Here is a 57,671-nt window from a genome sequence, read left to right on the forward strand (position 1 = left end):
GGGAGCGCGTCGACCTCCGGCGGGTGCGGGTCCGCGACGGCGGCGAGGCGCACGCGCCCGGCCTCGTGCAGGCGCAGGGCGCGCGCGAGGTGGGTGCGGCCGTGTCCGCCGGTTCCGATGAGTCCGAGGCGCGGGGCCGTCATGGCGGGGGTCTCCTGGTCGTCGCGGGCGGGGTGCGTCTCGCGCGGCGCCGTCACGGGCGCTCCCCCGTGCTGCCGCGGCGCGCGAGCTCGGGGGCGAAGGTCACGGCCGCGCGGTCGGCGTCGCCGTTCATCTCGGCGACGAGGGCCGTCCAGGCACGCTCGCCGAGATCGCCGAGCCGCGAGGTCATGGTCGTGAGGCTCGGCGACGAGTACTGCGAGTAGGGAATGTCGTCGAATCCGGCGACCGAGAGGTCCTGCGGCACCCGCACGCCCTCCTCGGTGAGCCGCCCGAGCAGGCCGAGCGCCACGACGTCGTTGAACGCGATCGCCGCCGTCGCGCCCGTCTCGCGCACCGCGGGCCAGGCGGCGTAGCCGTCTTCGAAGGCGTGCCCGCACGGGATCTCCTCGATGCGCACGTCGTCGTGCGATGCGCGCACGTGCTCGAGCCCGCGCTGGCGCGCCCAGTTCGAACGGCTCTCGGGCGGGCCCGCGAGGTAGGCGATCTCCGTGTGTCCCAGCGAGACGAGGTGCTCGGCGAGCTCGCGCACGCCCGCCTCGTAGTCGACGAGCACGGATCCGGCGCGCTCGCCCGTCGTGCGGTTGAACACCACGACGGGGTGCACGCGCGGGATGAGGTCGATCAGCTCCTCGCGCGTCATACGCGGCGCGAACAGGGCGATCGCGTCGGTGCGATTGCGGATGTCGAGAGTGACGGCCGCCTCGCCCTCGCTGTTCTCGAGGGTGTCGGCCACGAGCACCCGGTACCCGTCGCGCTCGGCCGCGCGGTGCAGGCCGTGCAGCACCTGGTGGAACATCGGGTTCGCGAGATCGGGCACGACGACGCCGATCGTGCGGCTCACGCCGAGCGACAGCGAGCGCGCCGTCTCGCTCCGGGTGTAGCCGAGCTCGCGAACGGCCGCGCGCACGCGCTCGGCGATCTCCTCGTTCACGGTCGCGACGCCGTTCATGACGCGCGAGACGGTCGCCTTCGACACGCCCGCCTCTCGGGCGATGTCGGAGATGGTCGTCTCGCGCGAGGGGGTGCGGCGCGCTCGTCTGCCTGCCATGGGTCAATCCTCGTCCAGATCGATGCGGAAGTGGGTGAAGGTCCCGACGGCGTCCGGCGCGCCGTAGCCGCTCCCGGCGAACAGGGCGACCTCCGCGCCGATCCACTGACCCTCCGCGGCCATGACTCCGGGATCCACGTCGACCGAGGATCCTCCCGCCGTGATCGTCGCGGTGATGGCCGCGTCGGCGCCGCACGCGAGCTCGACCTCCGCCTCGCCCGCGACGGGCCACCGCGCGATGACGTGCTCGGCGAGGTCGTCCCTCCCACGCGCGGCGACGACCGCCTCGTCGCCGGAGGCCGTGCGGCGGATGCCCGCCCACACGTAGTCGCGGCCGAGGATCGCGAGGCCGGCGCGGGATCCCACGGGCCCCTCGAGGGCGACGCCCACGCGCGACCGCGACGCCATCCCCGGGAGAGGCTGGCCGAGCACGCGCGGCAGGACCCGCACATTGCCGGCGTCCTCGCTCGAACGCAGGCGCAGCGCCCCGCTCCCGGGGACGATCGCCTCGGGATCCGGGTTCGCCTGCCACGTCCAGTACGGGCCGGGGACGCCGGCGGCGAAGTCGTCGTCGCGGGCGAGCGTGCGTCGCCCCTGTGCGGTGCCGTGGGGTGACGGATACGTCAGGACGGGCTCGTCCGGCCCGCCGTCGACCGCCGCCCCCATGAGGGGCCATCCGTCCTCACCCCAGGACATGGGCTGCAGGTGCACGACGCGCCCGAACGGGCCGCGATCCTGGAAGTGGAGGAACCAGTCGCGGCCGTCGGGCGATGACACCCAGGCCCCCTGGTGCGGGCCGTTGACGGGCGTGGAACCCTGCGCGAGCACGATCCTCTCCTCGTAGGGCCCGTAGGGCTCGCGCGAGCGGAAGGCGGCCTGCCAGCCCGTCGCGACGCCGCCCGCGGGGGCGAGGATCCAGTACCAGCCGTCCCGCGCATAGAACTTCGGCCCCTCGAGCGTCATCCACCCGTCGAGCAGCGCGCCGTCGATCACGTCGCGCGCCGGGGAGAGCACCTCGCGCAGCTCGGGATCGACCTCCGCGACCGAGAGCACGTTCTTGCGGCCCGCGCGCGAGCGCGCCCAGCCGTGCACGAGATAGGCCCGCCCATCGTCGTCCCACAGCGGGCACGGATCGATGAGGCCGAGGCCCCCGAGCAGCAGGTGCGGCGCGCTCCACGGGCCGGCCGGATCGGTGGCGGTGACGACGAAGATCCCCTGATCGGGGTCGGGGTACACGATGAAGTACACGCCGCCGTGGTGGCGGATCGACGGCGCCCAGACGCCGCCCCCGTGGCGCGGCACGTCGAACCATGGGCGCGGCTCGACGGCGGGGAGCGCGTCGCCGACGCGCTCCCAGTTCACGAGGTCGTCCGACACGTACACGGGCAGGCCCGGCGCGCGGTTGAAGCTCGACGCCGTCATGACGTACCTGTCGCCGACGCGGATCGCGTCGGGATCCGGCAGATCGGCGTCGATGATCGGATTCCGGTAATGGTGCTCGCCCGTGAGGTTCATCGACACCAGCCTACATGAGAAACCGGTTACTGATAGGCTCGCGCCACCGCAGACCTCTCCGATCGACACGAGGAGACCATGACTCATCGCAACGACGCGAACGCCGACCGCCCCGTCAAGATCGCGAGGATCCGGCGGATCCTCGCCGATCGCGGGGCGCCCGCCCTCCATCTCGCCTCCCCCGCCGCGCTCGCATGGCTCTTCGACGGGGCCCGCACGGGCGTCCCGCTCGGCGGCGCCCCCGTGTTCTCGGCGACGGTCGACGCCGACGGCGGCGTGCGGGTGACGACCCTCGCGAACGAGGCGGACCGCCTCGCCGAGGAGGAGATCTGCGGCACGGTCGAGTGGGACGTCGTGCCGTGGCACGCGGCGCTCGACACCGCTGTTCCGGGGGCGCTCCGCGAGGGCGACGCGATGGCCGAGCTGCGCGCGGCGCGCGCCGTCCTGACGCCCGCCGAACGCGACCGCTATCGCGCGCTCGGGACCGACACGGCCCGCGCGGTCACGCGGATCCTCGAACGCGCGGAGCCGACCTGGACCGAGCGCGAGCTCGCCGGACGCCTCGCGCGCGCGGCCTACGAGATCGGTGCGGAGCCGGCCGTCGCCCTCGTCGCGGGCGAGAGCCGCGGGCGCGTCCCCCATCCGATCCCCACGGATGCGCCGCTCGGGCACCGCGCCCTCGCGGTCGTGACGACGGTGCGCCACGGGCTGCATGCGAGCATGTCGCGCTGGGTGCGCTTCGGCGGCGAGGATCCGTTCGCCGACACCGAGGCCGCGCTGCGCGACGTCGAGGCCGATGCGTTCGCCGCGACGCGCGCGGGCCGCCGCCTCGGCGACGTGCTGGCCGACGTCGCCTCGGCCTACGCGCGGCACGGCTTCGGCGACGACGCGTGGCGCGCACACCACCAGGGTGGGCCGACAGGCTACGCGGGCCGCGACCCCAAGGCGCACCCCGACGCCGACGAGATCCTCGACGCCCCGCAGGCCTTCGCGTGGAACCCGTGGGTTCCCGGCGCGAAGCTCGAGGACACCGTGATCGCGTGCGACGACGGCATCGAGGTCCTCACCCGCGATGCGGCCTGGCCGACGGTCGACGTGCGCGGCCTCGCGCGCCCCGTCACCCTCGTCCGGGACTGAGCGCGGGCGCGAGCGCGCCCGGCGCGCTCACGCCGAGAGGGCGACCCCCGGATCCAGGGCGCCGATCAGGCCCGCCGCGACGGCGGCCGGATCGCTCGGCGCGCCGTCGAGGATCGCGACCGCGAGGTCGAGCCGCAGGGTCTGACCGGCGGGCAGGATCCGGCGGTCGTCGACGGCGACGGCCGGGCCGAAGCCGACGTATCCGGTCGCGCGCACGAACCACGGCATGTCCGTCGCGGTCGTGGCCGCGACGAGCGACGCCGCAACGCCGTCCACGGCGAGCCACGGCGAACGGGATCCATGCGCGACCGCCTCACCCGCGCCGTCGGCGGAGCGCAGCCGCGCGCTGGTGAACGGCGTGCGCCAGAACAGCCCCCCGTAGAACGCGCCATCGCGCCCATTGGTCTGCGGGCTGCCGAAGGTCACGTCGCCATCGCGCGCCTCGAGCTCGGACACCCACACGATCTCGCGGCCGCCCTCGGCGTCGCGCACCACGATCGAGCGGCGCTCGTCGAGCACGACGCCCCCGCGCCGGGCGCACCACTCGATGCGCTCCGTCAGACGATCGCCGTCTCGGTGACGGTCGACGACCCGTTGCGCCCCGTGATTGTCGAGCAGCGTGGAGCCGCGACCCCGCACGTACGTGCGGCCGCCCCAGAAGCTCGTGCCGTCGACATCGGGGAGCGCGGCGCTCAGGCCGAGGTGGTGCAGGTGGTCGTCGGGCCCGACATCGGTCACGGGCGCGCCGCCGCGCGATGTCGCCACGAGGAACGGCCTCGGCGAGCGCACGGGCGCGACATCGGCGCCGTCGTCGTATGCGACGACCGCGTCGCCCTGCCCCAGAAGTGTCGTTCTCATGCTCGCTCCTTCGCGCTGCTCCGGGCGGAAGACCCCGGAGGACGTGGTCCGGTCCTGGTCGGCCATGACGCCGACACGGGTGGAAGATCTGCCGCCGATCGCTCGGCGTCCCGTTGACACCCCCTCGCGTCATCCGTAGGATCCTTTCAGAGAAACCGGTTTCTTGCAACCGATCCCGACGCCTCCCCGTGGCGCCGCATCCGCATTCTCGACGCATCTCGAAGAGGAGATCCATGTCACTGCTGCGCACATTCACCAGAGGAGCCGTCGCGGCCCTCTCCGCCGGCGCCCTCGTCGCGGCCTCGGCGCCCGCATCCGCCTCCGATGGCGCGGCCGCCGAGGCCGCGACGAACGCCGAACGCTGGCAGATCGCCGACGTCGGGTCAGGCGCGGGATCCGGAGGGGAGGTCACCGAGAACGCCGACGGCACCCTCACCTTCGACGCGCGCGCCAGCGGGAGCAAGCTCGCCTCGAGCGAGGACGGCTTCCAGTACTTCTTCACCGAGATCGACCCCGAGGCCGAGAACTTCACCCTCACCGGCACGTTCCGCGTCGACGACGCCGCGGCGAAGGACGGCCAGTCCGGATTCGGCGTCATCGCCGTGGACGACCTCGTCGCCGGCTCGTCGCGCGACCGGTACTTCAACTCCGCCGGCGCGCTCATCACCCGATACGGCGAAGGGACGGGCGCGACGATCAACGGAGCGCCGGGAGGACGCTTCGTGCGCGGGTACACCGGCGCGACCGACGACGCCACGGCCGGCGCCCGCGACACGTCCGGCTCGGCGGTGTTCGATCCCGACCACCGCGCCGAGCTCGGCACATCCTCGCGCTTCGAGACCGGCGACGAGTACGAGCTCACGCTGCGCCGCTCGAACACGGGATTCCACGCCATCTGGCACCGCGACGGCGACGACGCCGAGGTCATCGCCTACGAGCCCGAGATGCTCCTGCAGCAGGACGGCGAGGCGCTGTACGTCGGCTTCGCGGTCGCGCGCAAGATCGCCGTCACCGTGACGGACTGGTCGTTCCACACGATCCGCCCCGAAGACGACGACGCCGCGGAGGAGCGCCCGGTCGAGTACGTCGAGCCCACCCTCGACGTCGACGTGACCACGACGACGCCCAGGGACGCGCTCGAGATCCCTGTCACCGCGAACTTCCACGGCACGGGCGAGATCCTCGGCGCCGGAGGCGCCGTCCTCGCGAGCGACATCGCGCTCTCCCCCGGCGAGCGGGCGACCGCGACGGTGCCCCTCGACGCCGGCGCGAACGATCTGACCGTGCGCGCGACCCCCTCCGACGAGCAGCCGCAGCTGGCCGCACACGAGCGCCTCGCCTCGCTGGATCCGGTCGAGACCCCGCACACCGTGACGATGCGCGCCTACGGCGAGCCCGGCCGGTCGCTCCGGGTCGCGCCCGACGGATCCGCCGACGGCGACGGATCCCCCGCCGATCCCCTCGACCTGCACACGGCCGTCGCCTTCGCGCAGCCGGGACAGCAGATCGTCCTCGAGGGCGGCACCTACTCCCCGACCTCGGCGATCGTCGTCGAACGCGGCCGCGACGGCGGCGAGGGCGAGCCGATCGTGCTCATGTCGACGCCCGGCGACCGCGCGACGCTCGACCTGTCGAACTCCGTCGGCGGCGGCCTGCACATCCGCGGCGACTGGTGGCACGTGCACGACCTCGAGATCACGGGATCCGGCGACAAGCAGAAGCCGATGCACATCGAGGGCCATCACAACGTGATCGAGCGGGTCGAGTCGCACCACAACAGCGACACCGGCATCCAGATCTCCGGCCGCTCGAGCGAGCCGTCGTCGATGTGGCCGTCGCACAACCTCGTGGTCTCGTCCATCTCGCACAACAACGCCGACGAGGGGGGAAACGACGCCGACGGCTTCGCCGCGAAGCTCACGGTCGGCGAGGGCAATGTGTTCCGCTACGACATCGCCTACAACAACATCGACGATGGGTGGGACCTCTACGCGAAGTCGACGAGCGGCCCGATCGGCACGGTCGTGGTCGAGGACTCCGTCGCCTATGCGAACGGCGTGCTCGAAGATGATCCGGCGGCGACGGGCGAGGGCAACGGGTTCAAGCTCGGCGGCGAGTCGATCCCCGGAGACCACCTGCTGCGGAACGCGCTCGCATTCGACAACCTCGGCACCGGCGTCACCTCGAACTCCGGCCCCGACGTCCGCCTCGACCGCGTGACCTCGGTCGACAACGCCAGGGGCGTGCGCCTCGAGACGGGCGCCGCGGCGACCGCCTACGAGGCGACGGGCGTGCTGTCGTGGGGCGGCGCGGCATCCGACGCGCTCGGCCTGAAGCAGGACGACACCTCGCTGCTCGACGATCCGACGAACTTCTTCGACGGCGCCCACGGATCCGACCAGGTCTCGGCCGACTGGTTCGCGAGCACCGATCGCGAGGCGGCGCGCCCCGAGATCGCCGCCGACGGCTCGATCGAGACGCACGGGCTGTTCGAGCTGACGAACGCCGCGCCCGAGAGCACGGGCGCCCGGTTCGCGGCGAACCCCGCCCCGACGAGCCTCCGCGTGCTGCCGCCCGTCGCGCCGGCCCATGACGACCGCCCCGGGCGCGGCCACGGCCGCGACAAGGGCGAGGATCACCCCGGACAGGGCCACGGCACGCGCCCCTGAGTGCGCCGAGCCGGGGCCCGTGCGGCGGGCCCCGGTTTGACACCCCGCACACACAGGACGACAATCGGAAGACCCTGAGAAACCGCTTTCTCACCCCATCGAGGAGAGTCATGACCACCCGCCGCTTCGCCCTCATCGGCACGGGATCCCGCGCCCAGATGTACCTCGGCGCGCTCGCCGGCACGCACGCCGACGCCGGCGTGCTCGTCGCCTGGGCCGATCCCAACTCCGGGCGCATCGACTGGTCGCAGCGCGAGCACCCGCAGCTGGGCGACCCGCGCCGCTTCGACGTCGCGGACCTCGCACGCGTCGTCCGCGAGGAGCGGATCGACGCGGTGGTCGTGACGAGCCCCGACCACACGCACGCGCGCCACGTGGTGACCGCCCTCGAGGCCGGGGCCGACGCGATCGTCGAGAAGCCCCTCACGATCGACGAGCAGGGCGTCCGCGACATCGCCGATGCGGCCGAGCGCACGGGCCGCAAGGTGACGATCACCTTCAACTACCGATACTCGCCCCGCAACTCCGAGCTGCGGCGAGTCATCGCCTCGGGAGAGATCGGCGAGGTCACGAGCGTCCACTTCGAGTGGGTCCTCGACACGGCCCACGGGGCCGACTACTTCCGCCGCTGGCACCGCGAGAAGCAGAACTCCGGCGGGCTGCTCATCCACAAGTCGAGCCACCACTTCGACCTCGTGAACTGGTGGATCGGCGACGTCCCCTCCCGCGTGTTCGCGTCGGGGGCCCTGCGCTTCTACGGCGCCGAGAACGCGCGCCGCCGCGGGCTCGGCGAGCGCGCACCGCGCGGATCCGTCGACGATCCCCGCACCGACGCGTTCAGCCTCGACATGCGCGCCGACGACAAGCTGCGCGGGCTGTACCTCGAACAGGAGTCGCATGATGGCTACCAGCGCGACCGCGATGTGTTCGACGAGGGCATCACGATCGAGGACAACCTCTCGCTCATCGTCGACTACGACCGCGGGTCGACGATGACCTACTCGCTCAACGCCCACTCGCCGTGGGAGGGCTACACCGTCGCCGTCAACGGCACGAAGGGCCGCGCCGAGCTGACGGTCGTCGAGCGCGGCAGCGTCCTCATCGACGAGGACGGCCGCACCGTCGTCGACCCGAGCGCCCGCCCCGACCTCGTGACCGCCGACGCCGCGCGCCCCGCCGGCGAGCGGCTCGTCGTGCAGACGCACTTCTCCCCCGCCCGCGAAGTGCCGATCCCCCAGGGCGAGGGCGGGCACGGCGGCGGCGACCAGATGCTGCTCGACGACGTCTTCCGCGGCCCCGGCGAGGATCCCCTCGGGCTGACGGCCGACTGGACCGACGGCGTCCGCAGCGTCGTCGTCGGGATCGCCGGAAACCGCTCGCTCGCCGCGCAGCAGCCCGTCCGCATCGCCGACCTCGACCTCGGGTCGGCCTCGGCCGCGATGGGCTCCGAGGGGAGCGCACGATGAGCCGCATCGTCGTCACGGGAGGCGCCGGCCGCCTCGGTCGCAGCGTCGTCACCGCCCTCGCCGATGCCGGGCACGAGGTCTTCTCCTTCGACCGCGAGAAGCTCGAGGGCCTCGCGGCCGAGCAGGTCTCGGTCGACCTCCTCGATCCGGACGAGACGCGCCGGGCGTTCGAGCGGATCCGCCCCGCCGTCGTCGTGCACCTCGCGGCGATCGCCGTCCCGGGCGCCCTGCCCGACCCCGACATCTTCCGCATCAACACGCAGCTCGTGTGGTCGGTCCTCGCGGCCGCGCTCGACTCCGGCACGGGATCCCTCCTGCTCGCCTCGAGCCCCACCGTGATCGGCTACGGGTCCCCGAGCGGCTGGGCGCCCGAGCGCCTCCCCCTCGACGAGGACCACCCCGTCGCGCCGTGGAACGGCTACGCCGCGTCGAAGGTGGCGATGGAGCAGATCGTGCAGATGGCGGTGCGCCAGCACGGCGACCGCATGAGCTTCGGCGTCTTCCGCCCCTGCTACGTGATCGCCCCCGAGGAGTGGGCGGGCGCGCCGACCCAGCAGGGCCACACGGTCGCCGAGCGCATCGCCGATCCCACACTGTCGGCCGTCGCCCTGTTCAACTACGTCGACGCCCGCGACGCCGGCGAGTTCGTCGCCGCGTGGATCGCCGGCGCCAGCGACGTGCCGAACGGATCCACCTTCTTCGTCGGCGCCCCCGACGCCCTCGCAGACGGCGACACCGCCGTCGCCGTGCGTGCGCACCTGCCCGCGCTGGCCCCGCTCTCCCACCAGCTGACGGGCACCGAGTCCGTCTTCTCGAGCGCCCGCGCCGAGCGGCTGCTCGGCTGGCGCGCCACACGGCTGTGGCGCGACCAGCTCACCCGCACACCCGTCCCCCAGGAGGCGACACGATGACCGCTCTCGAGATCCCCGACCGCGTGCTCTTCTTCCCCGTCACGGCGTTCGACGACCGCGACCGCGTCGACGAGGAGCTCGTGGCCCGCCATGTAGCCGACCGTGTCGCAGACAGCCCCGGCGCCGTGTTCGCGGCGTGCGGCACCGGCGAGTTCCACGCGCTCTCCCTCGACGACTACCGCGCCGTCGTGCGCGCCTCCGTCGCCGCCACGGACGGCGCCGTCCCCGTGCTCGGCGGAGCCGGCGGTCCCCTCGGCCATGCGCTCGCCTGCGCGCGCACCGCCGCCGAGGAGGGCGCCGACGGCCTGCTCGTCATGCCGCCCTACCTCGTGGGCGCCCCCCAGGAGGGCCTCGTCGCGTACGTCGAGCAGATCGCCGCGGAGACAGAGCTGCCGATCATCGCGTATCACCGCGCGAACGCGCAGTTCACCCCCGAGTCCGTCCGGCGCCTTCTCCAGAACCCGCGCGTCGTGGGCATCAAGGACGGCGCGGGCGACCTCGCCGTCGCCCAGCAGTTCGTGCTCGAGGCCGAGCGCTCCGGACGCGAGATCCTCTTCTTCAACGGCCTGCTGACGGCCGAGATGACGCAGGCCGCGTACTCCGCGATCGGCATCCCGATGTACTCCTCGGCCGCGTTCGCGATGGCCCCCACCGCCACAGCGAGCTTCTTCACGGCCCTCCGCGGCGACGACGACGCTACGCGCCGTCTGCTTCTCGACGAGTTCTTCACGCCGCTCGTCGCGCTTCGAGACGAGGTGCCCGGGTTCGCGATCTCGCTCGTGAAGGCCGGTGTGCGCCTCGGCGGCATCCCCGTCGGGTCGGTGCGGGCACCGCTCACCGACCCGACACCCGAGCAGACCGAGCGGCTCGCGCGCATCCTCGCCCGCGGCGAGGAGCTCGCCGAGTCCCGCGCGGAGGCGCGAGCCGCATGACGACGCCCAGCATCGCGTCGCTCGACACGCGGCTCATCACGATCCCCCTCGTCCGTCCCTGGGGCGAGGCCGTGCGCGAGCTGCACGTGATCGCGACCCGCGTGCGCGACTCCGACGGAGGCACGGGGCACGGATTCAGCTGGACGCCGACGATCGGTGCGCACGCGGTCGAGCAGATGCTCGCACACGACATCGCCGACTTCGCACGCGGCCGCGACGCGGATCCGTCGATCTGGCACGACGCGTGGGCCCACCTGCACGAGGCCGGATCCGGCGGCGTGACGACGATCGCGCTCGCGGGCCTCGACCTCGCGCTGTGGGACCTCGCGGCGCGCCGCGCGGGCACGAGCGTGACCGACCTCATCGGCCGCCGGCACGACGCGCTGCCCGCCTACGGCAGCGGGGTGAACCTGCATTACGCGCAGGACGAGCTCGTCGCGCAGGTGACGCGATGGGTGGAGCAGGGCTTCCGCGCCGTGAAGATCAAGGTCGGCAGCCCCGACCTGGCGCGCGACGTCGCCCGCGTCGCCGCCGTACGCGAGGTGCTCGGCGCCGAGAGGCGGCTCATGATCGACGCCAACCAGCGGTGGGATCTCGACGCCGCGACGCGCGCGACGGAGCGGCTCGCGGAGTTCTCGCCCGACTGGATCGAAGAGCCCCTGCGCGCCGACGACATCGCGGGCCACGCCGAGCTGCGCCGCCGCATCGACGTCCCCGTCGCGCTCGGCGAGAACCTCCACACGATCCACCGCTTCCGCGACGCGATCGACGCCGGCGCGGTCGATGTCGTCCAGCCCAACATCGTGCGGGTCGGCGGCATCACGCCGTTCCTCGAGATCGCGGACCTCGCGCGCGAGCGCGGCACGCGGCTCGCCCCGCATCTGCTGCCGGAGCTCTCGTCGCAGCTCGCGTACTGCCTCCCCGAGGAGACCTGGGTGGAGGACGTCGAGGACGCGGGCTTCGCGCAGCTCGGCGCCCTCGCCGAACCGACGGGCCTGTCGATCGAAGACGGCACCGCCCGCGGCGGTCCCGTTCTCGGGCTCGGCCTCCGCTTCACCTGATCCGCCGCTCGACCCCTGATCTGCCACGAGGATGGACGCATGACCCCCACCACACCGGAACACGTCGACGAGCTGTGCCGGCACGCGGCCCGCGCCTTCGCCGAGACCCGCCGCGCCGACGACGCCACGCGCGCCGCCTGGCTGCGGGCGGGCGCCGACGCGCTCGACGCCGCCGCGGACGAGCTCGTCACGATCGCCGACGACGAGACCCGCCTGGGATCCCCGCGGCTGCCGGGCGAGCTGAAGCGCACGACGAACCAGCTGCGCCTGTTCGCCGACGTCGTCACGGAGGGCTCGTATCTCGAGGCGACGATCGACCATCCGAACCCCGATACGGTGCCCCCGATCCCCGATCTGCGCCGGATGCTGCGCCCCCTCGGCCCCGTCGCCGTGTTCGCGGCCTCGAACTTCCCGTTCGCGTTCTCGGTTGCAGGCGGAGACACGGCGTCGGCCCTCGCGGTCGGCTGCCCCGTGATCGTGAAGGCGCACTCCGGCCACCCGACGCTGTCGCGGCACGTGTTCGAGATCCTCGAGCGGGCGCTGCGCGAGGCGGGCGCCCCCGACGGGATCCTCGGCCTCGTCGACGGACGCGCGGCGGGCGTCGCCCTCGCCGAGCATCCCGCGATCACGGCCGTCGGCTTCACGGGATCCATCCCCGGCGGGCGCGCGATCCACGACGCCGTCGCGGCGCGGCCCGCGCCGATCCCCTTCTTCGGCGAGCTCGGCTCGCTGAACCCCGTCGTCGTCACGGCCGCGGCGGACCGCGCCCGCGGCGCGGCGCTCGCGGAGGGGCTCGCGGGCTCGTTCCAGCTCGGCGTCGGCCAGTTCTGCACGAAGCCGGGCGTCGTGTTCGTGCCCCGGGGATCCGCTCTCGAGGGCGCGATCGCCGGACACGTCGGGGACGCGGGCCGGATGCTGACCGATCGGATCGCGGACGGCTTCGCCGCGGGCGCGGCGCGCGTGCGCGAGGTGCCGGGGGTCGACGCCGTCGCCGCGGGCGAGGGATCCCTCGTCGCGGCCTGCGATGCATCGACGCTCGCGGCGCACGCCGAGGTGCTGCTCGAGGAGGTCTTCGGGCCTTTCACACTGCTCGTCCGATACGCCGACGAACAGGAGCTGCTCGGCGGCCTCGCACTCATGGAGGGCAATCTCACGGCGACGCTGCACGCCGAGGACGACGACGACGTCGACGCCGTGCTCGCCGCCCTCGAGGAGCTCGCCGGTCGCGTCCTGTTCACGGGATGGCCGACGGGCGTGGCCGTGAGCTGGGCCCAGCACCACGGCGGCCCCTGGCCGGCGACGACGAGCCAGCACACCTCGGTCGGCGCCACTGCGGTGCGCCGCTTCCTCCGCCCCATCGCGTACCAGGAGGCCCCGGAGCGGGCGCTGCCGCCCGCGCTGCGCGAGTCGAACCCGCTCGGCATCCCCCGCCGCGTCGACGGCGCGCTCGTGCTGCCGTAGCTTCCCCCTTTTCCACGAGTCTTCACCGAGTCCTCTGCGAATCAACGCGGACTCGGTGAGGACTTGTGGACTCGCGGCTCAGCCGGCGAGCGGGTCGGCCACGACGCGCTCGAAGACGCGCTCGGCCGCGCCGATGAGGAGCCGGTCGCGGCCGAGTGCGGCGGCGCGGATCTCGAGGTTCTCCGCCGGGGCCTCGAGCATGTGCGCGCGCACGCCCGCGTCGAAGTCCTCGGCCGCCGTCCCCCGCAGCGTCGCGAGGAAGCCGCCCAGCACGATCATCGACGGGTTGAGCACGTTGGCGGCGTTCGCGAGCGTCGCCTGCAGGATCCGCCGCTGCCGCTCGACCTCCTCGGCGACGTCGTCATGCGCCGCGGCGAGCGCGGAGGCGAGCGCCTCGTCGTCGCCGCCCGGCAGGCCGACGGCCGCGAGGAGCCGGCTGCGGTTCACCTCGTCCTCGAGCACGCCGCCCGGAGCGCGGCGATCGCCGTCGACGCTGAGGCTCGGCTGATTCTGACCCCACTCGCCCGCGTAGCCGCCGGCGCCGCCGACGCCCGCGCCGCGCAGGATGACCCCGCCGCCGATGCCGCTCGCGCCGCCGTTGAGGTAGACGACGTCGTGGTGGTCGCGCGCCGCGCCGAACAGCCACTCCGCGACGGCGCCGAGCGAGGCGTCGTTGCCGACCGCGGCATCCAGCCCCGTCGCCTCGGCGATGGGGCGGGCGAGGTCGACGTCGCGCCACGCGAGGTGAGGGGCGTTCCGGACGATCCCGTCCGAGGCGCGCACGAGCCCGGGAACGGCGGCGCCGACGCCGATGGTGCGCGCGCCGCGCAGCGGCCCGGCCCGCCAGCCGTCGAGGATCGCCGCGACCCGCGAGGCCGTCTCGTCGGGCGTCAGCAGATGCCCGACCTCCTCGCGCACGCGCAGGCGCACGGATCCGCCGAGCGAGACCGCGCCCACCTCGAGCGCGTCGACCTCGGGGTTCACTGCGATCGCGACGACATCGGCCGACGGCACCACGACGGGCGACGGGCGCCCGACGCGGCGGGTGGGGTCCGGCTCCCGCTCGGACACGAGGTCGCTGCCCGCGAGCGTGACGACGAGATCCGCGATCGTCGAGCGGTTCAGGCCCGTCTGCTGGGTGAGTGCCGCCCGTGAGATGGCGCCGGCGTGGTGCACGAGGCGCAGCACCGTCCCGAGGTTGGCGCGCCTGACGCCCTCGACATTGGATCCGCGCATCGGCATGTGAGCAAGCCTATCGAGAGGCGGGCCGGGCTCACGCGATGCGGACTCCGACCAGGCGGCTGTCCGATGCCCGCACCTCGTGCACGGGGCCCGTGAGGCGCAGCACGCGGCGCGGGGTGGCCGTGCCCTCGATCGCCGTGCGCTCCGTGGCACGCTCGTTGCTGATGACGCCGCCCGTCGTCTCGTCGGCGTCGTTCGATGTCACGCCGGCCTCGGCGTGGGATCCGACCCACACCTCGACGTCGCCCGGCTCGACGACGCGCACCATGCGGCGGTCCGAGAAGGCGAGGCGCTGGCTCGGCACGTCGAACGTCACGCGGAGCGACTGCCCCGGCGCGAGATCGACCCGCGCATAGCCGAGCAGCTGGGCGACGGGACGCGTCACCGACGCGACCACGTCGCGCGCGTACAGCTGCACGACGTCCGCGCCCGCGACGTCCGACGTGTTCGTGACCGTCACGGACGCCTCGAACGCGCCGCCCGCCGATGCCTCGGCGTCGCAGGCGAAGCCGTCGTAGGCGAACGTCGCATAGCCGAGGCCGAAGCCGAACGGCCGCACGGGCGTCGGGTTCGTCGACGTCACGCTCGACGGCCCGCCGAGGATCGGCCGCAGATATGAGTACGGCTGCGCCCCCGCCGCGCGCGGCAGGCTGACGGGCAGGCGTCCCGACGGCGACGCGGATCCGGTGAGGATCTGCGCGATCGCCGTCCCGCCCTCCTCGCCGGGGAAGAACGACTGCAGGACGGCCCCCGGGCGGGGGGCGGATCCGTCGAGCGCCCAGTCGACCGCATAGGGGCGGCCCGTGAGGAGCACCATGACGACGGGGGTCCCCGTCGCCGCGACGCGCTCGACGAGCTCGCGCTGCACGCCGGGCAGGTCGAGGGATGCGGTGTCGTTGCCCTCGCCGACGGATCCGCGGCCGAACAGTCCCGCCTGGTCGCCGACGACGACGATCGCGACGTCCGCGCCGGAGGCGGCGCTCACGGCCTCGTCGATCCCCGAGCGGTCCTCGCCCTCGACCTCGCAGCCGCGTGCGAGGACGATCTCGGCGTGCGGTGCCTCGGCGGCGAGCGCCTCCGCGACGGTCGGGATCTCGAAGCCGATCTCGTGGTCGGGGTGATGGCCGAGCACGTGGTTCGCGAACGAATAGCACCCCTGCAGCGCCTCGGGCCGGTCGGCGTTCGGGCCGATCACGGCGACGCGGTGCGCGGATCCGGCGAGCGGGAGCACGCCGTCGTTCGAGAGCATCACGACCGACTCGGCCGCGAGCCGGCGCGCGATGTCGCGGTGGCGGGGCGTGTCGAGGTCGATCTCCGACGGCGCCTCCGCGTCGAAGGCGCCGGGCTCGAGGAGGCCGAGCTCCTCCTTCTGGGCGAGCACGCGCAGGACCGCCCTGTCGACGAAGGCCTCGTCGAGGCGTCCGGAGCGCACGCGCTCGACGAGCGGCGCGAGGTAGGCGTCTCCCGACGGCAGCTCGACGTCGATGCCCGCCTCGAGCGCCCACTGCGCGGCCTCTCCGCGATCGGCGGCGACGGCGTGCATCACCTCGAGGAACGCGACGGCGAAGTAGTCGGCGACGACGACGCCGTCGAAGCCGAGCTCGTCGCGCAGCAGGCGCGTCAGCAGCTCCGGCTGCGATGCGACGGGCAGGCCGTCGATCTCGGCGTAGCTGTTCATGACGCTCTTCACGCCGCCATCGCGGATCGCCATCTCGAACGGCGGGACGAACACATCGGCGACCTCGCGGGGGCCGGCGTGGACGGGCGCGTGGTTGCGCCCGGCCTGAGACCCCGAGTAGCCGAGGAAGTGCTTGAGCGTGGCGTGCACTCCCGCGCCCTGCAGACCGCGCACGAAGGCCGTGCCGATCGTGCCGACGACGTACGGATCCTCGGCGATGCACTCGTCGACGCGCCCCCAGCGCGGGTCGCGGATGACGTCGAGCACGGGCGCGAGCCCCTGGTGCACGCCGAGCTCGCGCATCGAATCGCCGATCGAGGCCGCCATCTCCTCGACGAGGTCCGGGTCGAACGAGGCGCCCCAGGCGAGCGGCGTCGGGAACGTCGCCGCCCTCCACGCCGCGAGGCCCGTCAGGCATTCCTCGTGCACGATCGCGGGGATCCCGAGGCGCGTCTCGCGCACGAGGCGCCGCTGCTCCTCGCGCAGCCACGCCGCACGCTGTGCCGGCTCGACCGGTCGCGTGCCGTACACGCGGGTGTAGTGGCCGATGCCGTGCCTCGTGATCTCCGCGAGGGTGTGGTCGGCGTCGCTCGTGGCCATCTCATCGGCCATCGGGGCGACGACCTCGCCGCCCTGGTCGAGCCAGTAGCCGACGATCTGGGCCGCCTTCTCCTCGAGCGTCATCGCGTCGAGGATGTCCTGCACACGGTCCGACACCGTCGGCATCGCTGGCACGTCGGCCGTCTCGAGTGTGCTCATCGTCTGATCCTGCTCTCTGGTCTGTGTGCGAGTCGACGGTCCGGTCATCCCTTCACCGCTCCCTGCAGTCCACCGACGATCCGCTTCTCGAAGAGGCTGAAGAAGATCAGCGCCGGCACCATCGACAGCGAGGTGTAGGCGAGCACGCGGGCCGTGTCGACCGAGTACTGCGAGGCGAAGCTCTGCACCCCGAGCGGCAGGGTGAACAGGTGAGAGTCGTTCAGGATGAACAGCGGCAGCATGTACGCGTTCCACGTCGTGACGAACGCGAGGATCCCGACCGTCACGACGCCGGGAAGGCTCAGCGGGACGACCATGCGCCAGAAGAAGCCGAGTCGGCCGGTGCCGTCGATCGACGCCGCCTCCTCGAGCTCCTTCGGGATCGCCCGCAGGAACGGCACGAGGATGATGATCGTCGTCGGGAGCGCGAATGCGATCTGCGGGAGGATGATCCCGGCGAGGTTGTTCACGAGCCCGAGGTTGCGCACGAGCAGGTAGAGCGGCGTGATGGCGACCGTGACGGGAAACATGAGCCCCGCCGCGAACAGCGAGTACATCGCGCCCTTGCCGATGAAGTCGTAGCGGGCGATGACGTAGCTCGCCATGACGCCGAGCACCACGGCTCCCGCCGTCGTGCCGACGGCCGAGATCGTCGAGTTGCCCATCGCGACCCAGAAGTCGGCGCTCCCGAGCACCTCGACGTAGTTGGTCAGGACCCACGGCGCGGGGAATGCCGAGGGGTCCTCGGTGATCTGCGCGTTCGAGCGGAAGCCGCCGATGATGATGTACAGGACGGGCCCGATGCACACCGCGACGAGGATCGTGGCGAGAAGGTACGTCCAGGGGTTGCCCCACGGCTTCCGGGGGCGCCGGGGCGAGCCGTCGCGCTTCACGGCGCGCACGGCGACGGAGGTGGCGGTCATTTCGTCTTCCTTCCGCTCGGGCCCGTGACGGCGCCCGCCGTGTCGCGACGCAGGACGTAGCGCTGGTAGACGAGCGCGACGACGAGCGAGATGAGGAACAGCAGGACGGCGACGGCGTTGCCGAAGCCGTAGTTCCCGGCGAGGTGGCCGTTGAGGTACATGTAGGTCGCCATCGTCGATGTGCCGGCCGTCGCGGCGATGTACTGGCCCCAGATGATGTTGACGAGGTCGAACAGCTGCAGGGCGCCGATCATGGACAGGAACGCCCAGATCCGGATCGTCGGGCCGAGGAGCGGCAGCGTGATGTTCCACTGCGTCTTCCAGAAGCCGGCGCCGTCGATCGCGGCGGCCTCGTACAGCTCCTCGGGGATCGACTGCAGCCCCGCGAGCATGAGGATCACGGCGAAGCCGATGTACTTCCACGTGATGATGACCATCAGTGTGCCCATGGCGACGCTCGGGTCGGCCAGCCACGACTGCTGCATCCCCTCCAGGCCGATCTTGGCGAGCATCGAGTTGATCGCGCCCGAGTCCTGCAGCATGAGCGACCAGCCTGTGCCGACGACGACCTCCGAGATCACGTAGGGCACGAAGATGAGCACGCGGATGAGCGTGCGTCCGCGCATCTTCTGGTTCATCAGCAGCGCGAACAGGATCGCGAGGGGCCCCTGGAGGATGAGCGAGGCGATCACGATGACGAAGTTGTGCAGGACGGCGTCGCGGAACGTGGGGTCCTGCAGGATCAGCGCGTAGTTCTCGAAGCCGACGAAGTCGTCCGGGAAGCCGAAGCCCTTCCAGCGGAAGAAGCCGTAGAACGCCGCCATCAGCACCGGGAAGATGACGAACGCCACGAAGATGACGATGCCGGGGCCCGCGAGCAGGGCGATCTCGCCGCGCATCCGCCAATCGGGGCGGCGACGACGCGCCGGGGCCGACGACGTGGCGTCGGCCCCGGCGGCGGGCCCCTCCGACGTGCGCACCGCGTACGTTTCGGGGGAGGTCATGCGGAGCCTCCTCAGCCGCGCGCCGCGGCCTGCGTGGCCGAGTCGACCAGCTGCTCGGGCGTCCCGCTCCCGGCCAGCATCTCGACGACGGCCGCGTTCAGGGCGTTGCCGACGTTCTGGCCGAGCGAGGTGTCGAGCCACAGCACGATGTACGAGGCCTCGTTGTACGACTCCATGATCGAGGTGAGCACGGGGTCGCTCACGGCCTCCTGCGCCTCCTGCGCGACGGGGATCGCGTTGAACGCGTCGACGTACTTCTCCTGCCACTCGGGCTGGGCGATGAAGTTGAGGAACTCCTCGCACGCCTCAGACGAGTCCTGGGAGCACGAGTACCCGTCGACGCCGCCCATCATGGCGGTCGGGTCGCCGTCGCCCGCGTCGGTCGCGGGGAGCGGGAACCAGCCGAGGTCGGCGAGCGGCTCGCCCTCGGGCGTGAGGTCGGCGATGACGCCGACGTTCCAGCCGCCCATGAGCTCCATCGCCGCCTTGTGATTGGCGAGCAGGCCCGCAGAGGATCCTGCGCCCTCCTGTGCGTCGGTCGTGAGGAAGCCCTCGTTGAAGGGCTCCGTCTCGGCGAACGCCTGCAGGTTCTCCGCGGCCTCGAGCCAGCAGCCGTCGCTGAAGTCGACGTTCGCGGCGAGGTTCTCGAGCGTCTCCTGGCCGCACGCGCGGAGAGCGAACGAGTAGTACCAGTGCGCGGCGGGCCAGGCGGCCTTGGCGCCGAGCGCGATCGGCTGGATCTCGGCGGCCTTGAGCGCGTCGACGGCGTCGTTCAGCTCGTCGAAGGTCGTGGGCGTCTCGTCGATCCCGGCCTCGGCGAAGAGATCCTGGCTGTAGAAGATGCCCTCGGGGAGCACGGATACGGGGAGGCCGTACACGGATCCTTCGATCGTGAAGGCGGTGAACGGGGCCTCGCCGTACGACGCCTTCACGTCGTCGGAGATGAGGTCGCTGACGTCCTTGACGACGCCGGCGTCGACCATGTCGGCGAGCTTGCCGCCGCCGCGCGCCATGAACACATCGGGCATGTCGCCCGAGTTGGCGGCGGTCTGGAGCTTGCCGTCCATGTCCTCGTTCTGGATCGAGGTGATGGCGACGGCCGTTCCCGTCTCCTCCTCGAATGCGGCGGCGACCTCGTCCCAGTACTCCATACCGGGCCCCGTGGTCGAATTGTGCCAGAACGAGAGCGAGTTCTCGTCCGATCCCTCGGACCCACCCGCGCATCCGGCCAGTGCGAGGCTCGCAGCGGCGACGGTCGCGGCTGCTGCCCATGTCTTGCGCATCGTCATGGCGTATCTCCTCATTGAGTGGCTCTCGCCTCTTCCCCTCCGGGCGTCCGCCGCCCGGCGCGTCATCGACTCTGGCAGGATCGAACGAGGATGTCAAACGATATCGATAACGTTTTCTAAACGTGACGAGGCGCCGCGCGCCGCACACCTGCGGGCACAGGGCGGTCGCGGCGATAACGTAGGGAGACCATGGGCAGCACCTCCACGGCCGCACGCGGCCGCACGACCATCACCGACGTCGCCCGCGCCGCCGGTGTCTCCGTCGCGACGGTGTCGAAGGTCATCAACGGCCGCGACGGCGTCGCCGCCGCGACCGGCGAGCGCGTCATGAAGGTCGTCACCGAGCTCGGCTACGCCAGCTCGCTCGTCGCGACCTCCATGCGCCGCAGCCGCACGCACGTCATCGGCGTGCTCGTCGCCGAGTTCGAGCCGTTCGCCCTCCAGCTGCTGCACGGCGTGTCCGAGGCCCTGAGCGACACCGACTACGACATCCTCGCCTACGCGGGCGCCGTGTCGAGCGGATCGCACCTCGGCTGGGAGAGCCGCTCGCTCTCGCGCCTCGGCGGCACGCTCATCGACGGGGCGGTCGTCGTCACCCCGACCGTGCGGCTGCCGGAGACGAGCATGCCGATCGTCGCGATCGACCCCCACACGGGCCCCGCGAGCCCCGCCACGGTCGACACCGACAACCTCCGTGGCGCGCGCGATGCGACGGCGCACCTCATCTCGCTCGGGCACCGCCGCATCGCGCACCTGCGCGGGCGCGGCGACCTCGAGTCGGCGCGGCTGCGCGAACAGGGATACCGCGAGGCGCTGCGCGCGGCGGGCATCGAGGAGGATCCGTCGCTCGTCGCGGAGGGCGGCTACCGTCCCGCGGAGGCCGCCGACGGCGCCGCCGCGCTCCTGGACATGCCCACTCCCCCGACCGCGATCTTCGCCGCGAACGACCTCTCGGCGATCGAGACGATGCGCGTCGCCGCGGAGCGCGGGATCCGGATCCCCGAGGACCTCTCTCTCGTCGGCTTCGACGACGTGCCGGAGGCGGCGTCCGCGACGCCGCCCCTCACGACCGTGCGCCAGCCGCTGGCCGCGATGGGCCGATCGGCCGTCGACCTGCTCGTGCGCATGATCGACGACGGGGCCGAGCCGACCCACATCCGGATGTCGGCCGACCTCGTCGTGCGCGGATCGACGGCGCCGCCGCGCGGGTGACGGGGCCTCTCAGGCGTCCTGCTGGGCGATGACGCCCGACAGCCAGCGCGCGCTGTCCTTGACGGTGCGCTCGCGGGTGTCGTAGTCGACGCGCACGATCCCGAATCGCTTCGAGTAGCCGAATCCCCATTCGAAGTTGTCGAGAAGCGACCACACGAGGTATCCGCGCAGGTCGACGCCGCGATCCATCGCCCTGCGCGCGGCACCGAAGTGGCGGGCGAGGTAGTCGATGCGATCCGCGTCGTGCACGCGCGGACCCTCCGCCGTCGCGGTGACCTCGTCACGGAACGCGGCGCCGTTCTCGGTGATCATGAGCGGCACCTCGGGGAACTGCTCCGCCAGCGACACGAGCAGGTCCTCGAGCCCGTCGGGCGCGATGTTCCACCCCATGTCCGTGTGCGGTCCGTCCTGCGGAAGGAACTCGACGTCATCGAGACCCGGCCACGGGGATCCGCCGACGTCCTTGTGCCCGTCGTTGCGCACCTTCTCGCCCGCGCCGTCCCAGGTGCGCACGGTCACGGTCGAGTAGTAGTTGACGCCGAGCAGGTCGAGCCTCTGGTGGATCTGCTCCAGGTCGCCGTCACGCACGAACGACCAATCGGTCACGCTCGCCGTCCTCGCGAGGAGGTCGTCGTCGTACCGCCCCCTCAGCATGGGACTCGTGAACGCGCGGTTCGCGAGCGCCTCGACGCCGCGCACCGCCTCGTCCTCACCGCGGGCGACGTGGAAGTTCAGGGTGACCGAGACGTCGGGGTCGTTCGTCGCCGCGCGCCGGATCTCCGGCACGGCGAGGCCGTGCGCCAGATTCAGGTGGTGCACCGCGGCGAGCGCGGCTGCGCCGTCCGTGCGTCCCGGCGCATGCGCCCCCGAACCGTATCCGAGATAGGCGGAGCACCAGGGCTCGTTGAGCGTCGTCCAAGTGCGCACGCGATCGCCCAGGTGGGCGACCGTATGCGCGGCGTACTCCGCGAAGCGCGCGGAGGTCTCGCGATTCGCCCAGCCGCCCGCGTCCTCGAGCTCCTGCGGCAGGTCCCAGTGGTAAAGCGTGGCGATCGGCCGGATGCCCCGCTCGAGCAGCCCGTCGACGAGGCGTGAGTAGAAGCCGATCCCCTCGGGGCTCACGACCGAGCCGGCGTTCGGCAGCACCCGCGACCAGGAGATCGAGAACCGGTAGGCCTCGAGCCCGAGATCCGCCATGAGGTCGAGGTCGTCGTCCATCAGATGGTAGTGGTCGCAGGCGACATCGCCCGTGTCTCCGTTCCAGGTGCGCCCTGGCGTGTGGCTGAACGTGTCCCAGATCGACGGCGTGCGGCCGCCCTCGGCCACGGCGCCCTCGACCTGGTAGGAGGCGGTCGCGGATCCGATGACGAATCCGGCCGGGAACTGCAGTGGGATGTCGCGGTGGTCGGTCATGATCGTACGCTCCTGTGGGTTGGGGGTCGTCATCAGCTCTGCCCGTTCTGTGCGAGCACGGCGCGGCCGGAGGCCGCGACGGTGCGCCGCCCGTCCGGGGTCTCGATCGCGAACGCGTCGAGGTCATCGCTCTCGGCGGCGATCCGTTCGCCGTCGCGCGTCACGCGGATCCGCGCGGTACGTCCTCCCGGTGAGGACACCGCGACCTCGCGGTCTCCGTCCCCCGGCGTGACGAGCAGACGCAGGCCGTCGAGGAGGTCGTAGTCGGCCGTGTCGTCGCGACCGCCGAGGGGCACGGCGGCGCCCTCGCGCACGTACAGCGGCAGCGAGTCGAACCCGTGCCGCTCGCGGCGCCAGGCCCCACCGTCGACGGTCACGCCCGTCAGGAGCGACGTCCAGCGCCCCGCGGGAAGGTAGAGATCGACATCGCCGCCTGCCGACATCACGGGGGCGACGAGCAGGTCGGGGCCGAGCAGGTACTGCCTGTCGAGGTGCCGGCAGCTGAGATCGTCGGGGAACGCCAGCGGCATCGGGCGCATCACGGGCATCCCCGTCTCGTGCGCCTCGCGGCCCGCCGCGTAGAGATACGGCATGAGCGACGCCTTCAGCCTCGCGAATCGGCGCGCGACCGAGACGGCGCTCTCCGGATCCCCCTCGTCGCGCCCTTCGGCCTCGTCGAACAGCCACGGCACCCGGTAGCTGCCGGATCCATGCAGGCGGCTGTGGCTCGAGAGCAGCCCGAACGCGAGCCATCGCTTGAACACGCCGGCGTCCGGCATCCCCTCGAAGCCGCCGATGTCGTGGCTCCAGAACGCGAAGCCGCTCATCGCGAGCGAGAGCCCGCCCCGCAGGGTCTCGGCCATCGACTCGAACGACGACGTGTTGTCGCCGCCCCAGTGCACGGGCATGCGCTGCCCTCCCGCCGTCGCCGATCGCGCGAAGACGACGGCCTCACCCTCGCCGCGCGCCTGCTCGAGGACCTCGAACACGGCGGCGTTGTACAGCTGCGTGTAGCGGTTGTGCATCGACCGCGGATCGCTGCCGTCGAAGTAGACGACGTCGGTGGGGATCCGCTCGCCGAAGTCGGTCTTGAAGCAGTCGACGCCCTGGGCGATGAGCCGTCGCAGGTGGTCCTGATACCAGCGCGTCGCGGCGGGATTCGTGAAGTCGACGAGCGCCATCCCCGCCTGCCACATGTCCCACTGCCAGACGGATCCGTCGGCGCGGGCGACGAGGTAACCGGCGTCGACGCCCTCGCGGAACAGGGGCGAGCTCTGACCGATGTACGGGTTGATCCACACGCTCACGCGCAGGTCGCGATCGTGCAGGCGGGCGAGCATGCCCTCGGGGTCGGGGAACACCCGTGGGTCCCACTCGAAGTCGCACCAGTGGAACTCGCGCATCCAGAAGCAGTCGAAGTGGAACACGTCGAGGGGGATCCCGCGTTCCCTCATACCGTCGATGAACGACCCGACGGTCCGCTCGTCGTAATCGGTGGTGAAGCTCGTCGAGAGCCAGAGGCCGTACGACCACGCGGGCACCTCGGGAGGGCGGCCCGTCAGCGACGTGTAGCGGTCGAGCACCTCGGCCGGTGTCGGGCCCGCGACGACGAAGTACTCGAGCTGCTCCCCCGGCACCGAGAACTGCACGCGCTCGACCGACTCGGAACCGATCTCGTACGACACGTGCCCCGTGTCGTTGACGAGCACGCCGTAGCCCCGGCTCGACAGGTGGAACGGCACGTTCTTGTAGGCCTGCTCACTCGAGGTGCCGCCGTCGGCGTTCCAGATCTCGATCGTCTGGCCGTTCTTCGCGAACGGGCCGAACCGCTCGCCGAGCCCGTAGACGATCTCGCCGACGCCGAGAGCGAGCTGTTCGTGCACATAGGTGTCGTGGCGCGGGCGGGGGGCGCCCGCGCGCGGGCTGCCGACGATACCGGGATCCACCTCGGCGTCGTCGTCGAGGCGCATGTACCCGAGCGATCTGTCGCCGCTCGAGGTCAGCACACGACCCGTCGCCGTCTCGCGGAACTCGAGGCGCCAATCGGCCCCGCGCCGCACGATCGCCGTGATGGCACCGCTCACGAGCCGCGCCTCGTCGCCGTCGAGGATCACCTCGCCGCACTCGCTCGCTCCCACGAGGTCGAAGCCCTGGGGCGCGCGCCCGCCGGTGTGGTGCGCGACGCGCACCCCGATGATGCCCTCGTGCGGCGAGTGGATGGTGACCGTGAGCGTGGGACGATTGAGCGTGTCGCCCCTGCCATCGATGACCTTCGTCGGCACGGTCGCGATCAGGATGCGCCCGTCGACGCGCACATCATGGGTCTGGCGCCCGTACAGCGCCTCTACACCGGGCCGCACCTGCCAGAAGCCGTCGGTGAACTTCATGGTGTCGTCTCTTCTCGCCGATGCGGCGCGTGGGGTCGGTGGGTGGTCATGTCCTATCTCCTTCTCAGGGCGCGCAGCCGTGAATTCTCTCGGCTCATCGCCGAGGGATATCGCGTGGCGATCGAATGCACGCCACCTCGGTGTTCGTCGAAATCGAAGCGCTTCTCCATGCGGCGCGCAGAAGCGCGCCGGGCCTCAGGCCCGCACAGCCGTCGATCCCCTGTCGATGTATCTCGGCTCGACCAGCAGCGCCTCAGCCGCGGGCTCGCCGCGGTGCGCGGCGAGCGCGGACTCGACCGCGACGCGGCACACCCGCGCGAGCGGGAGCGTCACGCCGCTGAGCTCGACGTCGAAACCGCATGGGTCGTAGCTGGCCGCCGCCGCGACGAGCGAGACATCCCGAGGGATCTCGACACCGCGCTCGGCCAGCCGCCGCATCGCGTCCTCGACCACGGGCTCGTTGCAATGGAAGACGATCGCCGAGACGTGTTCGCCGCCGTCGAGCAGTGTGTCGACCGCGCGGGCACCGGATCCGCGACCGAGCTCACCCCAGATGCGCACGACCCGCACGCCGCGCGCCGTCGCCGCCGCGTCGACGCCCTCATCGAAACGCGCCATGAAGCCCTGTCGGCGTTCGACGTAGCTATGCGGGTGCCCGATGATCCCGATCGTCCGGTGCCCCGCGTCCGCCAGCTTCTCGACGACGATGCTCCCCGTGCGGGCGAAGTCGAGGTCGACGCACGCGAGCCCGTCCGCCCCGGCGGGGATCCCGATGAACGAGGCGGGGATGCCGAGCTCGCGCACGAGGTCCACGCGGTCGTCGTCCTCGGACACGCCCATCGCCACGACGCCGTCGACGAGCGAGCTCGCCGCCACGCGCCGGATGCCGCTGATCTCGTCATCGCGCGCGAGCAGCAGCACGTCGTAGTCGTATTCCCTGGCGCTCTGGACCACGGCGCTCATGAACCGCATGTGCGTCGGAAGGTGGCCGTCGTCGTGCAGCGGCGCGCTGAGCGCGAGGATGTTCGTCTTCGCGCCCGCGAGCATGCGCGCGGCAGCGTGCGGCCGGTAGCCGAGCTCGTGGATCGCGCCGTCGATGCGCCGCTTCGTGTGGCTCGAGATCGTCCGCTTGCCCGAGAGGGCGTAGGAGACCGTACTGATCGAGACGCCCGCCGCCTTGGCCACGTCGTTGATGGTCACCATCTCGCCTCCCGCTGGCTAAACGTTTCGACGACAGATGCCGCGAGCGTATCGGCGCCGCTCGTCACGTCGCAACCTCATCTGCGGCCGCCACCGCTACGTCTCCCCCGCGCGGCACGCGCACGACGGCGACAGCACCGGCGGCGAGGTCGATCCCACCCGCCGCATCGCGACCGCTCACGAGGTCGGGGCCGTCGCCGGCGACCCGCACCGGGGCGGCGCCGTGGTGCAGCAGGAACAGGTAGTCGCTCCGCGCACCGCGCCGGCGAACGGCCTCGACGCCGAGGGCGCTCGCACCGACGACCGTCGGCCCCGCCCCCGCTCGCCTCGCCTCCCCCGCGAGGAACGCGTCACGCGCGTCCTGCGTCAGGCGGGCGGTCACGGCGACGACGGATCCGCTCCCGCGGGCCGCCTCGGTGATCGCCGCGCCGCCGGCGAGCCGCCCATCGACGTATCGCGCGACGACGCGCGCGTCCGTCGCCTCGACACGCTCGATCCACCCCTCGCCCGCGAGGCCGCCGTCTATCGTGACCTTCTCGCCTCGCGCGAGCGACAGGATCTCGTCGGAGCCGGCCCCGATGAGGTCGCGCAGAAGGCCGGGATGCGGGCCGTCAGGGATCCGCAGGTGCTCGTCCGCGAGCCCGGATGGGCATGTGACGACGAGACGCCCGCCGCCGCGCGCGTACGCCCCGAGCCACTCGGCCGTCTCGGTCGACATCGCGTACAGGGCGGGGACGAGGAGCAGCCGGTACCGCGAGGCGTCGGAGCCGGGGCGCACGAAGTCGGTCGCGATCCCCGCGCGCCACATCGAGCGGTGGGTCGCGCGCACCTCCTCCGAATAGGTGATCGCGTCGTTCGGCAGGTGCGGCGTCTCGAGCGCCCACCAGCCGTCGGCGTGCCAGACGATGCCCACACGGGCGTCGACGATCGGCCCGTCGTCGGGGACGCTCACGACCTCCGAGAGCCGTTCGAGCATCTCGCCGAGCTGGACGACGGGTGCGAAGCCGGCCGAATCGCCGCCCGCGCGCGGCACGAGGGCGCCGTGCCACTGCTCGGATCCGCCCGCACCCGCGCGCCACTGGAAGAAGAGCGAGCTCTGGGATCCGCGCGCGATGTAGCCGAGGCTGTTGCGGATCATGCGGTCGGGGGCCTTCGCGAACGTCCTGTCGCCGACCCGGATCCCTCGCGCGTTCTGCTCCATGAGCACCCACGGCCCCCCGGACCACGAGCGCGCGAGGTCGCAGCCGTACGCGGTGTGGGCCTCGCCGTCCGGCCCCTCAGTATCGAGATAGTGATCGAGCGAGACGACGTCCTGCGCCTCGGCCCACGACCACTGCTCGAGGTGGTTCCACGCCGGCAGCATGAGGTTGGTCGTGACGGGGGCCGTCGACCCCGTGCGGGCGATCTCCTGCTTCTGCTCCTCGAACGCCGCAAGCATCTCGTCCGACGAGAACCGGCGGAAGTCGAGCGCCTGCGCGGGGTTGTGGAGGTACTGCGTCGCGCGGGGAGGCAGGATCTCGTCCCACGCGCCGTAGCGCTGCGACCAGAATGCCGTGCACCAGGCGTCATTGAGCGCGTCGAGATTCGCGTATCGCGTGCGCAGCCAGGCGCGGAAGGCGCGCGCGGCGTGCGGCCCGAAGTCGAGCGTGCCGTACTCGTTGTGGATGTGCCATCCGCGCAGCCGCGGATGCGCGCCGTACCGCTCGCCGAGCACGCGCGCGATGCGGCGCGACGCCGCGCGATATGCGGGCGCGCTGATCGCATAGGTGTCGCGGGATCCGTGCGACAACCTCGTTCCGGACGGATCGACGGGCATCGCGTCGGGATGCGCGAGGGCGAACCACGGCGGCGGCGACGCGGTCGGCGTCGCGAGGAAGAACCCGATCCCCGCCTCATCGAGCAGCGCGACGATCTCGTCGAGCCACGCGGTGTCGAACTCGCCCTCCCGAGGCTCGAGCAGGGCCCACGAGAAGACGCCGAGCGTGACGGTGTTGACCTTCGCGCGTCGCATGAGCGCGATGTCCTCGCGCCACGTCTCCCGCGGCCACTGCTCGGGGTTGTAGTCGCCCCCGAACAGCAGGGCGTCCGGCGCGAACGGCGTGCGTGACATGGATCCTCCCGGATCGTCGATGCGGGCGGTCATCCTTTGATCGCCCCGAAGATGACGCCCTTGGTGAAGTGACGCTGCACAAACGGATACACGGCGAGGATCGGCACGATCGCGAGCACCATGATCGCCATCTTCACCGCGAGATCCGCGGCGCCGGCGCCCGCGATGTCCCCCGGCACGGTCCCACCGCCGGGGAGCGTGACGCCCTGGAGCACGTAGGAGCGCAGCACGAGCTGCAGCGGCCAGAGCGCATTGTCGTTGATGTAGAGCATCGCGTTGAAGAACGAGTTGAAGTAGGTCACGCCATAGAACAGCGCGACGACCGCGATCACGGCGCGCGACATCGGGACGACGATGCGGCCGAGGATCCGCCACTCGCCCGCGCCGTCGATGCGCGCCGCCTCGATGATCGACCGGTCGATGCCCATGAAGAACGAGCGCAGCACGAGCACGTTGAACGCCGACACGGCCGTGGGCAGGATGAGCGCCCAGAGGCTGTCGATGAGCCCGAGCGAGCTCACGAGCAGGTAGGTGGGAATCATGCCCGCGCCGAAGAACATCGTGATGAGGAACGTGAACAGGATCGGCCGGTGCAGGACGGAGTCGGGGCGCGAGAGCCCGTATGCCGCGAGGACCGACACCACGACGGAGAGCGTCGTGCCGACGACCGTGACGAAGATGCTCACGAGCGCAGCCCGGGTCACGACGCCGCCCGCGAGCACCTCGCGGTACGCGGCGAGCGTGAGCTCGCCCGGCACGAGCACGAGGCCGCCGGCGCGGGTGATCGTCGCCTGCGACGAGAAGGAGGTGAGGAGGATCGTGTAGAGCGGGAGGAGGACCGCGAGGACGACGGCGGCGAGGGCGAGTCCCTTGAGGGTGAACCCGACGGGCCCGTCCTTCTCCTGCCACGCGGGCCGTTCGCTTCGCTTCGCGCGGCGCGTGGCGCGCTGGGTGGTGATCGCGCGGGTCTCCCCGACCCGCTGCATCGGTGTCGTGGTCATGATCTCTGGTACACCCCTGCTTCTCCGAAGACGTGTGCGAGCTTGTTCGCAGCGAGGACGAGCAGCAGCGACACCACGCCCTTGATGAGGCCGGCCGCCGCCGCGAACGACCAGTCGCCTGCGATGACGCCCTGGTAGTAGACGTATGTGTCGAGCACCTCTGACACCTCCGAGCCCACCGCGCCACGCTGCAGGATCAGCTGCTCGAAGCCGACCGTCAGGGCATCGCCCAGGCGCAGGATGAGCAGCAGGATGATCGTGGGCCGGATGGCCGGAAGCGTGATGTGCCAGGTGCGCTTCCAGCGCCCGGCGCCGTCGATCGCCGCCGCCTCGTACTGTGCGGGATCGACCGTGCTGAGGGCCGCGAGGAAGATGATCATCCCCCAGCCGGCGTCCTTCCAGACGGCCTGCATCGTGACGAGCGCGATGAACGTGTCCGGGTTCGTCATCATGTCGAAGCCCGTGATGCCGATCTCGCCGAGCTTCTGGTTCAGCAGCCCGGCGCCGCCGAGGATCTGCTGGAAGATCGTCACCACGAGCACCCACGAGAAGAAGTGGGGCAGGTAGACGATCGACTGGATCGCGGTGCGCAGCCACGGCGTCAGCAGGCTGTTCACGAGAAGCGCGAGCGCGATCGGGACGGGGAAGAAGAACACGAGCTGGAACGCCGTGATCGTCAGCGTGTTCCGCACCGCTTCGAGGAAGAGGGGGTTGGTGAACACCCGGGCGAAGTTCTCCCACCCGATGAACGGACTGTTCAGCACCCCGACATACGGCGAATAGTCCTGCCACGCGATCACGTTGCCGAGCATCGGCACGTAGGCGAAGACGATGAGGAGTCCCACCGCGGGCAGCGCCATGAGGAGCAGCGAACGGTCGGCTCTCAGCCGCTGTCGGAGGGTTCTGCGGGGCCGCGACGGGCGCACGGCGCGTCCGTCGGTGTCGGCACGGGTCCCATCGGCCGGTGTCGTGCGCGCCCGCGCGCCCGTCGCGGCGGTCATTCCTCCTCGCCCCCGTCCTCGGACGGGGAGTCGAGGATGTCCTGGTAGATCTCGCGCAGCTCGTCGCCGCCGGAGGTGCGCCACGTCTCGATCGCGGTGTCGAGGTCGTCGAGCGAGGCGCGGCCGCGCGCGATGTCCTTCTCGAGGTCCTCGAACGGCAGCTTCAGCGACGCGAAGCGGTTCGGCTCGGTCACGCGGATCCCGTAGAACGGATCCTCGACCTCGTACTCGGTCGTCTCGTTCTTCCACTCGACGCGCGCCTCGACGTAGTCGGGGAACTGCGGGTTCGCGATCGTCTCGGGCGGGGCGACGAGGAACAGGTAGCTCGGCTGGACCTCGGCCTGACCGGCGTCGGTCTTGGTGGGGGCGTTGTCCTCGTCGAGCTCGTAGTGCACGCCCTCGACGCCGTTGTTCACGAGCATGTACTCGCTCGTCCCGAAGGGCGAGGCGAGGAAGTCGGCCGCGGCGAGCAGCTCCTCGATCTGCGCGTCGTCGGACGCCTTGAGGTAGCTGCACATGGCCGCGGCATCTGATTTGTACAGCACGGGGTCGCCGCCGTCGGCGGCGAACACGGGGATGGCCGCCATCTCGAAGTCCGGATCGACCGTCGCCATCTTCGCGACCTGCTCGCCCCAGGCCCCGTCGCCATCGGCCGTGATGACGACGGAGCCCGATTCGAAGCGCTGCTTGCCTTCGGCCTGATTGTCCGCGACGGCGTCGGGGTGCACGGCCCCGGATGCGTAGAGCTCCGTCATCCACTCCAGGGCGGCGCGGTACTCGGGCGTCTCGACGCGGTGGACGAGCTGGCCGTCGTCGCCGACGACCCATTCGGGTGCGACGCCGAACATCTGCGTCGCGAACACCCACAGGTCGTTGGTCCCCCAGTGGCCGTCCCTGTGGTTCTCGGTGACGAAGTCGAGCATCTCGTCGGCGTTCGTCGGCATCGTCGCGTCGGGGATGAGATCGGCGCGGTAGAACGCCGCGTTGCGCTGCCCGGCCCCCGAGGGGAACGGGATCCCGTAGATCTTCCCGTTCCACGAGCAGGAGCGCCACGAGTCGGTGGGGATGTTCGCGAGATTGGAGTACTTCTCGACGCTGTCACCCGCGAGGAAGGGGGTCAGGTCCTCGAAGAGCGAGCCGACCGCCTGCCCGAAGCGCGGCGGGAAGTTCCACGTGGGGATGCTCACCCAGTCGGGCAGGTTCTTCTCGTCGGCGAGCACCGTCGCGAGCTTGTCGCCGTAGGTGACGCCGTCGCTGATCTGGAACTCGATGTCGGTGCCCATGGCCTCGTTCACGGCCCGGAAGTAGGCATTGTCGGTGTCGGGCACCGGACCCCACAGCGGCGTCATAGCCGTGTACGAGCCGCCGGAGCCCGGCGGCTCGTCGAAGATCGTGGTGAACGAGTCGGGGAGCGACGTGTAGCCGTCCGGCGCGCCGCCTGCGCCGGGGACGTCCGGCTCGACGTAGGTCAGCGGGACGTGGTTCGGCAGCGTGCCATCGCCCTCCTCGATCACGCCGCCCGCGCCCGCGCCGCAGGCGGACAGTGCGACGGAGGCCGCGGCCGCCGCCGCGGCGGCGGCGAGGGCGCGGCGCCGCCCGCCTCGCATGCTGTGCGATGTCATGTGGGTCTCACTCCTTCGGGGAACCGATCGACGCGGACGCTCGTCATCGAGATCCGGTCGCACGCCTCGTTGTCGAAGCGCTTCGCAGACGCTAGCGTGACGCCGAACACATTCACAAGACGCCGTCAGCGTTTCGATTCCATTTCGAATCGAAACGCTTCGAAATCACCGATTCACACCTTCAGAAGGGACACCCCGTGACAGATCCGCTGTCCGATCTCGTCGACGAGATCGTCGATTCGCTCACGACCGACGAACAGATCGCGATGCTCCACCAGCACAATCCGCCGATCGAGCGCGTCGGCCTCGGCGCGTTCCGCACCGGCACCGAGGCCCTGCACGGCGTCTCCTGGCTGGGCGATGCGACTGTGTTCCCCCAGCCCGTCGGCCTCGCGGCCGCGTGGGATCCGGAGCTCGTGCGCCGCGTCGGCGAGGCCGCGTCGATCGAGGTGCGTGCCAAGCACGCCGCCGACCGCACCGTGAGCCTCAACGCGTGGGCGCCCGTGGTCAACCCCCTCCGACACCCGCTCTGGGGGCGGAACGAGGAGGGCTTCTCGGAGGATCCGGATGTGACGGCCGAACTCGGAACCGCCTTCTGCCGCGGACTGCGCGGGGAGGATCCCGTCATCTGGCGCACCGTGCCGACGCTCAAGCACTTCCTCGGCTACGGCAACGAGACCGACCGCTCGGCGACGAGCTCGCACCTGACGCCGCAGGCGCTGCGCGAATACGAGCTGCCGGCCCACCTGCCGGCGGTCGCATCCGGTTCCGCCGGTTCCGTCATGCCCTCGTACAACCTCGTCAACGGCAGGCCCGCGCACCTCTCGGGGGAGCTCCTCGTCGAGCTCCGCGCGGCGGCGCCGCACGAGATCGCCGTCTGCTCCGACGCCGCCGCGCCGCGCTTCATCGTGTCGATCCAGCGCTTCCACGCGACCCGAGCGCTCGCGAACGCGGCCGCACTCCGCGCGGGGGTCGACTCGTTCGCCGATGACGACGCCGACTCCGGGCCGACGACGGCCGCGCTCCGCGAGGCGCTCGATGCGGGCCACCTCACAGCGGACGACATCCGGGCCGCGGCGAGGCGCGTGCTGCTCCTGCGCGCCAGGACGGGTGAGTTCACCCCCGATCGAGACCCGTACCGCGGCATCGACGCCAGCGCGATCGGCGTGCCCACGCACCGGGCCCTCGCGCGCGAGGCGGCGGCGCGCGGCGTCGTCGTGCTCGACAACGACGGCGCGCTCCCCCTCGTCGAGGCGCCAGCCACGATCGCGGTCGTCGGCCCCTACGCCGACCACGTGGCTCACGACTGGTACTCGGGCACCCCGCCCTATGCCGTCTCGCTCGCCCGTGCACTGCGCGAGCGGTACCCCGCGGCGCGGGTGCGCACGGCGGAAGGAGCAGACCGGATCGCGCTGCGTGATGTCCGATCCGACCGCTACCTCACCGTCGCGGCCGACGGATCCGTCACGGCGACAGGCGAGCGCGCCGACGAGGCCGCGCTGCTCGACCTCACGGAGTGGGGCGACGGGATCGTGTCGCTGCGCTCGGCCCTGACCGGAAAACTCCTCACGGGGGCGTCGTGGATCCTGTCCGCCACCGCCGAGCGGATCGGCGGCTGGGTCGCGCAGGAGACCTTCCGCCTCGTGCGGCATGGCGATGGCACGGCCTCGATGCGGCACGTCGGCAGCGGGCGCTGGCTCACGATCCAGCGCGGCGGCACGGTCGCCGTCGAGGGCGACGAGCACCGCGCGTCGCGCTTCGCCGTGCGCACCGTGCGCAGCGGGGCGGCCCAGGTCGCCGCGGCGAGCGCGGCGGCGGACATCGTCATCGCAGCGGTCGGCAACGATCCGCACGTGCTCGGCCGCGAGACCGAGGATCGCCCGCACCTCGCTCTCCCGCAGCAGTCGCAGGAGATCCTCCGCGCGGCATCGGAGACCGGTGCGCCCGTCATCCTGACGATCGTCTCGAGCGGCCCGTTCGCGCTCGGCGCCCACGCCGAACGCGCCGCCGCCGTCGTGTGGACGAGCCACGCGGGCCAGGAGCTCGGGCACGGCCTCGTCGACGTGCTCTCGGGGGATGCGGAGCCCGAGGGGCGCCTGCCGCAGACGTGGTGGGACGACCCAGCCGACGCGGGCGAGCTGCTCGACTACGACCTCGTCGCGACGAACGCCACCTACCGCTACAGCCGCCAGACGCCGCGCTACGCGATCGGGCACGGCCGGGGGTACGCGGCCGTCGAGTACCTGTCGCTCGAAGTCGCCGGGGCCGTTCTCCCCGCACCCGAGCCCACGACCCGCCACACGCCGGCGACCTCGGCGACGGGCGGCGCGGCCTCGTTCGACGACGCGATCCCGGCGCGCGTGACGGTCCGCAACGCGGGCACGCGGCCCGCGCACGAGCTCGTCGCCCTCTGGGTGCGCGCGCCGGAGCTGCCCGTTCCCGCGCCGCGCGTGCGCCTCGCCGGCTACGCGCGCGTCGAGCTCGCGCCGGGCGAGACCCGCTCGGTCGTCGTGCCTGTGCGGCCGGGCCACCTCGCTGTCTGGGACGTCGGCGCCGAGCCCGAGGAGGGATCCGCGGTCGCGACGCCGGGCGCCTTCGTCGTCCAGCCGGGCGCGTATCGCCTCACCGCCGGCCCGTCCGCCGCCGAGGCCGCCGTCGAGGCGCGCCTCGTCGTCACGGGGCCAGGCCTGCACCCACGGCGCGCCGACGGGCTCCTCGCCCACGCCGCGCACGCGTTCGACGGCGTCGTGACGGGGCCGCGCACGCCCGCGCGGGGCGGCTGCCTCGTCGTCGCCGCGGGGCGCGCGACCGGCCGGGCGCGCTACGACCGACTCGACCTCGCCGACCGGGCATCGCTCGGGCTTGTGGCGGCGGGGACGGGCGAGATCGTCGTGAGCGCGCGTCCGACGGGCGAGGCCGCCGCACCGTGGGTCGAGATCGCGCGCGGCGCGGTCGACGCCGCCGAGTGGGACGAGACCGTGCACCCCCTCGCACGGCCGCTGTGGGGCGGGGTCGACCTGCGCGTCTCCCTGACCGCCGGCGCGCGGCTCGCCGAGCTGACGTTCGCGTGACGCGCCGGCTGTCGGACGCAGGCGATCTGCTACGCTCCGACAGCCGGGTCCCACGGCCGCAGACACGAAGGAGCGTCTGTGCGAGCAGTGCGAGCTCTCCCCATCGCGGTCGCCGCCATCACGGCGGCCGCTCTCCTCCCCACCTCAGCGGGTGCCGAGACGCCCCCGCCCGACACACCGCCCGCCGGTGGTTCGCCCGCCTACGCGTGGTCGAACGTCGCCATCTCGGGCGGCGGCTATGTCCCGGGCATCGTGTACAGCCCGACCGAGCCCGACCTCGTCTACGCGCGCACCGACATCGGCGGCGCCTATCGCCTCGACGCCGAGACCGACGAATGGGTGCCGCTGCTCGATCACATCGGCTGGGACGAGTGGAACCGCCTCGGCGTGCTCAGCCTCGCCACCGACCCCGTCGAGCCGCAGCGTGTCTACGCCGCGGTCGGGACGTACACGAACGACTGGGATCCGGACGACGGCGCCATCCTGCGCTCGGCCGACTACGGGGAGACGTGGGAGGCGACGCCCCTGCCGTTCAAGATCGGCGGGAACATGCCCGGCCGCGGCATCGGCGAGCGCCTGCAGGTCGACCCGAACGACAACGACGTGCTCTACTTCGGGGCCGAGCAGGGAGAGGGCCTCTGGCGCTCGACCGACCGGGGCGAGACCTTCGCCCCAGTGACGTCGTTCCCGAACGTCGGCGACTTCGCCCCCGACGCCGACTCGGACAACTCGTACCTGAGGTCGAACCTCGGCGTGCTGTGGACGGCGTTCGACGAGGCGTCATCGCGGCCCGGGGCACCGACGCAGACGGTCTTCACCGCCGTCGCCGACGCCGACGACATCCTGTATCGTTCCGACGACGCGGGGGCGACGTGGCGCCCCGTCCCCGGCGCTCCGACCGGCTTCATCCCGCAGCGCGGGATCGTGGACGCCGATGGCCGCTTCCTCTACATCGCGACGAGCGACACGAGCGGGCCCTACGACGGATCCGACGGCGAGGTCTGGCGCTACGGCATCGACGACGGCACATGGACCGACATCACTCCGACACAGCGCCCCACGGGCGGCGACTTCGGATTCTCCGGCCTCGCCGTCGACGCCAGCGACCCCGACACGGTCATGGTCGTCTCGCAGATCCAGTGGTGGCCCGATGTGCTGATCTTCCGCAGCACCGACCGCGGTGAGACCTGGTCGACGATCTGGGACATCGCGGAGGACGGCGCCCTCGAGACCCGCTACGAGCAGTCGGTCGACGACGTGCCGTGGCTCACATTCGGATCGGATCCCACCCCGCCCGCGGCCGGGGTCCAGCCCTCACCCAAGCTCGGCTGGATGATCTCGTCGTTCGAGATCGACCCCTTCGATTCCGACACGGCGATGTACGGCACCGGCGCCACGATCTATCGCACGGACGACCTCACCGCCTGGGACGAACCGGGTGGGACCGTGCATCTGGCCCCCGCGGCGGACGGGATCGAGGAGACCGCGATCCAGGATCTCGTCGCCCCCGCGGGCGATGTGGACCTCGTCTCGGCCATGCTCGACCTCGGCGGATTCGTGCACGACGACATCGACACCGTGCCGCAGAGCTACCGCGATCCCTACTTCGGCGGCGGGACGAGCGTCGACGCGGCGGGACTCGCCTCGAGCGAGCTCGTACGTGCGGGCACGACGGGCGACGGGCGCCAGGTCGTCGCGCTCTCGACCGACTCGGGCGAGACGTGGCGCGAGGTCGTGACGGAGGCAGACGCGACGGGGCCGGGAACCGTCGCGATCTCGGCGGATGGGTCGTCGATCCTCTGGGCGCCCGCGGGGGCGGCGCCTCTCGTGTCGCTCGACGGGGGCGAGACCTGGGGAGACACCGCGGGCCTTCCCGCGGGGGCGCGGGTCGAGGCCGACCGCGTCGACGCGGACCTCATCTACGGCTTCGCGGGACGCGCGTTCTTCCGCTCGGATGACGCGGGAGCGAGCTTTCGGGCGGTCGACGAGAGCACGCTTCCCGGCGAGGGGCCCGTACGATTCGCCGCGATGCCGTCGCGCGCAGGCGAGATCTGGTTCGCCGGAGGCGAGGAGGACGGGGCCTACGGCATGTGGCGCTCGACGGACGGCGGCGACAGCTGGCGGACCGTCTCCGGATTCGACGAGGCCGACACCGTGGGCTTCGGCCGGGCCGCGCCGGGCGCCGATGCCCCTGCGATCTACACGGCGGCCCGGCGCGACGGCGTCCGCGGCGTGTTCCGCTCGATCGACGATGGGCGGTCCTGGACGCGGATCAACGACGACGCGCACCAGTGGGGCTGGATCGGCGCGGGCATCACGGGCGATCCCGACGTCTTCGGGCGCGTGTACATCGCGACGAACGGCCGCGGGATCATCGTCGGCGACGACGCCGGGGCGAGCGCGCCGGAGGCCTGGTCCGCGGATGCCGTCTACCGGAAGGGCGACGCCGTCACGTTCGCCGGATCGACGTGGCGCGCCCCGTGGTGGACGCGCGGCGACGAGCCGGGATCGGCTCGTGCACCGTGGGAGGAGATCCGGTGGACCGCCGGCGGCCTGTCCGCATGGACGCCGACGCGCGTCTTCGGCCGCGGCGACATCGTCGAGCTCGACGACGAGCTGTGGCGCGCACGCTGGTACACGCGCGGCGACGAGCCGGGATCGGCGCGTGCACCGTGGGAGCCGATCGCCTGAGAGCGCGACGCCGCCCGCCGCGGGATCGCGGCGGGCGGCGTCACCGGGATCCGCCGCCGAGGTCCGCGGGTGTGACCACCGTGTCGGCGTCCGAGCGGGCGGCGACGTCGGCCTCGCTGCCGCCCCAGGCGATCCGCACCTCCCCCTCGGCGCCGGGGAGGGCGCGCAGCCGCGCCTCGACGAGTTCGCCGCCTGACCACGCGATGCCGACGCGGATGCCCGGTCGCGCGATGAGCCCCTGCACCCGCCCCGAGGGCAGGGAGGGCGGGAGCGCCGGGAGCAGCTCGATCCGCCCGCGATGGCTCTGGAGCAGGCACTCTGCGAGCCCGGCGACGAAGCCGAGGTTGCCGTCGATCTGGAACGGCGGATGCGCGGCGAACAGATTCGGGTAGAGCCCTCCCGCGTGCCCCGTCGCCCCGCGCGCATCGCGGAACATCAGCCGGATGAGCGCCTCGACGCGATCCGGTCGGCCGATCCGCGCCCACAGCGCCGTCTTCCACGCGAGCGACCACCCGGTCGAGTCGAGGCCGCGCCGGTCGAGCGACCGCGCGGCGGCCGCCGTGAAGGCGTCGTCGGCCTCGGATCCGGGGAAGACAGGATACAGGTGGCTCACGTGACGGTGGTGCGGGTCGACCTCCGCGACCGCGTCGCGCCACTCGCGCACGCCGTCTTCGTCGATGCGGGACGCGAGCTCGGGCAGGCGCGCGAGCGCCGCCGCCGCCTCGCGCGCGAGCGGGTCCCCGTCGACGGATCCTCGGACGACGCGCGCGAGGACGTCGCGGGCCAGCGCGAGGTCCATCGTGCTCGTCACGCCGAGCGCGGTCTCCCGCCCATCGGCGGTGCGGAAGGTGTTCTCGGGCGACGTCGACGGCGCCGTGCCCAGCTCACCCGTCGGCAGCTCGATGAGCAGGTCGAGGACGAACTCGGCCGCGCCCCGCAGCAGAGCCGCCGCGCGCGCGGCCTGCTCGGGCGGGCGGGGCGCGTGGTCGACGAGGTCCGCGAGCTGGCAGGCGAGCCACGGGCCCGCGAACGGCCAGTACGCCCAGCGCAGATCCCCCTGCCCGCGCCCGACGGCGGCCGTGAACGCCCACGCGTCGCTGTTGTGGTGCGCGACCCAGCCGCGCGCGCCGAAGTCGTGCCGGGCCGTATCCGCGCCCCGGCGCGCGAGGTCCTCCGCGAAGTCGAGGAGCGGCTCGACCGTCTCGGGCAGGTCGGTGACGCCCGCCGCCCAGCAGTTCATCTCGGTGTTGATGTTGAGCGTGTAGTTCGAACTCCAGGGCGGGCGCATCTCGGCACTCCACAGCCCCTGCAGATGGGCGGGGAGGCCGCCGGGGCGCGACGAGCAGATCAGCAGGTAGCGCCCGTAGTCGAAGAGCGTCGCGACGAGATCCGGATCCGCCGCCGCGACGTCGCCGCTCGCGCGGGCGTCCGCGAGCCGGTCGGCCGTCGACCGATCGGGCGCGCGGCCGAGGTCGAGCCGCACACGATCGAAGAGCGCGCGGTGGGCGCGCACGTGATCCTCGCGCAGCCGCTCGTACGGCGTCCGAAGCGCCGTCTCCGCCCGCGATCGCGCGCGCCGCTCGGCGTCCGCGACATCGGCCAGCGGCGCCGAGGCTCCGGCGTACGTCGTCTCGATGGCGGCGACGACGACGGTGCGCTCCGGCGCGGTGCGGCGCCGCACGACCACGACGACCTCGACCGACTCCTCCCCCGGCTCGGGCCAGACTGCGGCCGGCAGCGACGGCTCATGGGGCGGCGGCACGTCGACGGGCGCCCGCAGCCGCACGACGAACCCGTCGTCGAGGTCCTCGCGGGAGGTCTCACGCAGCGGCGAGGAGAATTCGAGCGCCGGATCCGCCCCGTCGCCCGAGATCGCGTGCACGAGCACCTGGGCCGGCTTCGAGACGAAGGTCTCGGCGACGAGATCCCCCGCACGCACCTCATGCACGGCCGTGGTGAGGTCGAGCGACCGCATGACCGTGGGCGGATCCGGATCCTCGCCGCCGATCACGAGGCGGCCGACCGGCAGGAACGCCTGCGTGTAGTCGGACTGACGCCGCGCGAGCGACTCCTCCGCGTCCTGCGGCCGCCCATCGAGCACGGCCGCCCGTGCCCGCGCCAGCAGCTCCTGCGCCTCGTCGGCGCTCGTCGGACGCTGCCGCTCGTCGCGCCCCGGCGCGCCAGACCAGACGCTCTCCTCGTTGAGGTCGATCACGGCGCGTGCGCCGCCGCCGCACATCGCCCCGAGGCGGCCGTTGCCGAGCGGCATGGCCTCGAGCCACTCGGCGGCGGCCCCTGCGAAGACGAGGCTGCGGCCGCGCGGGGCCCGGTCGCGGCGGTACGGGACGGAGGTCACATCTGTGTGCACCCGCCCCACGATAGGGCCGCGGGCGGCGCGCCCGGCGCCGACCGTTGCGGATTCGATCCTCACCTGATATGTTCTTGCTCACAACATTTCTCCGAAGAAGCGGAAAGGCACACCCATGACCCTCGCCCCCACCCCTGCCGACAAGTTCTCCTTCGGTCTCTGGACCGTCGGCTACAACGGCACCGACCCGTTCGGCGGCCCGACCCGCCCGGCGCTCGACGTCGTGCACGTCGTCGAGAAGCTCACCGAGCTCGGCGCCTACGGCCTCACGTTCCACGACGACGACCTCTTCGCGTTCGGATCCACGGACGCCGAGCGCCAGACGCAGATCGACCGTCTCAAGGGCGCCATGGCCGACACCGGCCTCGTCGTGCCGATGGTCACGACCAACCTCTTCAGCGCGCCCGTCTTCAAGGACGGCGGCTTCACGTCCAACGACCGCGACGTGCGCCGCTTCGCGCTCCGCAAGGTGCTGCGCAACGTCGACCTCGCCGCCGAGCTCGGCGCGAAGACCTTCGTGATGTGGGGCGGCCGCGAGGGCGCCGAGTACGACAGCGCGAAGGACATCCAGGCGGCCCTCGAGCGCTACCGCGAGGCCGTCAACCTGCTCGGCGACTACGTCACCGACAAGGGCTACGACATCCGCTTCGCGATCGAGCCGAAGCCGAACGAGCCGCGCGGCGACATCCTGCTGCCGACGCTCGGCCACGCGCTCGCGTTCATCGACTCGCTCGAGCGCCCCGAGCTCGTGGGCCTCAACCCCGAGACGGGCCACGAGCAGATGGCGGGCCTGAACTTCACCGCGGGAATCGCCCAGGCGCTGTACCACGGCAAGCTCTACCACATCGACCTCAACGGCCAGCGCGGCATCAAGTACGACCAGGACCTCGTGTTCGGCCACGGCGACCTGCACAACGCGTTCTCGCTCGTCGACCTGCTCGAGCACGGCGCCCCGGGCGGCGGCCAGGCCTACACCGGCCCGCGCCACTTCGACTACAAGCCGAGCCGCACCGAGGACGAGACCGGCGTGTGGGAGTCCGCGTCCGCCAATATGCGCACCTACCTCCTCCTGAAGGAGCGCGCGCAGGCCTTCCGTGCCGACCCCGAGGTGCAGGAGGCGCTCTCCGCCGCCAAGGTGGCCGAGCTGCGCACGCCGACGCTCGGCGAGGGCGAGAGCTACGACGACCTGCTCGCCGACCGCTCGGCGTACGAGGACTTCGACGCGAACGCCTACCTGGGCGGCAAGGGCTTCGGCTTCGTCCGGCTGCAGCAGCTCGCGACCGAGCACCTGCTCGGCGCGCGCTCGTAGGGGCGCGCCGTGACGCTCGTCGCCGGCGTCGACTCGTCGACGCAGAGCTGCAAGGTCATCGTCCGCGATGCCGCCACGGGCGCCGTCGTGCGCTCGGGTCGCGCATCGCACCCCGACGGATCCGAGGTCGACCCCGCACACTGGTGGCGCGCGCTCGGCGACGCGATCTCGGACGCGGGCGGGATCGACGACGTCGCGGCGTGGAGCATCGCGGGCCAGCAGCACGGGCTCGTCGCGCTCGACGCCGACGGCCGCATCATCCGCGATGCGCTGCTCTGGAACGACACCCGCTCGGCGGGCGCCGCGGCCGACCTCGCGTCGGCCGTCGGCCCCGCCGCCTACGCGGCGCGCACGGGCCTCGTGCCCGTCGCCTCGTTCACCGTGACGAAGCTGCGCTGGCTCGCCGACAGCGAGCCGGAGAACGCGGCCCGTGTGGCCGCCGTCGCGCTCCCCCACGACTGGCTGACGTGGCGCCTGCGGGGCTTCGGCCCCGAGGGCGAGTCGGAGCGCGGCCCGCAGCTCGACGAGCTCGTGACCGACCGATCCGACGCGAGCGGCACGGGGTACTACGACGCCTCGCGGGGCGCGTACGACCGCGACCTGCTCACGCTCGCCCTCCGGCGCGACGCGTCCGGCATCGTCCTCCCGCGCGTGCTCGGCCCGGCCGAGCACGTCGCCGATGGTGAGGGCCGCACGGTCGGCGCCGGCTGCGGCGACAACGCGGGCGCGGCCCTCGGGATGGACGCGCGCGCCGGCGATGTCGGCGTGTCGATCGGCACGAGCGGCACCGTGTTCGCGATCGCCGAGAACCCGGTCCACGACCCCACGGGAACGGTCGCCGGCTTCGCCGACGCGTCCGGCGCCTATCTGCCGATCGTGACGACGCTCAACGCCGCGCGGGTGCTCGACGCCGTCGCAGCCCTGCTCGACGTCGACCATGCGGGCCTCGCAGAGCTCGCGCTCGCGGCGGATCCCGGATCCGCGGGGCTCGTGCTGCAGCCGTGGTTCGAGGGCGAGCGCACGCCGAACCGGCCCGACGCGACGGCGACGCTCTTCGGGATGACCCTCGCCTCGACGACGCGCGAGAACCTCGCGCGCGCGGCGATCGAGGGCGTGCTGTGCGGGCTCGCCGAGGGCCTCGACGCGATGCGCGAGCTGGGCGTCGAGGCGAAGCGCGTGCTGCTCACGGGCGGCGCGGCGCAGAACCCGGCCGTGCAGACGATCGCCGCCGAGGTGTTCGGCGTCGACATCGTCGTGCCCGACCCGGGCGAGTACGTCGCGCTCGGCGCGTCGACCCAGGCGGCGTGGGCGCTGACGGGCGAGCGCCCCGGCTGGCGCCCCGAGGCGCTGGCCACGCTCCCGCCCGCGCCGACCCCGGCGCTGCGGGACGCGTACCGCGCCCGCCTCGCCTGACAGGTCCGCACCTTCTCGCGATGTCCACAAGTCTTCGTCGACTCCGGTGTGATTCCCTGCGGACTCGGTGAAGACCTGTGGACATCGCGGGTTTCGGGGGCCGCGCCGACCGGCGCGAGCGGCGATAGCCTGGGGAGCATGGCGAAGGTTGTGCAGTTCACGCAGGTCGGCGGTCCCGAGGTCCTCGAGGTCGTCGACGCCCCGGCCCCTGCTCCCGGATCCGGCGAGGTCGCGATCCACGTCGAGGCGGCGGGCGTCAACCCCATCGACCGCAAGCTGCGATCCGGCATCCGCCCCCTCCCCGGTGACGGCCCGTGGCGCACCGGATCCGACGGCGCGGGCACCGTCACCGCCGTCGGCGAGGGCGTCGATGGCTTCCGCATCGGCGACCCCGTCGCCTTCTTCGGCGCGGCCGGAGCCTACGCGACCGACGTCGTGGTCCCGGCCTCCCAGGCGTTCCAGCGCCCCGCCGGCGTCTCGGCCGCCCAGGGCGCCGCGCTCGGCATCCCCGCCGGCACCGCCTACCAGGCGCTCCGCTCCCTCGGCATCCGCGAGGACGACACCCTCCTGATCCACGGCGGGTCCGGATCCGTCGGCCAGGCCGCGATCCAGTTCGCCGTCCTGCTCGGCGCCCACGTCATCGCGACGACGAGCGACGCGCGCGCCGACCGCGTGCGCGATCTCGGCGCGGAGCCGATCGCATACGGGGACGGCCTGACGGGGCGCGTCCTCGAAGCCGCCCCCGACGGCGTGACCGCGATCCTCGACTGCGCCGGCGCCGACGGCGTGCTGGAGGCGTCGATCGAACTGCTCGACGACAAGAGCCGGATCGCGACGATCGTGATCGGCGCGAAGGCCGACGAGCTGGGCCTGCGCGCCTTCGCGGGCGGATCCGTGCAGGCGATCACGCCGCAGCAGGCCGCCTGGCGCGCCGAGGCCGTGCCCGTCTCCCTCGCACTGATGGCCGCCGGCTATTTCGATGTCGAGCTCGGCGCCCAGTTCCCGCTCGACGAGGCGGGCGCCGCGCAGACCGCGAACGCCGAGGGCGCTCCGGGCAAGCTCATCGTCGTGCCCTGACACATTCCGTCACCGGCGTTGGCGGGGTGAGCGCCTCGCGGGCGAGAATGGCCGCATGACGACGTCCGACGACCGCACGCTCTCGCCCGCCACGACGCAGCTGCATGCGGGATACACGCCGGGCACGCCGCAGAACCCCGTCGTGACGCCCATCTACCAGTCGTCGGCCTACGAGTTCGCGTCGCTCGCCGACGCGCGCGAGCTGTTCGCGCTGCGCAGGTCCGGCAACATCTACAGCCGCAACGGCACCCCGACGCAGGCGGTCTTCGAGCAGCGCGTGGCCGCGCTCGAGGGCGGTGTCGCGGCCGCGGCCGTCGCCTCCGGCCAGGCGGCCACGACCATCGCGACGCTGGCCCTCGCCGGGCGCGGCGGTCACATCGTCGCCTCGAGCTCGCTCTACGGCGGCACCGTCGACCTGTTCGACGACACCTACCGCGACCTCGGCATCGAGGTCACATTCGTCGACCAGGACGACCTCGGCGCGTGGCGCGACGCCGTGCGCCCCACGACCCGCCTGCTCTTCGCCGAGACGGTCGCGAACCCGGTCGCACAGGTCCTCGACATCCGCGCCGTCGCCGACATCGCGCACGCCGCGGGCGTGCCGCTCGTCGTCGACAACACGGTCGGCACGCCTTCGCTCATCCGCGTGAAGGACCACGGGGCCGACATCGTGCTCCACTCCGCGACGAAGTTCCTCGGCGGGCACGGCACATCGCTCGGCGGCATCGTCGTCGACCTCGGCACGTTCGACTTCACAGCCGACCGCGAGAAGTGGCCGAGCCTGTTCACGCCGCACTGGCGCTACGGCGACGTCGCCCTGTGGGACGCGTTCGGCCGCGAGGGCGCCTTCACGACGCTGCTGAAGAGCCGGTTCGTCGCTGACCTCGGCCCCGCGCTCAGCCCCTTCAACGCATTCCAGCTCATCGAGGGCGTCTCGACGCTCGACCTGCGCATGGCGCGCCACGCCGCCTCGGGACTCGACATCGCCCGCGCGCTCGACGCGCACCCGGCCGTGCGCGTCGTCCACCACCCTGGCCTCCCGGACAACCGCTACCACGACGCCGCCGCGGCGCTCTACCCGAAGGGGATCCCCTCGGTCTTCGCGTTCGAGCTCGCGGGCCCGGACGGCGAGGACGACGAGGCGGCATTCGAGCGGGCCGCGCGGTTCATCGAGCGCCTCGAGATCGTCAAGCTCGTCGCCAACATCGGCGATGCGCGCACCCTCATCTGCCACCCCGCGTCGATGACCCACAACCACATGACGCCCGCGCAGCTCGCGGCCGCCGGCATCTCGTGGGCGACGCTGCGCCTGTCGGTGGGCCTCGAGGATCCGACCGACCTCGCCGACGACCTGCGGCGGGCGCTCGACGCCGTGTGATCTTCGCGGGTCTGTGATCGTCACGCCGGCGAGCGCCCCCTCGCGACGACGTTCCTCGCCGGACATGGCCTAGCGTTGACCCTCGTGGTCATTCCGGAACTCGCTCCCCTCGCCTGGGTCGCCCTCGCCGTCGGCGCGATGACGATCGGCGTCTCGAAGACGGGGCTGCCGGGCGCGAACACGCTGGGCATCGCCCTGTTCGCCGCCGTGCTGCCGGCGCGCGAGTCGACGGGGGCGATGCTCCTGCTGCTCATGGTCGGCGACGTGCTCGCGCTGCTGCTGTATCGGCGGCACGCGGATCTGCGCGCGCTCGTGCGCCTCATCCCCTCGGTGCTCGTCGGCCTCGCCGTCGGCGTCGTCTTCCTCGCCCTCGTGGGCGACGAGTGGGTGAAGCGGTCGATTGCGGTCGTCCTGCTCGCGCTCATCGTCCTCACGCTCTGGCGCCGGCGCCGGCCCGCGGCGGAGGTCGCAGAGCGGGCGGGCCGCGGCACGGCGTTCGCCTACGGATCCCTCGGCGGGTTCACGACGATGGTCGCCAACGCGGGCGGCCCGGTCATGGCGATGTACTTCCTCGCCTCGCGCTTCGAGATGAAGGCGTTCCTCGGCACCGCCGCCTGGTTCTTCGCGATCGTCAACCTCACGAAGCTGCCGTTCTCGATCGGCCTCGGGCTCATCACCCTCGAGACCGTCTGGATGGACCTGATCCTCGTGCTCCCCGTTCTCATCGGCGCCCTCATCGGCCGCGTCGTGATCACCCGCGTCTCGCAGCGCGCGTTCGACGCGATCGTCATCGTGCTCACGGTCGTGGGCGCCGTGTACCTGCTCTTCTGAGGAGAGGGGCGGCCGCGCATCGCGTCGATCTCGACAAGTCAATTTGTTGTGCTTGACAGCATATCCCCGGAATGGCTAGCGTCGGAATCCCACCCTCGACGACGAGAGGTCTCATGACGAATCCCCGCGCGACCCACACCACCCTCACGCTGCGCGACGCCGACGGCGCGCCGCTCGCCCACCGCGACGTGACCGTGGCCCAGACGCGGCACGCCTTCGGCTTCGGCTGCACGGGCTTCGAGTTCATCGAGCACGCGACGGGCGAGGCCGACCGCACGGCGTTCGCCGACGCCTGGCTCGGCCTGTTCGACACCGCCACGCTGCCGTTCTACTGGGGCCGCTTCGAGCCCGAGCGCGGCGCGCCCGACACTGCACGCCTGCGGCAGGCGGCACGCTGGCTGCGCGAGCGCGGTGTGCGGCTGAAGGGCCACCCGCTCGTATGGCACACCGTGAAGGCCGACTGGCTCGACCGCGTCCCCGAGGACGAGGTCGAGCGGATCGTCCGCGATCGCGTCACGCGGGAGGCCTCCGACTTCGCGGGGCTCGTCGACACCTGGGACGCCATCAACGAGGTCGCGATCATGCCGCGCTTCGACAACGAACCCGACGGCGTGCCCGGCGCGATCCCCGCGCTCGCCCGCAGCCTCGGCCGCACGGGGATCATCCGCCTCGCGTTCGAGACGGCGCGCGCCGCGAACCCGCAGGCGACGCTGCTGATCAACGACTTCGACCTCTCGGAGGACTACGAGCGCCTCATCGAGGATGCACTGGAGGCGGGGGTGCGGATCGACGCGATCGGCCTGCAGACCCACATGCACCAGGGATACCGCGGCGAAGAGCAGCTGCTCGGCTTCGCCGACCGCTTCTCGCGCTTCGGCCTGCCGCTGCACTTCACCGAGATCAGCCTCGTCTCCGGCGCGCTGATGCCGCCCGAGATCGAGGACCTCAACGACTTCGTCGTCGATCAGTGGCCGTCCACACCGGAGGGCGAGGCACGCCAGGCCGACGAGATCACGCGCATGTACCGGGCGCTCGCGACGCATCCGTCGGTCGAGGCGATCACCTACTGGGGCCTGGGCGACGGCGGCGCCTGGCTCGGCGCGCCGATCGGGCTGCTGCGCGAGGACGGATCCTCGAAGCCCGCCTACGACGCCCTGTGCGCCCTCGTCCGCGGCGAGTGGTGGCACGCGCCGCAGACTCTCCGGACCGACACGGACGGGCGCGTGCGCGTCGAGGGCTGGCGCGGCGACTACGCGGTGCGGCTCGGCGACGCCGAGCGCGCGTTCGCCCTCTCGGGCGCGGCCGACACCGACATCGCGCTCTGACGGCGGCGCCCCCTCTCGGTGGGGGCGCCGCCGCCTGCGGCATCACGCCGCGATCGGCATGCGCGTCCCCGCGATGACGAGGAGCCGCCCCTCCGCGGCGTCGACGCGCACGGATCCGCCGTCCGCCAGCTCACCGGAGACGAACAGGTCGGCGATGCGGTCGTCGATCTCCCGCTGGATCACGCGGCGCAGCGGTCTGGCGCCGTACTCGGGCTGGTAGCCCTCGTCGGCGAGCCACGCGAGCGCGGCCTCGGTCACCTCGAGGGAGACCTCGCGCGCCGCGAGCCGGCCGCGCGTCGCACCGAGCACGAGGTCGACGATCTCGCGCAGCTGATCGCGCTCGAGCCGGCGGAAGAGCACGATCTCATCGATCCTGTTGAGGAACTCGGGGCGCATCTGCTCGCGCAGGCGTCCCATCACGCGATCGTGCAGATCCTTGTCGTCGAACTCGCGCCCCGTGGCGGAGAAGCCGATCGCGCCCGCCCGCGAGGCGAGGAACTCGGCTCCGAGGTTCGACGTCATGATGACGACCGTGTGGCGGAAGTCGACCGTCCGCCCCTGAGAGTCGGTGAGCCGTCCGTCGTCGAGCACCTGCAGCAGCAGATTGAACACATCGGGGTGGGCCTTCTCGATCTCGTCGAAGAGCACGACCGAGTAGGGATCGCGGCGCACCAGCTCGGTCAGCTGCCCCGCCTCGTCGTGGCCGACGTATCCGGGAGGGGCGCCGACGAGGCGGCTGACCGTGTGGCGCTCGCCGTACTCGCTCATGTCGAAGCGCACGACGCGGCCTGAATCGTCGAAGAGGCTCGCGGCGAGCGCCTTCGCGAGCTCGGTCTTGCCGACGCCCGTGGGGCCGAGGAAGAGGAACGAGCCGACGGGACGATTCGCGTCGCCCATTCCGGTCCGCCCGCGGCGCACCGCCTTCGCGACGGCCGTCACGGCGTCATCCTGGCCGACGACGCGGGCGTGCAGCTCCTCCTCGAGGCGGCCGAGGCGTGCGCGCTCGCCCTCCGTGAGTCGGCTCGCGGGAATCCCCGTGGCGCGGCTCACGACGGCGGCGATCTGCTCCTCGTCGACGACGGCGGCTCCTGCCGGGGCGGAGGCCGCCCCGGCGAGGCGCTCGTTCACGCGCGCGATCTCGTCGCGGATCCTCGAGGCCTCCTCGTAGCGCTCCGCCGCGACCGCCTGGTTCTTGTCGGCCTCGAGCTCGGCGAGCCGGGCCCGGAGGTCGTCCGTCGAGCCCGCCACTCCGAGCCGCAGCCGCAGCCGCGCGCCCGCCTGGTCGATGAGGTCGATCGCCTTGTCGGGGAGGACGCGATCGGAGATGTAGCGGTCGCTCAGCTCGACGGCGGCGCGGAGCGCCTCGTCGGTGTACGTGACCTCGTGGTGCGCCTCATACGCCTCGCGCAGACCGCGGAGGATGAGCACGGCGTCGGACACGCTCGGCTCTCCCACCCGCACGGCCTGGAAGCGCCGCGCAAGCGCGCTGTCCTTCTCGATCCGCCGGAACTCGTCGAGGGTCGTCGCCCCGACGAGGTGCAGCTCACCGCGTGCCAGCCGGGGCTTGAGGATGTTCGCCGCGTCCATCGCCCCTCCCTCGCCGCCCCCGGCGCCGACGATCGTGTGCAGCTCGTCGACGAAGAGGATGATGTCGCCGTCGTGCGACGCGACCTCCTCCATCGTCTTCGTCAGCCGCTCCTCGAAGTCGCCGCGGTAGCGGGCGCCCGCGAGCATCCCGGCCATGTCGACGCTCACGACGCGCTTGCCGGACAGCTGCTGCGGCACCTCGTCGGCGGCGATCGCCCTGGCGAGACCCTCGGCGATCGCGGTCTTTCCGACGCCCGCCTCGCCGACGAGCACGGGGTTGTTCTTCGTGCGGCGCGACAGGATCTCGATCGCCTGCGCGATCTCGTCGTCCCGGCCGATCACGGGATCGATCAGCCCCTCCCGGGCGCGCTTCGTGAGGTCGACGCCGTACTTCTCGAGCATCGCCTCCTGCGCGCCCGGCTGCTCGCCCGCACCCTGGCCGACGACCTCCTCGCGCGCGCCGTGGAGCAGCGCGTCCGGCGTGACGCCCTGCGCTGCGAGGATCCGCCCGGCAGGCGTGTCCTGAGAGAGGACGAGGGCGAAGAACAGGTGCTCCGGATCGACGTAGGTCGAGCCGGACGAGCGCGCGATCTGCACCGCGTGGTACAGCGCACGCTGCGCGGACGGCGTCATCTGCGTCGATTCGGCACCCGTGGGCTCCTCCGCCTGCGGAAGCGACGCCTCAGCGGCCTCCGCGAGCGCCTCACGGTCGGCGCCGATGCCGGACAGCGCCTGCCCGACCGTCTCGTCTCCGAGCAGGACGCGCATCAGGTGCAGCGCGTCGAGCTCGGTCTGGCCGCGTTCGAGCGCGAACGCGCCCGCCCTCTGGATGACCCCGTGCGTGCGGGCGCTCAGCAGGCGGCGCAGGTCGACCGCCCGCGCCTCGCGTGCGCGCTGGCCCTGCAGGTAGCGCGCCAGGAACTCGTCGAATGACCCCGCGCCGACGGGGAACTCCGTGTCGGGCATGACACTCCTCCTCGTAGAAGTTGACGTAATGCGACTCAAGTCTCCGTTCTTGAGTCGATGCTTGTCAAGTTCAACGCAGGCACCGATACCGTATTCCCGGCGCACGCCGATGCACACAGAAAGAGCGCCCGGAGGCCGGGCGCTCATGGATCCTCGTGGCGGGTCAGGCTCGCGGTGCCGCGCCCTTCGCGGAGAGGATCAGCGCGACGAACGCCACGACGGCGGGCGCGGCGAGGAGCGCGGAGATGCCCCAATGCGCGGCCCCACCCTGCACAGCGCCCACCGCGACGGCGAAGATGAGCACCTGCGCGACGACGCCGCCCGAGCGCCCCCACGAGCGCCCCGTCCAGACCGCGAACGCGAACGCGGCGACGGCCGCCGCCGCCGCGAGCGTCATCACCACGAGCGCGATCGACGTCGCGATCGACGCGAGCTGCCCACCGAAGAGCTCGACCACCTGCCATCCCGCGAGGACCACGAGCGCGGCGGCCTCGAGCGCGAGCAGCGCGACGGCGACGCGGGTCGCGGGGGTGCGTTCGGCGGCGGGAGACGACATGTCGGCCCTTCTCGGCGGCCCGATCCGCGGATGGTTTCCTGCGGATTTCAGGAAACCCTTGATCGAGGGCATCGCCTGTACGACAATTGTTAACGGTGTGTTTCCCACAGCGTGGTGGGGTGCGAGGCCACAGGCCTCGCCGCACATCCAGCGTAATCGACCCGACGAGAGTCGCTGACTACCACTGAACCCCACCACCTCGCTAGGAGCTACCCCCGCATGGATTGGCGTGACAAGGCCGCCTGCCTGACTGTCGACCCCGAATTGTTCTTCCCCGTGGGCAACACGGGCCCCGCCGTCGATCAGATCGAGAAGGCGAAGTCCGTCTGCGCTCGATGCACGGTCACCGAGGTCTGCCTGCAGTACGCCCTCGAGTCCGGACAGGACTCGGGCGTGTGGGGCGGCCTCAGCGAGGATGAGCGCCGCGCCCTCAAGCGCCGCGCCGCCCGCGCTCGCCGCGCCAGCTGATCCGCCTCCCGCGCGCCCGCTCGTCACCGAGCGGGCGCGCGGTGCGTCCCCGCTAGACCCACCGCATCGGGATGTCGATCGCGACCTCGGTGCCGCCGTCGAAGACCGAGTCGGATCCGCTGATCTGCCGCCACTCGATCGACCCGCTCAGCTCTCCCTGGATGAGGGTGCGCACGATCTGGGTGCCGAGACCGCGCCCCACCTGCCCCTCAGGCAGGCCGCCGCCCGAGTCGCGCACGCGCACGAGCAGCTGCTCCTCGCCGCGCTCCGCGACGATCTCGACCTCGCCCTCGCGCCCGGCGAGCCCGTGCTCGACGGCGTTCGTGACGATCTCGGTGAGCGCGAGCGCGAGCGGTGTCGCATATTCGCTCGGCAGCGTGCCGAAGGCGCCCGTCGTGCGCGTGTGCGCGATCGTGTTCTGCGCCGCGGCGACCTCGGCGACGAGGCGCAGCACACGCGCGAACACCTCGTCGAAGTCGACCTTCTGACTGAGGCCCTCGGAGAGGGTGTCGTGCACGACGGCGATCGCCGCGACCCGCTGCATCGCCTGCAAGAGCGATTCGCGCGCCTCCTCGCTCGACGTGCGGCGGGCCTGGATCCGCAGCAGCGACGCGACCGTCTGCAGGTTGTTCTTGACGCGGTGGTGGATCTCGCGGATCGTCGCGTCCTTCGTGAGGAGTTCCTGCTCCTGGTTGCGCAGCTCGCTCACGTCGCGGCACAGCACGAGCGCGCCGATGCGCTGGCCGTGGTCGCGCAGCGGGATGACGCGCAGCGCGACGGTGACCCCGCGGGCCTGGATATCGCTGCGCCACGGCGTGCGCCCCGCGAGCAGGACGGGAAGCGACGCCTCATCGGCCGACGCGTCGCGCTCGGGCGGCATGATCTGCCGTGCCACATCGGAGAGCGTCTCACCCTCGAGCTCGTCGACGAAGCCGATGCGGTTGAAGGCGCTCAGCCCGTTGGGGCTCGCGAAGGTGACGACGCCGTCGACATCGAGGCGGATCATGCCGTCGGCCGCACGGGGCGCGCCGCGGCGCGGCCCCATCGGCGCCGTCATGTCCGGGTAGTCGCCCGTCGCGATCATGCCGAAGATCGCGTTGGCGCACTCGTCGAACGTGAGCTGCTGGCGCGACGGGGCGCGCACCTCGCTGAGATTCGTGTGCCGCGTGATGACTCCGATGACGGCCGTGCCGTCGTCGTCGCGCCGGACGATCGGGACGGCCTTGACGCGCGTCGGCGTCTCCTCGAACCACTCGGGGCTGGACGAGTCGACGATCTCACCCGACCCGAACGCCTCCCGCACCTGGCTCTGCCACTGCGGGCGCACCTTCTCGCCGACGATGTCTCGGTAGAAGAGGGTCGCGGATCCGCTCGGCCGGATGTGGCCGACGGCGCGGAACGAGTCGTCCGACGTCTGCCCCCAGATCACGATATCGGCTGACGCGAGGTCGGCGAGAAGCTGCCCGTCGCCGTTGACTCGGTGGATCCATTCGATGTCCTTCTCGCTCAACCGGGCCTGGGCCGTGAGGAGATCGCTGAGTGTCGACACGGTTCACAGCGTAGCCGCGAGGCGGCCCACGGCGTGCGCGAGGGGCGCCCGACGGCGTGGCAGGACGGGCCGCGAGGCGAGCAGCGCCGCGTCGGCCGCGCGCGGATCGTCGGGGAGGAACCACGCGGCCTCGACGTCGGCGTACCGACCCAGCGCCTGCCGCACCTGGCCGGGGCCGTCGACGCCGAAGGGCCCGCTGCGCATGCGATTGACGACGGGCGTGCGAGGCGTGCTCGGCGCGACCTCGTCGAGCCGGGCGAGCCCGCGGACGAAGCGGGCGATGCCGACGGGATCCGCCGCGGCCACGGCCAGGAGCCCGTCAGCGGCCGCGACGGCGGCGAGGGCCGCGGCGTTGCGCCGCGGCGCGTCGATATCGCTCGCGATCTCCTCGTCGGTCTCGAGCGGGGCGCCGACGTCGACGATCACGTGCTCGGCCCAGTCGCGGGCGACGTCGAGCGCGGAGGCGACGCGCTGCGCCGACAGCTCCGGCCAGCGGCTCGGACGGTTGATGCCCGTCAGCACCTCGATCGGATGTTCGCCGAGGTCGACGGGCGCACTGAGTCGCGTGAGCTCGTGCGGATCGAGCACCCCGTAGTCGGTCTGGCGGCACGCGGCGGGGAATCCGGGCGCCTCGTCGGGCAGGTCGAGGCGCTGCGCGATCGACGGCGCGTGCGTGTCGGCGTCGACGAGCGCGACCCGCTCGCCGCGCCGCGCCAGGGCCGCGGACAGCGCGAGCGCGATCGTCGTGCGCCCCGGAGAGCCGTGCGGCCCCCAGACGACGGTGACCCTCCCCCGCGGCTGCGCGCCGGACGGCACCGCCTCGGTGGCGAGCGCGCGGGATTCGACGGCCGCCCGGATCTCGGCTCCGCCGGCGTCGAGCGGCAGGGCCGCCGGCAGCCCGAATGCGGCGACGGCGCGGCGCTCCGCCGCGCGATCGGCGAGCGCGACGATGCGCGCGCCGCTGCGATCGCACATCGCGATCACCTCGGGCGTGAGCACAGTGCGCGTCGCGTGCAGGATGACCGTGTCGGCGTCGCGCAGCGCCTCCCAGACGCGCGACGACGCGTCCCCCACCGCGGCCACGAGGTCGCCCGGCCGCACGAGCGCGGCGACGACGACGCCGTCCTCCACCGCATCGGCGGCGATGCGCGAGCCGTGCGGCTCGTCGGCCGCGACGATCGCGCTCATCCGTCGCCGTCCTCTCGGTCGACCTCGTCGGCGGCGCTGTCCGCCCCGCCGCCATCTCCTCCGTCGCCGTCCGCCGCGGCGTCGTCCGCAATGCCTTCCTCCGCGGCGCCGTCCTCCCTCGCCTCGCCCGTGCCCGCGGGACCCCCCGCCGCGTCGGGGATGAGGACGGGGACGGCCGAGATCGCGGACCCGCCTGCGACGTGCGCGAGCACGCCCGCGACGGCGTCGCGCGCGACGACGAGCTCGAGCACGGCGCCGGCGCTGGCCACGACGCCGTCGTCGGCGCGCACCTGGCCGACGATCGCGTCGGGGACGATGACCAGCGGGTCGCCGTGCTCGCCCGGCGACACGACGGGCGCCGCCCAGAGCTCGACCGTGTCGCCCGGCACGATGTCCCCCGGCACGTCGAGGGCGCTGCGCACGACGACCGTCGTGACGTCGGCGTCGTCGGGGTCGCCGACGGCGGCCGCCGGCACCAGCTCGCCCTCGGCGACCGCCCTCGTCGACACGAGCCCCGCTTCGAGGTCGGCCGGCACGATGTAGCCGGCCGCGGCGTCGCCCAGCTGCGCCTCGATCTCGACGACATCGGCGGCCGTGATCGTCTGGCCCGGCACGATCGCGCGCGCCGCGACGAGGACGGGTGCGGTCTCGCGTGCGGCGTGCACGACGCCCCAGACGCCGGCGACGGAGCAGGCGACGAGGGCGATGCCGATGAGGAAGCGTGCGTCGAGCAGGCTCGATCTGGCGCGACGGGTGGGGCGCGGCGAAGGGGACATGACAGAGATCGTGGCAGATTTCGCGATCGAGCCTCGAAAGTTATCCACAGGCAGGACCCTGACCTGCCCGCGGCCCCCGCGAGGTGGCCATAATGGGACCATGTCGACCGATCCGGAGGCGCTCTTCTTCACGCCCGCGCAGGTGGCGGAGCTCCTCGGCATCTCGCCCGAGGAGGTCGTCGCCCTCGTGCACGACGGCGCGCTCCGCGGCACCCAGCTGGGGCACCCCGTCGCGTGGCGCGTCGAGCGCGAGAGCGTGCGCGACTACCTCGATGATCAGAACGAGCGAAGCCGTCGCCACGCGCTCTGGCACCAGTCGAACGTCGCGAGCATGCCCGAGGTGTGGGGCAGCCACAACCCCCTCTGATCGCTCAGATCAGCCCGACGTCGCCTCGGGCCGCCGTCCGCACCCAAGCGATGGCGCGGAACGCGAGCGTGCGCACCTGGCGCACCTCGGATCCGCGCGGCGACGAGCCCGCGTCGTGGATCGCGACGTCGACGTGGTCCGCGCCCGCGCGCGCCGGCGTGCCCGACACACGGCCGCCGCGGACGAGGCCGAGCGCGATGTGCGCGCGGCGGCGCGCGAGGACCCGCAGCACGAAGCCGAATCCCATCCGCGCCCGCAGCGGATCGTCGTCCACGGCGCCGATCGACCGTTGGCGATCGGCGGCGGCGAAGACCACCCCGTCGACGGCGTCGATCCGCGCGATCAGCAGACCCGCCGGCTCGTCCGCCCGGCCCGCGACCCAGTCCGCCCCGACGGCCTCCAGGCGCAGCCGGTGCGCCCCGCCGGATCGATCCTCGATCGTCACGCGGGCGCCCGTGCCGGCGGCGAGGAGGCGGTCGCGCAGGCCGAGGCGCGCGACGCGCAGGCGCTCCGTCTCGGCGGCGAGCTGCCCGTGCTCGGCCTCGCGCTCGGCCGCGAACTGGTGTTCGAGATCCTCGAAGAGGGGATCCCAGCGCGGATCGGACATGGAGCCGAGCGTACAGGCGGCGTTCAGCCGACTCCCAGCGGTTCCACAGGCATATTTGCCCCTGTCGATGGCCTTGCGGCGCGTGCTGATGTTGATCATTCCGGTTCGACCGGACGGACGACGACGATCGACACCCTCAGAGAGCCCCATGCACGCCGCCACGCCACGACACCGCACACACGAGATCCAGGACATGTTCGCGCCGCAGCGCACGCGCAGCGAGCAGCTGCCGAACCCGACGCCGCTCGTCGCGACGCTCGCGGGCGGCGCCCTGGAGGTGATCGCGGGTGTCCGCGAGGTCGATCAGCTCGCCCGATGGCTGGCCGAGGAGCCGTACAACACACTCGTCGTGCGCGCGAACCTCGCCGCCCGCGCGCGCAGCGCCCGGTCGCAGACGGCGCGGCAGCCGGTCTATCATCTGCGCCGCATCCTCTGCGCATCGCCGGCCGACGGGGTCGTCGAGGCGACGGCGATCGTCGCGACACCCGCGCGCACGCGGGCCGTCGCGATGCGGCTCGAGGGCGTCGACGGCCGCTGGCGCGCCGCCTCGCTCGCGATCCTGTAGCGCCTACTGCCGATACGACGCGAGGAAGTTGCCGAGCCGCTCGATCGCGTCCGACAGCACGCGCGTCTCGGGCAGCGTCACGACGCGCAGATGGTCGGGGGTGGGCCAGTTGAATCCCGTGCCCTCGACGAGCAGGATGTGCTCGGCCACGAGCAGGTCGTAGATGAGCTTCTTGTCGTCGTGGATCTCGTGCACCTCCGGATCGAGGCGCGGGAACGCGTAGAGGGCGCCCGTCGGCTTCACGCAGCTGACGCCGGGGATCGCGTTGAGCCCCTCCCACGCGACGTCGCGCTGCTCGTGCAGGCGCCCGTCGGGGGCGATGAGAGCGTCGATCGACTGGTTCCCCGTGAGGGCGGCGAGGACGGCGTGCTGGGCGGGGACGTTCGGGCAGAGCCTCGTCGAGGCGAGCACCTGGATGCCCTCGAGGAAGCCGCTCGCGTGCCCCGACGGGCCGGAGATGACGAGCCAGCCCGAGCGGTATCCCGCGACGCGGTAGGTCTTCGACAGCCCGTTGAAGGTGAGGCAGAGCAGGTCGGGCGCGAGCGTGGCCGTCGGGATGTGCTCGGCGTCGTCGAAGAGGATCCGGTCGTAGATCTCATCGCTCAGCACGAGGAGGGAGTTCTCGCGCGCGATCTGCACGATCCCTTCGAGGACCTCGCGCGAGTACACGGCGCCTGTGGGGTTGTTCGGGTTGATGACGACGATCGCCTTCGTGTTCGGCGTGACCTTCGCGCGGATGTCGTCGAGGTCGGGCTGCCACCCGTTCTGCTCGTCGGTGAGGTAGTGCACGGGCGTGCCGCCGGACAGGCTCGTCATCGCCGTCCACAGCGGGTAGTCGGGCGCGGGGATGAGCACCTCGTCGCCCTCGTCGAGGAGCGCCTGCATCGTCATCGTGATGAGCTCGGAGACGCCGTTGCCGAGGTACACGTCGTCGACGTCGAACCGCGGGAAGCCCGGCACGTTCTCGTACCGGCTCACGATCGCGCGACGCGCCTCGACGATCCCGCGGCTGTCGCTGTACCCGTGCGCCGTCGGCACGGCCTGCAGCATGTCGCGCACGATCTGGTACGGGGCCTCGAAGCCGAAGATGGCAGGGTTGCCCGTGTTGAGCTTGAGGATCGTGTGGCCGTCGGCCTCGAGCTGCTGAGCCTCGGCTAGGGCGGCCCCGCGGATCTCGTAGAGCACGTTGCGGAGCTTCGAGGACTGATCGAGAGGGCGAGGGGCGTTCATCACGACAGGATATGCCCCACGGCGGGCGCCACGCGACGCGAGGAGGGGTCGTCGGCGCGCCGCCGACGACCCCTCCTCGCGGGAAGCATCACTGCTTCTTCTTGGCCTGCTTCCGCCGCTCCTCGCGGTTCAGGGGCGCCCGCTGCGCCCCGGATCCGCCGGAGGATGCCGCGCGCGCCGTCTCGCCGCCCCTCACGTGGCCCTGATCGTCGCGCACCTCGACGCCGCCGTCCTCGTCAGGTGCCGAGTAGGCGAGCTTCTCCGGCTCGGCGGGCGCCTGCGTGAGCC

General features: G+C 72.3%; 44 protein-coding genes (2 of these 44 cut by a window edge). 19 read left to right on the plus strand and 25 right to left on the minus strand.

The genetic code is table 11. The annotated features are described in order from the left end of the window. The 3 genes in view from GB932_RS18565 to GB932_RS18575 are tightly spaced (at most 3 nt apart) and all read right to left on the minus strand, a layout consistent with a single transcriptional unit that may run on beyond the window. Positions 1-197: the start of a Gfo/Idh/MocA family protein gene (locus GB932_RS18565; RefSeq protein ID WP_156762167.1), read on the minus strand. Its footprint begins 994 nt before the window's first position; 197 of the gene's 1,191 nt are visible here — the first part of the coding sequence; it begins with the start codon at positions 195-197; the stop codon falls past the left edge of the window. Then, on the minus strand, positions 194-1,210 hold the full coding sequence (locus GB932_RS18570) for a LacI family DNA-binding transcriptional regulator (RefSeq protein ID WP_156762168.1): 1,017 nt from the start codon (positions 1,208-1,210) through the stop codon (positions 194-196). The genes GB932_RS18565 and GB932_RS18570 overlap by 4 nt, the downstream gene beginning before the upstream one ends. Before the next feature lie 3 nt (positions 1,211-1,213). Next, positions 1,214-2,725 carry a glycoside hydrolase family 43 protein gene (locus tag GB932_RS18575; protein WP_156762169.1) on the minus strand — a complete coding sequence of 504 codons (1,512 nt, stop codon included), beginning with the start codon at positions 2,723-2,725 and terminating at the stop codon, positions 1,214-1,216. 78 nt (positions 2,726-2,803) lie between these two features. Between GB932_RS18575 and GB932_RS18580 the strand changes: the two genes are divergently transcribed. Next, positions 2,804-3,862: a M24 family metallopeptidase gene (locus tag GB932_RS18580; RefSeq protein ID WP_156762170.1), complete on the plus strand. Its 1,059-nt coding sequence runs from the start codon at positions 2,804-2,806 to the stop codon at positions 3,860-3,862. Positions 3,863-3,889: 27 nt separating this feature from the next. Here GB932_RS18580 and GB932_RS18585 read toward each other — a convergent pair whose 3' ends face one another. After that, a complete protein-coding gene (locus GB932_RS18585; RefSeq protein WP_156762171.1) occupies positions 3,890-4,720 on the minus strand; it encodes a DUF6807 family protein in 831 nt (276 codons plus the stop codon). 233 nt (positions 4,721-4,953) lie between these two features. On the opposite strand from GB932_RS18585, the gene GB932_RS18590 reads away from it, so the two are divergent. From GB932_RS18590 to GB932_RS18615, 6 genes are all read left to right on the plus strand, one after another. Continuing rightward, positions 4,954-7,389: a right-handed parallel beta-helix repeat-containing protein gene (locus GB932_RS18590; RefSeq protein ID WP_156762172.1), complete on the plus strand. Its 2,436-nt coding sequence runs from the start codon at positions 4,954-4,956 to the stop codon at positions 7,387-7,389. A gap of 110 nt (positions 7,390-7,499) precedes the next feature. Further along, on the plus strand, positions 7,500-8,855 hold the full coding sequence (locus GB932_RS18595) for a Gfo/Idh/MocA family protein (protein ID WP_156762173.1): 1,356 nt from the start codon (positions 7,500-7,502) through the stop codon (positions 8,853-8,855). After that, on the plus strand, positions 8,852-9,766 hold the full coding sequence (locus tag GB932_RS18600; protein WP_156762174.1) for an NAD-dependent epimerase/dehydratase family protein: 915 nt from the start codon (positions 8,852-8,854) through the stop codon (positions 9,764-9,766). Before GB932_RS18595 ends, GB932_RS18600 begins: the two co-directional genes overlap by 4 nt. Continuing rightward, on the plus strand, positions 9,763-10,698 hold the full coding sequence (locus tag GB932_RS18605) for a 5-dehydro-4-deoxyglucarate dehydratase (protein ID WP_156762175.1): 936 nt from the start codon (positions 9,763-9,765) through the stop codon (positions 10,696-10,698). The genes GB932_RS18600 and GB932_RS18605 overlap by 4 nt, the downstream gene beginning before the upstream one ends. After that, a complete protein-coding gene (locus tag GB932_RS18610; protein WP_156762176.1) occupies positions 10,695-11,759 on the plus strand; it encodes a mandelate racemase/muconate lactonizing enzyme family protein in 1,065 nt (354 codons plus the stop codon). The genes GB932_RS18605 and GB932_RS18610 overlap by 4 nt, the downstream gene beginning before the upstream one ends. Positions 11,760-11,798: 39 nt before the next feature. Next, on the plus strand, positions 11,799-13,220 hold the full coding sequence (locus tag GB932_RS18615) for an aldehyde dehydrogenase (NADP(+)) (protein ID WP_156762177.1): 1,422 nt from the start codon (positions 11,799-11,801) through the stop codon (positions 13,218-13,220). Between the two features lie 78 nt (positions 13,221-13,298). Here GB932_RS18615 and GB932_RS18620 read toward each other — a convergent pair whose 3' ends face one another. Genes GB932_RS18620 through GB932_RS18640 form a run of 5 tightly spaced genes read right to left on the minus strand, consistent with a single transcriptional unit; the run spans position 13,299 to position 20,115 of the window. Next, positions 13,299-14,462 (minus strand): ROK family protein, encoded by a 1,164-nt coding sequence (locus GB932_RS18620; protein WP_156762178.1) that lies wholly within the window; start codon positions 14,460-14,462, stop codon positions 13,299-13,301. A gap of 31 nt (positions 14,463-14,493) precedes the next feature. Then, positions 14,494-16,899, minus strand: a complete 2,406-nt coding sequence (locus tag GB932_RS18625; protein ID WP_156762179.1) for a beta-xylosidase/alpha-l-arabinosidase — start codon at positions 16,897-16,899, stop codon at positions 14,494-14,496. A 44-nt stretch (positions 16,900-16,943) separates the two neighbouring features. Beyond that, a complete protein-coding gene (locus tag GB932_RS18630; protein WP_156762180.1) occupies positions 16,944-17,822 on the minus strand; it encodes a carbohydrate ABC transporter permease in 879 nt (292 codons plus the stop codon). Next, complete coding sequence (locus GB932_RS18635; protein ID WP_156762181.1) at positions 17,819-18,826, minus strand: carbohydrate ABC transporter permease; 1,008 nt, start codon at positions 18,824-18,826, stop codon at positions 17,819-17,821. The genes GB932_RS18630 and GB932_RS18635 overlap by 4 nt, the downstream gene beginning before the upstream one ends. Before the next feature lie 11 nt (positions 18,827-18,837). Next, positions 18,838-20,115 (minus strand): extracellular solute-binding protein, encoded by a 1,278-nt coding sequence (locus GB932_RS18640; RefSeq protein ID WP_156762182.1) that lies wholly within the window; start codon positions 20,113-20,115, stop codon positions 18,838-18,840. A 189-nt stretch (positions 20,116-20,304) separates the two neighbouring features. Here GB932_RS18640 and GB932_RS18645 point away from each other — a divergent pair, with 189 nt between their 5' ends. Continuing rightward, a complete protein-coding gene (locus GB932_RS18645) occupies positions 20,305-21,327 on the plus strand; it encodes a LacI family DNA-binding transcriptional regulator (protein WP_156762183.1) in 1,023 nt (340 codons plus the stop codon). Between the two features lie 9 nt (positions 21,328-21,336). On the opposite strand, the gene GB932_RS18650 is transcribed toward GB932_RS18645, so the two are convergent. The 7 genes from GB932_RS18650 to GB932_RS18680 form a co-directional block, all read right to left on the minus strand. Continuing rightward, positions 21,337-22,740 (minus strand): GH1 family beta-glucosidase, encoded by a 1,404-nt coding sequence (locus GB932_RS18650; RefSeq protein WP_156762184.1) that lies wholly within the window; start codon positions 22,738-22,740, stop codon positions 21,337-21,339. 32 nt (positions 22,741-22,772) lie between these two features. Further along, positions 22,773-25,127, minus strand: a complete 2,355-nt coding sequence (gene yicI, locus GB932_RS18655) for an alpha-xylosidase (protein ID WP_156762185.1) — start codon at positions 25,125-25,127, stop codon at positions 22,773-22,775. A 195-nt stretch (positions 25,128-25,322) separates the two neighbouring features. Then, entirely contained in the window at positions 25,323-26,330 is a 1,008-nt protein-coding gene (locus GB932_RS18660) for a LacI family DNA-binding transcriptional regulator (protein ID WP_156762186.1), read from the minus strand. 61 nt (positions 26,331-26,391) lie between these two features. After that, entirely contained in the window at positions 26,392-28,470 is a 2,079-nt protein-coding gene (locus tag GB932_RS18665; RefSeq protein ID WP_231916307.1) for a beta-galactosidase, read from the minus strand. Further along, on the minus strand, positions 28,467-29,438 hold the full coding sequence (locus GB932_RS18670) for a carbohydrate ABC transporter permease (RefSeq protein WP_156762187.1): 972 nt from the start codon (positions 29,436-29,438) through the stop codon (positions 28,467-28,469). Before GB932_RS18670 ends, GB932_RS18665 begins: the two co-directional genes overlap by 4 nt. Further along, entirely contained in the window at positions 29,435-30,439 is a 1,005-nt protein-coding gene (locus GB932_RS18675) for an ABC transporter permease (protein ID WP_156762188.1), read from the minus strand. Before GB932_RS18675 ends, GB932_RS18670 begins: the two co-directional genes overlap by 4 nt. Beyond that, complete coding sequence (locus GB932_RS18680; protein ID WP_156762189.1) at positions 30,436-32,061, minus strand: type 2 periplasmic-binding domain-containing protein; 1,626 nt, start codon at positions 32,059-32,061, stop codon at positions 30,436-30,438. The genes GB932_RS18675 and GB932_RS18680 overlap by 4 nt, the downstream gene beginning before the upstream one ends. 197 nt (positions 32,062-32,258) lie before the next feature. On the opposite strand from GB932_RS18680, the gene GB932_RS18685 reads away from it, so the two are divergent. After that, on the plus strand, positions 32,259-35,132 hold the full coding sequence (locus tag GB932_RS18685; RefSeq protein ID WP_231916308.1) for a glycoside hydrolase family 3 C-terminal domain-containing protein: 2,874 nt from the start codon (positions 32,259-32,261) through the stop codon (positions 35,130-35,132). 78 nt (positions 35,133-35,210) lie between these two features. After that, a complete protein-coding gene (locus GB932_RS18690) occupies positions 35,211-37,823 on the plus strand; it encodes a carbohydrate-binding protein (RefSeq protein WP_156762190.1) in 2,613 nt (870 codons plus the stop codon). Positions 37,824-37,863: 40 nt separating this feature from the next. On the opposite strand, the gene GB932_RS18695 is transcribed toward GB932_RS18690, so the two are convergent. Continuing rightward, positions 37,864-40,191: a glycosyl hydrolase family 95 catalytic domain-containing protein gene (locus GB932_RS18695; RefSeq protein WP_156762191.1), complete on the minus strand. Its 2,328-nt coding sequence runs from the start codon at positions 40,189-40,191 to the stop codon at positions 37,864-37,866. A 115-nt stretch (positions 40,192-40,306) separates the two neighbouring features. Between GB932_RS18695 and xylA the strand changes: the two genes are divergently transcribed. The 6 genes from xylA to GB932_RS18725 all read left to right on the plus strand — a co-directional run bounded on the left by xylA (position 40,307) and on the right by GB932_RS18725 (position 47,524). Next, entirely contained in the window at positions 40,307-41,500 is a 1,194-nt protein-coding gene (gene xylA, locus GB932_RS18700) for a xylose isomerase (protein ID WP_156762192.1), read from the plus strand. A 9-nt stretch (positions 41,501-41,509) separates the two neighbouring features. After that, entirely contained in the window at positions 41,510-42,913 is a 1,404-nt protein-coding gene (locus tag GB932_RS18705; protein ID WP_156762193.1) for a xylulokinase, read from the plus strand. Between the two features lie 138 nt (positions 42,914-43,051). After that, positions 43,052-43,990: a quinone oxidoreductase family protein gene (locus GB932_RS18710; RefSeq protein WP_156762194.1), complete on the plus strand. Its 939-nt coding sequence runs from the start codon at positions 43,052-43,054 to the stop codon at positions 43,988-43,990. Between the two features lie 55 nt (positions 43,991-44,045). Further along, positions 44,046-45,368 (plus strand): O-acetylhomoserine aminocarboxypropyltransferase/cysteine synthase family protein, encoded by a 1,323-nt coding sequence (locus tag GB932_RS18715; protein WP_156762195.1) that lies wholly within the window; start codon positions 44,046-44,048, stop codon positions 45,366-45,368. Between the two features lie 90 nt (positions 45,369-45,458). Continuing rightward, positions 45,459-46,199, plus strand: coding sequence for a sulfite exporter TauE/SafE family protein (locus GB932_RS18720; protein ID WP_231916322.1), 741 nt, complete (start codon positions 45,459-45,461; stop codon positions 46,197-46,199). A gap of 113 nt (positions 46,200-46,312) precedes the next feature. After that, positions 46,313-47,524: an endo-1,4-beta-xylanase gene (locus GB932_RS18725; protein ID WP_156762196.1), complete on the plus strand. Its 1,212-nt coding sequence runs from the start codon at positions 46,313-46,315 to the stop codon at positions 47,522-47,524. A 42-nt stretch (positions 47,525-47,566) separates the two neighbouring features. Here the strand turns inward: GB932_RS18725 and GB932_RS18730 are convergent, their stop codons facing one another. Together GB932_RS18730 and GB932_RS18735 are read right to left on the minus strand one after the other, a co-directional pair. Next, entirely contained in the window at positions 47,567-50,077 is a 2,511-nt protein-coding gene (locus tag GB932_RS18730; RefSeq protein WP_156762197.1) for an ATP-dependent Clp protease ATP-binding subunit, read from the minus strand. 163 nt (positions 50,078-50,240) lie between these two features. After that, positions 50,241-50,633, minus strand: coding sequence for a histidine kinase (locus GB932_RS18735; protein WP_156762198.1), 393 nt, complete (start codon positions 50,631-50,633; stop codon positions 50,241-50,243). 219 nt (positions 50,634-50,852) lie between these two features. Here GB932_RS18735 and GB932_RS18740 point away from each other — a divergent pair, with 219 nt between their 5' ends. Next, positions 50,853-51,101: a WhiB family transcriptional regulator gene (locus GB932_RS18740; protein WP_013583608.1), complete on the plus strand. Its 249-nt coding sequence runs from the start codon at positions 50,853-50,855 to the stop codon at positions 51,099-51,101. Positions 51,102-51,153: 52 nt separating this feature from the next. Here GB932_RS18740 and GB932_RS18745 read toward each other — a convergent pair whose 3' ends face one another. Genes GB932_RS18745 through GB932_RS18755 form a run of 3 tightly spaced genes read right to left on the minus strand, consistent with a single transcriptional unit; the run spans position 51,154 to position 54,614 of the window. Further along, on the minus strand, positions 51,154-52,650 hold the full coding sequence (locus GB932_RS18745) for a sensor histidine kinase (protein ID WP_156762199.1): 1,497 nt from the start codon (positions 52,648-52,650) through the stop codon (positions 51,154-51,156). A gap of 3 nt (positions 52,651-52,653) precedes the next feature. Beyond that, the gene (locus GB932_RS18750; RefSeq protein ID WP_156762200.1) at positions 52,654-53,838 is read right to left on the minus strand and encodes a CpaE/TadZ family protein; all 1,185 of its coding nucleotides are present in this window, start codon (positions 53,836-53,838) and stop codon (positions 52,654-52,656) included. Continuing rightward, positions 53,835-54,614 (minus strand): SAF domain-containing protein, encoded by a 780-nt coding sequence (locus GB932_RS18755; RefSeq protein ID WP_197517567.1) that lies wholly within the window; start codon positions 54,612-54,614, stop codon positions 53,835-53,837. Before GB932_RS18755 ends, GB932_RS18750 begins: the two co-directional genes overlap by 4 nt. Before the next feature lie 100 nt (positions 54,615-54,714). Here GB932_RS18755 and GB932_RS18760 point away from each other — a divergent pair, with 100 nt between their 5' ends. After that, positions 54,715-54,981 carry a helix-turn-helix domain-containing protein gene (locus GB932_RS18760; RefSeq protein WP_156762201.1) on the plus strand — a complete coding sequence of 89 codons (267 nt, stop codon included), beginning with the start codon at positions 54,715-54,717 and terminating at the stop codon, positions 54,979-54,981. Between the two features lie 4 nt (positions 54,982-54,985). Here the strand turns inward: GB932_RS18760 and GB932_RS18765 are convergent, their stop codons facing one another. Further along, positions 54,986-55,588: a hypothetical protein gene (locus GB932_RS18765; RefSeq protein ID WP_156762202.1), complete on the minus strand. Its 603-nt coding sequence runs from the start codon at positions 55,586-55,588 to the stop codon at positions 54,986-54,988. A 148-nt stretch (positions 55,589-55,736) separates the two neighbouring features. Between GB932_RS18765 and GB932_RS18770 the strand changes: the two genes are divergently transcribed. Further along, a complete protein-coding gene (locus GB932_RS18770; RefSeq protein ID WP_156762203.1) occupies positions 55,737-56,153 on the plus strand; it encodes an Rv3235 family protein in 417 nt (138 codons plus the stop codon). 3 nt (positions 56,154-56,156) lie between these two features. Here GB932_RS18770 and GB932_RS18775 read toward each other — a convergent pair whose 3' ends face one another. Continuing rightward, positions 56,157-57,383, minus strand: a complete 1,227-nt coding sequence (locus tag GB932_RS18775; RefSeq protein WP_156762204.1) for a pyridoxal phosphate-dependent aminotransferase — start codon at positions 57,381-57,383, stop codon at positions 56,157-56,159. A gap of 88 nt (positions 57,384-57,471) precedes the next feature. Continuing rightward, on the minus strand, positions 57,472-57,671 hold the end of the coding sequence (gene secA / locus GB932_RS18780) for a preprotein translocase subunit SecA (protein ID WP_156762205.1). Its footprint extends 2,542 nt past the window's final position; only the last 200 of its 2,742 coding nucleotides appear in the window; its start codon lies beyond the right edge, outside the window — the gene reads right to left on this strand; it ends in the stop codon at positions 57,472-57,474.

The sequence above is a fragment of the Microbacterium karelineae genome (assembly GCF_009745985.1).
Classification (GTDB): Bacteria; Actinomycetota; Actinomycetes; order Actinomycetales; family Microbacteriaceae; genus Microbacterium; species Microbacterium karelineae.

What these genes read in the sequence shown, in the direction of transcription:
- GB932_RS18570 (WP_156762168.1), bottom strand. Translation starts at nt 1,210, where the DNA reads ATGGCAGGCAGACGAGCGCGCCGCACCCCCTCGCGCGAGACGACCATC.
- GB932_RS18575 (WP_156762169.1), bottom strand. Translation starts at nt 2,725, where the DNA reads ATGAACCTCACGGGCGAGCACCATTACCGGAATCCGATCATCGACGCC.
- GB932_RS18580 (WP_156762170.1), top strand. Translation starts at nt 2,804, where the DNA reads ATGACTCATCGCAACGACGCGAACGCCGACCGCCCCGTCAAGATCGCG.
- GB932_RS18585 (WP_156762171.1), bottom strand. Translation starts at nt 4,720, where the DNA reads ATGAGAACGACACTTCTGGGGCAGGGCGACGCGGTCGTCGCATACGAC.
- GB932_RS18590 (WP_156762172.1), top strand. Translation starts at nt 4,954, where the DNA reads ATGTCACTGCTGCGCACATTCACCAGAGGAGCCGTCGCGGCCCTCTCC.
- GB932_RS18595 (WP_156762173.1), top strand. Translation starts at nt 7,500, where the DNA reads ATGACCACCCGCCGCTTCGCCCTCATCGGCACGGGATCCCGCGCCCAG.
- GB932_RS18600 (WP_156762174.1), top strand. Translation starts at nt 8,852, where the DNA reads ATGAGCCGCATCGTCGTCACGGGAGGCGCCGGCCGCCTCGGTCGCAGC.
- GB932_RS18605 (WP_156762175.1), top strand. Translation starts at nt 9,763, where the DNA reads ATGACCGCTCTCGAGATCCCCGACCGCGTGCTCTTCTTCCCCGTCACG.
- GB932_RS18610 (WP_156762176.1), top strand. Translation starts at nt 10,695, where the DNA reads ATGACGACGCCCAGCATCGCGTCGCTCGACACGCGGCTCATCACGATC.
- GB932_RS18615 (WP_156762177.1), top strand. Translation starts at nt 11,799, where the DNA reads ATGACCCCCACCACACCGGAACACGTCGACGAGCTGTGCCGGCACGCG.
- GB932_RS18620 (WP_156762178.1), bottom strand. Translation starts at nt 14,462, where the DNA reads ATGCCGATGCGCGGATCCAATGTCGAGGGCGTCAGGCGCGCCAACCTC.
- GB932_RS18625 (WP_156762179.1), bottom strand. Translation starts at nt 16,899, where the DNA reads ATGAGCACACTCGAGACGGCCGACGTGCCAGCGATGCCGACGGTGTCG.
- GB932_RS18630 (WP_156762180.1), bottom strand. Translation starts at nt 17,822, where the DNA reads ATGACCGCCACCTCCGTCGCCGTGCGCGCCGTGAAGCGCGACGGCTCG.
- GB932_RS18635 (WP_156762181.1), bottom strand. Translation starts at nt 18,826, where the DNA reads ATGACCTCCCCCGAAACGTACGCGGTGCGCACGTCGGAGGGGCCCGCC.
- GB932_RS18640 (WP_156762182.1), bottom strand. Translation starts at nt 20,115, where the DNA reads ATGACGATGCGCAAGACATGGGCAGCAGCCGCGACCGTCGCCGCTGCG.
- GB932_RS18645 (WP_156762183.1), top strand. Translation starts at nt 20,305, where the DNA reads ATGGGCAGCACCTCCACGGCCGCACGCGGCCGCACGACCATCACCGAC.
- GB932_RS18650 (WP_156762184.1), bottom strand. Translation starts at nt 22,740, where the DNA reads ATGACCGACCACCGCGACATCCCACTGCAGTTCCCGGCCGGATTCGTC.
- yicI (WP_156762185.1), bottom strand. Translation starts at nt 25,127, where the DNA reads ATGAAGTTCACCGACGGCTTCTGGCAGGTGCGGCCCGGTGTAGAGGCG.
- GB932_RS18660 (WP_156762186.1), bottom strand. Translation starts at nt 26,330, where the DNA reads ATGGTGACCATCAACGACGTGGCCAAGGCGGCGGGCGTCTCGATCAGT.
- GB932_RS18665 (WP_231916307.1), bottom strand. Translation starts at nt 28,470, where the DNA reads ATGACCGCCCGCATCGACGATCCGGGAGGATCCATGTCACGCACGCCG.
- GB932_RS18670 (WP_156762187.1), bottom strand. Translation starts at nt 29,438, where the DNA reads ATGACCACGACACCGATGCAGCGGGTCGGGGAGACCCGCGCGATCACC.
- GB932_RS18675 (WP_156762188.1), bottom strand. Translation starts at nt 30,439, where the DNA reads ATGACCGCCGCGACGGGCGCGCGGGCGCGCACGACACCGGCCGATGGG.
- GB932_RS18680 (WP_156762189.1), bottom strand. Translation starts at nt 32,061, where the DNA reads ATGACATCGCACAGCATGCGAGGCGGGCGGCGCCGCGCCCTCGCCGCC.
- xylA (WP_156762192.1), top strand. Translation starts at nt 40,307, where the DNA reads ATGACCCTCGCCCCCACCCCTGCCGACAAGTTCTCCTTCGGTCTCTGG.
- GB932_RS18710 (WP_156762194.1), top strand. Translation starts at nt 43,052, where the DNA reads ATGGCGAAGGTTGTGCAGTTCACGCAGGTCGGCGGTCCCGAGGTCCTC.
- GB932_RS18715 (WP_156762195.1), top strand. Translation starts at nt 44,046, where the DNA reads ATGACGACGTCCGACGACCGCACGCTCTCGCCCGCCACGACGCAGCTG.
- GB932_RS18725 (WP_156762196.1), top strand. Translation starts at nt 46,313, where the DNA reads ATGACGAATCCCCGCGCGACCCACACCACCCTCACGCTGCGCGACGCC.
- GB932_RS18730 (WP_156762197.1), bottom strand. Translation starts at nt 50,077, where the DNA reads ATGCCCGACACGGAGTTCCCCGTCGGCGCGGGGTCATTCGACGAGTTC.
- GB932_RS18735 (WP_156762198.1), bottom strand. Translation starts at nt 50,633, where the DNA reads ATGTCGTCTCCCGCCGCCGAACGCACCCCCGCGACCCGCGTCGCCGTC.
- GB932_RS18740 (WP_013583608.1), top strand. Translation starts at nt 50,853, where the DNA reads ATGGATTGGCGTGACAAGGCCGCCTGCCTGACTGTCGACCCCGAATTG.
- GB932_RS18750 (WP_156762200.1), bottom strand. Translation starts at nt 53,838, where the DNA reads ATGAGCGCGATCGTCGCGGCCGACGAGCCGCACGGCTCGCGCATCGCC.
- GB932_RS18755 (WP_197517567.1), bottom strand. Translation starts at nt 54,614, where the DNA reads ATGTCCCCTTCGCCGCGCCCCACCCGTCGCGCCAGATCGAGCCTGCTC.
- GB932_RS18760 (WP_156762201.1), top strand. Translation starts at nt 54,715, where the DNA reads ATGTCGACCGATCCGGAGGCGCTCTTCTTCACGCCCGCGCAGGTGGCG.
- GB932_RS18765 (WP_156762202.1), bottom strand. Translation starts at nt 55,588, where the DNA reads ATGTCCGATCCGCGCTGGGATCCCCTCTTCGAGGATCTCGAACACCAG.
- GB932_RS18770 (WP_156762203.1), top strand. Translation starts at nt 55,737, where the DNA reads ATGCACGCCGCCACGCCACGACACCGCACACACGAGATCCAGGACATG.
- GB932_RS18775 (WP_156762204.1), bottom strand. Translation starts at nt 57,383, where the DNA reads ATGAACGCCCCTCGCCCTCTCGATCAGTCCTCGAAGCTCCGCAACGTG.